At 42.9% G+C, this 57671-nt stretch carries 59 protein-coding genes, 1 tRNA gene and 2 riboswitches (1 of these 62 running past the window's edge); of the genes, 54 read left to right on the top strand and 6 right to left on the bottom strand.

What is annotated here, in order from left to right; translation table 11 throughout:
* The 6 genes from LIR34_RS05200 to LIR34_RS05175 all read left to right on the top strand — a co-directional run.
* Positions 1–1012: the 3' portion of an MATE family efflux transporter gene (locus tag LIR34_RS05200; protein WP_173902178.1), read on the top strand. The gene continues 332 nt to the left of window position 1, outside the view; only the last 1012 of its 1344 coding nucleotides appear in the window; its start codon lies off the left edge, out of view; the stop codon is at positions 1010–1012.
* Between the two features lie 177 nt (positions 1013–1189).
* Entirely contained in the window at positions 1190–1672 is a 483-nt protein-coding gene (locus LIR34_RS05195; protein ID WP_173902179.1) for a LeuD/DmdB family oxidoreductase small subunit, read from the top strand.
* Positions 1673–1674: 2 nt separating this feature from the next.
* The gene (locus LIR34_RS05190; protein WP_161286345.1) at positions 1675–2925 is read left to right on the top strand and encodes a 3-isopropylmalate dehydratase large subunit; all 1251 of its coding nucleotides are present in this window, start codon (positions 1675–1677) and stop codon (positions 2923–2925) included.
* Between the two features lie 194 nt (positions 2926–3119).
* Complete coding sequence (locus tag LIR34_RS05185; protein WP_173902180.1) at positions 3120–3611, top strand: LeuD/DmdB family oxidoreductase small subunit; 492 nt, start codon at positions 3120–3122, stop codon at positions 3609–3611.
* Between the two features lie 13 nt (positions 3612–3624).
* A complete protein-coding gene (locus LIR34_RS05180) occupies positions 3625–4869 on the top strand; it encodes a 3-isopropylmalate dehydratase large subunit (RefSeq protein ID WP_161286347.1) in 1245 nt (414 codons plus the stop codon).
* A gap of 89 nt (positions 4870–4958) precedes the next feature.
* Positions 4959–5040: riboswitch (glycine riboswitch) on the top strand.
* Between the two features lie 2 nt (positions 5041–5042).
* Positions 5043–5142, top strand: a riboswitch (glycine riboswitch).
* A gap of 152 nt (positions 5143–5294) precedes the next feature.
* Positions 5295–6710 (top strand): alanine/glycine:cation symporter family protein, encoded by a 1416-nt coding sequence (locus LIR34_RS05175; protein ID WP_161286348.1) that lies wholly within the window; start codon positions 5295–5297, stop codon positions 6708–6710.
* A gap of 99 nt (positions 6711–6809) precedes the next feature.
* Here the strand turns inward: LIR34_RS05175 and LIR34_RS05170 are convergent, their stop codons facing one another.
* Complete coding sequence (locus LIR34_RS05170) at positions 6810–7472, bottom strand: hypothetical protein (RefSeq protein ID WP_173902181.1); 663 nt, start codon at positions 7470–7472, stop codon at positions 6810–6812.
* 75 nt (positions 7473–7547) lie between these two features.
* Positions 7548–8426 (bottom strand): aldose 1-epimerase family protein, encoded by an 879-nt coding sequence (locus LIR34_RS05165; protein WP_173902182.1) that lies wholly within the window; start codon positions 8424–8426, stop codon positions 7548–7550.
* 226 nt (positions 8427–8652) lie between these two features.
* Here LIR34_RS05165 and LIR34_RS05160 point away from each other — a divergent pair, with 226 nt between their 5' ends.
* The 17 genes from LIR34_RS05160 (at position 8653) to LIR34_RS05080 (ending at position 24790) form a co-directional block, all read left to right on the top strand.
* Entirely contained in the window at positions 8653–9279 is a 627-nt protein-coding gene (locus tag LIR34_RS05160) for a hypothetical protein (RefSeq protein ID WP_161285768.1), read from the top strand.
* A gap of 52 nt (positions 9280–9331) precedes the next feature.
* A complete protein-coding gene (gene larB / locus LIR34_RS05155; RefSeq protein WP_173902183.1) occupies positions 9332–10093 on the top strand; it encodes a nickel pincer cofactor biosynthesis protein LarB in 762 nt (253 codons plus the stop codon).
* An 8-nt stretch (positions 10094–10101) separates the two neighbouring features.
* Positions 10102–11376, top strand: coding sequence for a nickel pincer cofactor biosynthesis protein LarC (larC, locus tag LIR34_RS05150; RefSeq protein WP_173902184.1), 1275 nt, complete (start codon positions 10102–10104; stop codon positions 11374–11376).
* A gap of 7 nt (positions 11377–11383) precedes the next feature.
* Positions 11384–12238, top strand: coding sequence for a patatin-like phospholipase family protein (locus LIR34_RS05145; protein WP_173902185.1), 855 nt, complete (start codon positions 11384–11386; stop codon positions 12236–12238).
* Positions 12239–12937, top strand: a complete 699-nt coding sequence (gene tsaA, locus LIR34_RS05140) for a tRNA (N6-threonylcarbamoyladenosine(37)-N6)-methyltransferase TrmO (protein ID WP_265107707.1) — start codon at positions 12239–12241, stop codon at positions 12935–12937.
* A gap of 132 nt (positions 12938–13069) precedes the next feature.
* Positions 13070–13351: a DUF2325 domain-containing protein gene (locus LIR34_RS05135; protein ID WP_161285773.1), complete on the top strand. Its 282-nt coding sequence runs from the start codon at positions 13070–13072 to the stop codon at positions 13349–13351.
* 130 nt (positions 13352–13481) lie between these two features.
* Complete coding sequence (locus LIR34_RS05130; RefSeq protein WP_173902187.1) at positions 13482–14801, top strand: aspartate kinase; 1320 nt, start codon at positions 13482–13484, stop codon at positions 14799–14801.
* 64 nt (positions 14802–14865) lie between these two features.
* Positions 14866–15093, top strand: coding sequence for an HPr family phosphocarrier protein (locus LIR34_RS05125; RefSeq protein ID WP_161285775.1), 228 nt, complete (start codon positions 14866–14868; stop codon positions 15091–15093).
* A 79-nt stretch (positions 15094–15172) separates the two neighbouring features.
* Entirely contained in the window at positions 15173–17554 is a 2382-nt protein-coding gene (locus LIR34_RS05120; RefSeq protein WP_173902188.1) for an ATP-dependent DNA helicase, read from the top strand.
* A gap of 138 nt (positions 17555–17692) precedes the next feature.
* Positions 17693–19153, top strand: coding sequence for a serine hydrolase (locus tag LIR34_RS05115; RefSeq protein ID WP_173902189.1), 1461 nt, complete (start codon positions 17693–17695; stop codon positions 19151–19153).
* Positions 19154–19358: 205 nt separating this feature from the next.
* Positions 19359–20633 (top strand): sn-glycerol-1-phosphate dehydrogenase, encoded by a 1275-nt coding sequence (locus LIR34_RS05110; protein WP_173902190.1) that lies wholly within the window; start codon positions 19359–19361, stop codon positions 20631–20633.
* A gap of 2 nt (positions 20634–20635) precedes the next feature.
* Positions 20636–21130 carry a 2-C-methyl-D-erythritol 2,4-cyclodiphosphate synthase gene (gene ispF / locus LIR34_RS05105; RefSeq protein WP_173902191.1) on the top strand — a complete coding sequence of 165 codons (495 nt, stop codon included), beginning with the start codon at positions 20636–20638 and terminating at the stop codon, positions 21128–21130.
* A 17-nt stretch (positions 21131–21147) separates the two neighbouring features.
* Entirely contained in the window at positions 21148–22557 is a 1410-nt protein-coding gene (gene cysS / locus LIR34_RS05100; RefSeq protein WP_173902192.1) for a cysteine--tRNA ligase, read from the top strand.
* Complete coding sequence (locus tag LIR34_RS05095; protein WP_161285781.1) at positions 22542–22967, top strand: Mini-ribonuclease 3; 426 nt, start codon at positions 22542–22544, stop codon at positions 22965–22967. The genes cysS and LIR34_RS05095 overlap by 16 nt, the downstream gene beginning before the upstream one ends.
* The gene (rlmB, locus tag LIR34_RS05090) at positions 22964–23707 is read left to right on the top strand and encodes a 23S rRNA (guanosine(2251)-2'-O)-methyltransferase RlmB (protein WP_173902193.1); all 744 of its coding nucleotides are present in this window, start codon (positions 22964–22966) and stop codon (positions 23705–23707) included. The genes LIR34_RS05095 and rlmB overlap by 4 nt, the downstream gene beginning before the upstream one ends.
* Before the next feature lie 16 nt (positions 23708–23723).
* The gene (locus LIR34_RS05085) at positions 23724–24323 is read left to right on the top strand and encodes a sigma-70 family RNA polymerase sigma factor (protein WP_161285783.1); all 600 of its coding nucleotides are present in this window, start codon (positions 23724–23726) and stop codon (positions 24321–24323) included.
* 101 nt (positions 24324–24424) lie between these two features.
* Positions 24425–24790, top strand: a complete 366-nt coding sequence (locus tag LIR34_RS05080) for a hypothetical protein (protein WP_161285784.1) — start codon at positions 24425–24427, stop codon at positions 24788–24790.
* A 56-nt stretch (positions 24791–24846) separates the two neighbouring features.
* Here the strand turns inward: LIR34_RS05080 and LIR34_RS05075 are convergent, their stop codons facing one another.
* On the bottom strand, positions 24847–26514 hold the full coding sequence (locus LIR34_RS05075) for a glutamine--tRNA ligase/YqeY domain fusion protein (protein WP_173902194.1): 1668 nt from the start codon (positions 26512–26514) through the stop codon (positions 24847–24849).
* A 74-nt stretch (positions 26515–26588) separates the two neighbouring features.
* Positions 26589–26661 (bottom strand) — tRNA-Thr (locus tag LIR34_RS05070).
* Between the two features lie 194 nt (positions 26662–26855).
* Between LIR34_RS05070 and LIR34_RS05065 the strand changes: the two genes are divergently transcribed.
* From LIR34_RS05065 to LIR34_RS05035, 7 genes are all read left to right on the top strand, one after another.
* Entirely contained in the window at positions 26856–27449 is a 594-nt protein-coding gene (locus LIR34_RS05065; RefSeq protein WP_173902195.1) for a Maf family protein, read from the top strand.
* A 4-nt stretch (positions 27450–27453) separates the two neighbouring features.
* Positions 27454–28134: an HAD family hydrolase gene (locus tag LIR34_RS05060; protein ID WP_173902196.1), complete on the top strand. Its 681-nt coding sequence runs from the start codon at positions 27454–27456 to the stop codon at positions 28132–28134.
* Positions 28112–28939 (top strand): HAD family hydrolase, encoded by an 828-nt coding sequence (locus LIR34_RS05055; protein ID WP_173902197.1) that lies wholly within the window; start codon positions 28112–28114, stop codon positions 28937–28939. Before LIR34_RS05060 ends, LIR34_RS05055 begins: the two co-directional genes overlap by 23 nt.
* Entirely contained in the window at positions 28918–29175 is a 258-nt protein-coding gene (locus LIR34_RS05050; protein ID WP_161285790.1) for a glyoxalase, read from the top strand. Before LIR34_RS05055 ends, LIR34_RS05050 begins: the two co-directional genes overlap by 22 nt.
* 239 nt (positions 29176–29414) lie before the next feature.
* Complete coding sequence (locus LIR34_RS05045; protein WP_244092217.1) at positions 29415–32171, top strand: hypothetical protein; 2757 nt, start codon at positions 29415–29417, stop codon at positions 32169–32171.
* 128 nt (positions 32172–32299) lie between these two features.
* Positions 32300–34351 (top strand): molecular chaperone HtpG, encoded by a 2052-nt coding sequence (htpG, locus tag LIR34_RS05040; RefSeq protein WP_173902198.1) that lies wholly within the window; start codon positions 32300–32302, stop codon positions 34349–34351.
* A gap of 273 nt (positions 34352–34624) precedes the next feature.
* On the top strand, positions 34625–35008 hold the full coding sequence (locus LIR34_RS05035) for a sporulation initiation factor Spo0A C-terminal domain-containing protein (RefSeq protein WP_161285792.1): 384 nt from the start codon (positions 34625–34627) through the stop codon (positions 35006–35008).
* Here the strand turns inward: LIR34_RS05035 and LIR34_RS05030 are convergent.
* Complete coding sequence (locus LIR34_RS05030) at positions 34984–35487, bottom strand: DUF5721 family protein (RefSeq protein WP_161285793.1); 504 nt, start codon at positions 35485–35487, stop codon at positions 34984–34986. The two genes, LIR34_RS05035 and LIR34_RS05030, sit on opposite strands and share 25 nt — an antisense overlap.
* Before the next feature lie 155 nt (positions 35488–35642).
* Between LIR34_RS05030 and LIR34_RS05025 the strand changes: the two genes are divergently transcribed.
* Together LIR34_RS05025 and LIR34_RS05020 are read left to right on the top strand one after the other, a co-directional pair.
* Complete coding sequence (locus LIR34_RS05025; protein WP_173902199.1) at positions 35643–36482, top strand: DegV family protein; 840 nt, start codon at positions 35643–35645, stop codon at positions 36480–36482.
* A gap of 83 nt (positions 36483–36565) precedes the next feature.
* Positions 36566–36817 carry a hypothetical protein gene (locus LIR34_RS05020; protein ID WP_161285795.1) on the top strand — a complete coding sequence of 84 codons (252 nt, stop codon included), beginning with the start codon at positions 36566–36568 and terminating at the stop codon, positions 36815–36817.
* Positions 36818–36913: 96 nt separating this feature from the next.
* Here the strand turns inward: LIR34_RS05020 and LIR34_RS05015 are convergent, their stop codons facing one another.
* Positions 36914–37114 (bottom strand): cold-shock protein, encoded by a 201-nt coding sequence (locus tag LIR34_RS05015; protein WP_005425201.1) that lies wholly within the window; start codon positions 37112–37114, stop codon positions 36914–36916.
* A gap of 276 nt (positions 37115–37390) precedes the next feature.
* On the opposite strand from LIR34_RS05015, the gene pyrF reads away from it, so the two are divergent.
* From pyrF to LIR34_RS04905, 22 genes are all read left to right on the top strand, one after another.
* On the top strand, positions 37391–38317 hold the full coding sequence (gene pyrF, locus LIR34_RS05010) for an orotidine-5'-phosphate decarboxylase (RefSeq protein ID WP_161285796.1): 927 nt from the start codon (positions 37391–37393) through the stop codon (positions 38315–38317).
* Between the two features lie 21 nt (positions 38318–38338).
* Complete coding sequence (locus tag LIR34_RS05005; RefSeq protein ID WP_161285797.1) at positions 38339–39121, top strand: dihydroorotate dehydrogenase electron transfer subunit; 783 nt, start codon at positions 38339–38341, stop codon at positions 39119–39121.
* A complete protein-coding gene (locus tag LIR34_RS05000) occupies positions 39118–40023 on the top strand; it encodes a dihydroorotate dehydrogenase (RefSeq protein ID WP_173902200.1) in 906 nt (301 codons plus the stop codon). The genes LIR34_RS05005 and LIR34_RS05000 overlap by 4 nt, the downstream gene beginning before the upstream one ends.
* A 78-nt stretch (positions 40024–40101) precedes the next feature.
* The gene (locus LIR34_RS04995; protein WP_173902201.1) at positions 40102–41451 is read left to right on the top strand and encodes an MATE family efflux transporter; all 1350 of its coding nucleotides are present in this window, start codon (positions 40102–40104) and stop codon (positions 41449–41451) included.
* Between the two features lie 76 nt (positions 41452–41527).
* Positions 41528–41980 (top strand): hypothetical protein, encoded by a 453-nt coding sequence (locus LIR34_RS04990; RefSeq protein WP_173902202.1) that lies wholly within the window; start codon positions 41528–41530, stop codon positions 41978–41980.
* A gap of 46 nt (positions 41981–42026) precedes the next feature.
* A complete protein-coding gene (locus LIR34_RS04985; protein WP_161285801.1) occupies positions 42027–42815 on the top strand; it encodes a hypothetical protein in 789 nt (262 codons plus the stop codon).
* Positions 42816–42906: 91 nt separating this feature from the next.
* Positions 42907–43587 (top strand): orotate phosphoribosyltransferase, encoded by a 681-nt coding sequence (pyrE, locus tag LIR34_RS04980; RefSeq protein WP_161285802.1) that lies wholly within the window; start codon positions 42907–42909, stop codon positions 43585–43587.
* 38 nt (positions 43588–43625) lie between these two features.
* Entirely contained in the window at positions 43626–43778 is a 153-nt protein-coding gene (locus tag LIR34_RS04975; protein ID WP_173902203.1) for a hypothetical protein, read from the top strand.
* A 35-nt stretch (positions 43779–43813) separates the two neighbouring features.
* Positions 43814–44290, top strand: a complete 477-nt coding sequence (locus LIR34_RS04970) for a VanZ family protein (RefSeq protein WP_173902204.1) — start codon at positions 43814–43816, stop codon at positions 44288–44290.
* The gene (locus tag LIR34_RS04965; RefSeq protein ID WP_161285804.1) at positions 44274–44588 is read left to right on the top strand and encodes a hypothetical protein; all 315 of its coding nucleotides are present in this window, start codon (positions 44274–44276) and stop codon (positions 44586–44588) included. The genes LIR34_RS04970 and LIR34_RS04965 overlap by 17 nt, the downstream gene beginning before the upstream one ends.
* Before the next feature lie 3 nt (positions 44589–44591).
* Positions 44592–45179, top strand: a complete 588-nt coding sequence (locus tag LIR34_RS04960) for an HD domain-containing protein (RefSeq protein WP_173902205.1) — start codon at positions 44592–44594, stop codon at positions 45177–45179.
* A 40-nt stretch (positions 45180–45219) separates the two neighbouring features.
* Positions 45220–47238: an aminopeptidase gene (locus LIR34_RS04955; protein WP_161285817.1), complete on the top strand. Its 2019-nt coding sequence runs from the start codon at positions 45220–45222 to the stop codon at positions 47236–47238.
* Between the two features lie 111 nt (positions 47239–47349).
* The gene (purE, locus tag LIR34_RS04950) at positions 47350–47850 is read left to right on the top strand and encodes a 5-(carboxyamino)imidazole ribonucleotide mutase (RefSeq protein WP_161285806.1); all 501 of its coding nucleotides are present in this window, start codon (positions 47350–47352) and stop codon (positions 47848–47850) included.
* 140 nt (positions 47851–47990) lie between these two features.
* The gene (purM, locus tag LIR34_RS04945) at positions 47991–49016 is read left to right on the top strand and encodes a phosphoribosylformylglycinamidine cyclo-ligase (protein ID WP_161285807.1); all 1026 of its coding nucleotides are present in this window, start codon (positions 47991–47993) and stop codon (positions 49014–49016) included.
* Positions 49010–49639, top strand: coding sequence for a phosphoribosylglycinamide formyltransferase (gene purN / locus LIR34_RS04940; protein WP_173902206.1), 630 nt, complete (start codon positions 49010–49012; stop codon positions 49637–49639). Before purM ends, purN begins: the two co-directional genes overlap by 7 nt.
* A 4-nt stretch (positions 49640–49643) precedes the next feature.
* Positions 49644–50918, top strand: a complete 1275-nt coding sequence (gene purD, locus LIR34_RS04935; RefSeq protein WP_161285809.1) for a phosphoribosylamine--glycine ligase — start codon at positions 49644–49646, stop codon at positions 50916–50918.
* Between the two features lie 11 nt (positions 50919–50929).
* Positions 50930–51694: an SseB family protein gene (locus LIR34_RS04930; RefSeq protein ID WP_161285810.1), complete on the top strand. Its 765-nt coding sequence runs from the start codon at positions 50930–50932 to the stop codon at positions 51692–51694.
* Between the two features lie 201 nt (positions 51695–51895).
* Complete coding sequence (locus LIR34_RS04925; protein ID WP_173902207.1) at positions 51896–52273, top strand: GntR family transcriptional regulator; 378 nt, start codon at positions 51896–51898, stop codon at positions 52271–52273.
* Positions 52274–52328: 55 nt separating this feature from the next.
* Positions 52329–54800: an ATP-dependent Clp protease ATP-binding subunit gene (locus LIR34_RS04920; RefSeq protein ID WP_173902208.1), complete on the top strand. Its 2472-nt coding sequence runs from the start codon at positions 52329–52331 to the stop codon at positions 54798–54800.
* A gap of 161 nt (positions 54801–54961) precedes the next feature.
* Positions 54962–55375: an endosialidase gene (locus LIR34_RS04915; RefSeq protein WP_161285813.1), complete on the top strand. Its 414-nt coding sequence runs from the start codon at positions 54962–54964 to the stop codon at positions 55373–55375.
* Entirely contained in the window at positions 55369–56766 is a 1398-nt protein-coding gene (gene radA / locus LIR34_RS04910; RefSeq protein ID WP_173902209.1) for a DNA repair protein RadA, read from the top strand. The genes LIR34_RS04915 and radA overlap by 7 nt, the downstream gene beginning before the upstream one ends.
* A gap of 24 nt (positions 56767–56790) precedes the next feature.
* The gene (locus LIR34_RS04905) at positions 56791–57462 is read left to right on the top strand and encodes an HAD family hydrolase (RefSeq protein ID WP_173902210.1); all 672 of its coding nucleotides are present in this window, start codon (positions 56791–56793) and stop codon (positions 57460–57462) included.
* Positions 57463–57671: the final 209 nt, after the last annotated feature.

Raw genomic sequence — 57671 nt, 5'->3', positions numbered from 1 at the left:
CCAGAAACCACTTCTCAGGCTGATCTTTGGTTCAGTAGAAGCAGAAGTTATGAGAGCATCGGAAACTTATTTCTTTTACACGGCTCTGTCATTTCCGTTTATTGCAGCTTATGATTCGGCAGCATCTATTTTTCGGGCGCAGGATAATACAAAGGGACCGATGCTTATCTCCATGATCTCAAATGTGATGAACATTGCCGGAAATGCGGTTATGATCTGGGGCTTTCATATGGGAGTGGCGGGAGCGGCACTCTCTACACTGATCTCCCGTGTCTTCTGTGCAGTCGTAGTACTGATCCAGCTCAGAAAAGACCGTCAGGAGATCGTAGTGCGTGATTATATCAGAATCCGTCCGAACTGGTCTATGATAAAACGTATCCTTGGAATAGGAATTCCATCCGGTGTGGAAAACAGTATGTTTCAGCTTGGAAAGCTGGCAATCCAGTCTACAGTTTCTACGCTGGGAACAGCGGCGATCGCAGCACAGGCAATGACAAATATCCTGGAAAATCTAAATGGTATTGCAGCAATCGGAGTCGGAGTTGGTCTGATGACGATTGTCGGACAATGTCTTGGTGCAGGAAGACAGGATGAAGCAGTCTATTACATAAAAAAACTCTGCGTGATCGCAGAAGTTATTATCATCATAAGCTGTCTTGGTGTATTTGCACTGACAAAACCAATCACAATCCTTGGTGGTATGGAAAAAGAAAGTGCAGATATGTGTTTTCATATGATGATGTGGATCACAATTGTAAAGCCGCTTGTATGGATTATGGCATTCATACCCGGATATGGGCTTCGAGCTGCCGGCGATGTAAAATTTTCCATGATCACATCCTGCTGTACGATGTGGGTCTGCAGATTTTGTCTGTGTGTATTTCTTATCAGAAGACTGGGATTTGGACCTATGGGAGTCTGGATCGGTATGTTTGCAGATTGGACAGCGCGAAGTATTATTTTTACATGGAGATTTCACAGCCGCAGATGGCTGCAGCATAAAGTAATATAAAGAGCGTATAATTTACAAGGTCTGGCTTTCGCGATAGAACATGAGGTGAAGGTCAGGCTTTTTTATAATATTTCGCATCGAATGCATAATTCTTATAAATATCCATTTTGCTAATGGTGGATTTTGTGGTAGAATAGAGAGAAAATGAATACTTATACATAGAGAGGAGTCATTATTATGGAAAGAGGAACAATTTTTAAGTTTCATAATGATCTTGATACAGATCAGATCATCGCATCCCAGTATCTGCTTCTGCCGAACCTGGATGAGATGAAAGACCATGCATTTGAATCACTGGATCCTGATTTTGCCAAGAAAGTAAAACCAGGAGATTTCGTGGTAGGTGGTGAAAACTTTGGCTGTGGTTCTTCCAGAGAGCAGGCACCGGGAGTTCTCAAAGCTCTTGGCGTTCAGGCAGTTATCGCCAAATCTTTTGCAAGAATTTTCTTCAGAAATGCGATCAATATCGGACTTCCGGCAATTGTCTGTAAAGATCTTCCGGATGATGTCAAGACCGGAGATTCCATGGAACTTCATATGTCCGACGGTACAGTCACTGCAAATGGAAAGACCTATACCTGTACCAAGCTCCCAGAATATATGCAGGGAATTCTGAATCAGGGCGGTCTGATCGCTTCACTGAACAAGGAGGAGAAATAACCATGGGAATGACAATCGCAGAAAAAATCATCGCAGCAGCGGCTGGTGTAGACAGCGTAAAGCCAGGTGATATCCATACCGTACAGCTTGACCGTCTGATGAGCAATGACGGAACCACTCATCTGACTGTAGATATGTACAAAAACAAACTGAACCATCCTCATATTGCAGACACAAAGAAACTCGTTTTTATTGTTGACCATAATGTACCGTCTGACTGCCCGAAGACAGCGGCATCCCAGAAGAAGATGAGAGATTTCGCAAAAGAAAACAACATTGATTTCTGGGAAGGCAAAGGAGTCTGCCACCAGGTTATGATCGAGAATTATGTTCGCCCGGGTGAACTGATCTTTGGTGCGGACAGCCATACCTGTTCTTATGGTGCACTTGGTGCATTTGGTACCGGTGTCGGATGTACAGACTTCCTCTATGGAATGGTGACAGGAACTTCCTGGGTACTGGTTCCTGAATCTGTAAAGTTTAATCTGACAGGAAAGCTTCCGGAAGGTGTTACCGCCCGTGACCTGATCCTTACCATTATTGGTGAAGTAGGTGCAAACGGATGCAACTATCAGGTAATGGAATTCACCGGAGAAGGTGCAAAAACTTTAAGCATCAGTGACCGTATGACTCTCTGCAACATGGCAGTAGAGGCAGGTGCAAAGACCGGTATCTTTGAAGCAGACGAAAAAGCAATGGAATACCTCAAAGAACATGGACGTGAGCCAAAAGCTGTATTCCACAGCGATCCGGATGCAAAATATATAAGAGAATACACCTTTGATCTTTCAAAAGTCCGTCCGGTAGTTGCAAAACCGGATTTTGTAGATAATGTTGTACCGGCAGAGGAAGCATGCGGAATCGAAATCAACGAAGCTTTCCTTGGATCATGCAACAACGGACGTATCGAAGATCTGCGTGTAGGCGCCGAGATCATCAAAGGAAAGAAAGTATCAGACAAAGTACGTTTCCTCGTTGTTCCGGCAAGCCAGACTATCTACCGTCAGGCGTTGAAAGAAGGACTGATCGACATCTTTATGGAAGCAGGCGCTATCGTGATGAATCCGAACTGCAGTGTATGCTGGGGAAGCTGCCAGGGTGTCATTGGAGAAAATGAGGTTCTGATCAGCACAGGAACACGTAATTTCAAAGGACGTGCAGGACATCCGAGCTCAAAGGTATATCTTGGCTCTGCAGCAACTGTTACCGCATCTGCTATTGCAGGAAAAATTGCACTTCCATCAGAAATCTGATCACAGCACAGAATCATTATATGTAATTATTCAGAAGGTAGTATCCCGCGAGGTGTTTTGGCATGTTTTTTGCCAAAATCCCGAGACATACAAGGCAAAATGCCATCACCGAAGGTGATTTGGAATGCATTTTGACTCATAACTGTGAGGGTACTGAACAGTTATCATTATATTTAGTGAGGTATATACGGATTATGGAAAAGTTTACAGGGAAAGTATGGGTGCTTGGTGATGATATTGATACGGATATCATCATTCCGACCGAGTATCTGGCACTCAAAACAATTGATGATATGAAACAGTATGGATTCAGTCCGCTCCGTCCGGAGCTGGCAGGACAGATCCAGAAAGGTGATATTATTGTTGCCGGCAAAAACTTTGGCTGCGGTTCTTCCAGAGAGCAGGCACCTGAGATCATCAAGGCACTAGGAATCCAGTGTGTCATTGCAAAATCATTTGCAAGAATTTTCTTCAGAAATTCAATCAACAATGGACTTCTTTTGATCGAACAGCCGGATCTTCACGATGATATGAAAGAGGGAGATACCGTGACGGTTGTTATGAATGAACATGTGGATTACAATGGAAAACAGTATCCGATCGCTTCTCTGCCGGAAAATCTGATGAGCATCATCCAGGCCGGTGGACTTGTAAAAGCCATGCGTAAACTGAATGGACTGGACTAAGGAGGAAAAGCAGATGGGCGAAACAGTTATCGAAAAGATTATAAGAAACAATGTGGGTCATGCCGTAAAACCAGGCGATATTGTAACTGTCAATGTAGACAGAGTGATGATCCATGATATTTTTATTCCATTTGTTGCAGAGAAATTCGAAGAAATGGGATTTCAGAAGCTCTGGGATCCGGATAAAGTAGTTCTGATCTATGATCATCTTGTTCCGGCGAGTCAGCTTGATGACACCAGACATTTCCATGAGGGAGATGCTTTTGCAGAAAAATATGGAATGAAAAATGTTCACAGAAGTGATGGGATCTGCCATCAGTTAATGACAGAAGCCGGCTATGTAAAACCGGGAAATATTGTATTTGGTACAGACAGCCATACTACCACATACGGATGTGTCGGTGCGTTTTCTTCCGGTATCGGATACACAGAGATGGCAAGTATCCTCGGAACCGGAACCATGTGGATCAAGGTTCCGGAGACCATCAAAGTGGTGATCGACGGGGAACTCCCAAATAATGTTATGTCGAAGGATGTGATTCTTCGGCTGATCGGTGATCTTGGAGCAGACGGAGCTACTTACCGTGCACTGGAGTTTACAGGAAGTGCAGTAAAGAATATGTCAGTGGCGAGTCGTATGACGATTGCAAATATGGCGATTGAAGCTGGGGCAAAATGTGCACTCTTTACTCCGGATGAAAAAACAGCAGAATATTGTGAAATCGAACTGAATGAATTTCAGAAGAGTCTTGTCGGGGACGAGGATGCAAAATATCTCAAAACAGTGACTTATCGTGCAGAAGATCTTGTTCCGGTCATGGCATGCCCGTCTCAGGTAGACAAGATCCGTGATGTCAGTACACTGGAGGGAACTGAGATCGATCAGGTATTTATCGGTTCCTGTACAAATGGCCGTCTGGAAGACCTTGCAGCGGCAGCTGAAGTCCTCAAAGGAAAGAAAGTTGCTGACTATGTAAAACTGATCGTTACACCGGCAAGCCGTAAAATATACAGACAGGCTATTGAACTTGGAATCCTGGATACTCTGGCAGAAGCAGGTGCAATGATCACACATCCGGGATGTGGACTGTGCTGTGGACGAGCAGGAGGTATTCTTACGGACGGAGAGCGTGTTGTGGCAACAAATAACCGTAATTTCCTTGGCCGTATGGGAACTTCCAAGGTGGAAATTTATCTGGCATCACCGAAAACAGCAGCAGCATGTGCAGTAGCCGGAAAGATCGTCAGCCCGAAATAAAAAATTTTTCAAGGGGGAAGAATATTTTTTCCCTCTTGACATCATGGGAATTTAGCACTATAGTATAACGCAGTAACAGCAATAACGAGGTGAAGTTTGCAGGAAAGAGGCTATGGCCCACCGAAGGAGTAAAACTCTCAGGTATCCGTTTTGTCGGACAGAAACTGTAAATGGATCGTATCTCTGGAGACACCTGTTTTGATACAGGGGCCGAAGGTGCAAGCGACGCGCAAGCGTTTTGAATCTCTCAGGCAAAAGGACAGAGGATGCTTTTTATAATTACATCCTGATTTTATTCTTTTATTTATTCTATTTTTATTGTCTGATTATTTTTGATTCTCAGCCGTTCAGTGGAGGACGATTCTTATCTTTATTTTCCCCTTTTTATAATGCTGAAAAATACATATAAAGGAGAACTTTTTGAGATGTGGGAAGCAATCAATAATTTCTTAGTTGCAGTGGATGACAAGGTCTGGGGAGTGCCGCTTATGGTATTGATCATTGCCGGCGGTGTTCTTCTTACATGCAGACTTGGACTGCTCCAGGTGCGTCGTCTTCCACTGGCACTGAAATGGATGTTTAAGAACGAGGAAGAAGGCGACGGTGAGATTTCCAGTTTTGCTGCGTTATGTACAGCACTGAGTGCAACCATCGGTACAGGTAATATCGTTGGTGTTGCAACAGCAGTTTGTGCCGGAGGTCCGGGAGCACTTTTCTGGATGATCGTAGCAGCATTCTTTGGAATGGCAACCAAGTATTCCGAAGGTCTGCTGGCAGTTAAGTACCGTGTGGTCGCAGCAGATGGACACAGTCTCGGAGGACCATTCTACTATATCGAAAAAGGTATGGGAACAAAATGGAGATGGCTCGGTAAGATTTTTGCTTTCTTTGGTGTTTGTGTAGGTCTTTTTGGTATTGGTACATTCAGCCAGGTAAATGGTATCTCAAGTGCAGTACAGAACTTCTTTGATCCAAACAAAACAAACTGCATCAACATCCCGTTTCTGGGTGAATATTCTGTAGCAGTTGTTATTTCTTCTCTGATTCTGGCGTTCTGCGTGGCAGCGATCCTGATCGGAGGACTGAAAAGAATTGCAACAGTAAGCCAGATCATCGTACCGTTTATGGCAGTGATCTATATTGTGCTCAGTGTGACACTGATCATCTGTAACATCACAGAAATTCCGGCAGCAGTTGTAACGGTTGTAACAGCAGCATTTAACCCGAAAGCAGTTACAGGTGGTGTGGTTGGTTCCATGATCGTAGCAATGCAGAAAGGTGTTGCACGAGGAATCTTCTCCAACGAAGCAGGTCTTGGTAGTGCACCGATCGCAGCGGCAGCAGCTCAGACAAAGGAGCCGGTACGTCAGGGTCTGGTCAGCATGACAGGTACCTTCATTGATACAATCCTGATCTGTACCATGACAGGTCTTTCCATTGTACTGACAGGTGCATGGCAGGTAGAGGGAATTGAAGGTGTGCAGGTTACTACCTATGCATTCCAGAACGGACTTCCGCTTCCACAGAAACTGACAGCATTTATCCTGATGCTCTGTCTGGTATTCTTTGCATTTACAACAATCCTCGGATGGGATTATTACAGTGAGAGATGTCTGGAATATCTGACCAACGGACATCAGAAGAAGATCATTGTGTATCGCTGGTTATATATTCTTGCAGTATTTATCGGACCATATATGACTGTAAGTGCGGTATGGACCATCGCAGATATCTTCAATGGTCTGATGGCGATTCCGAATATGATCGCACTGTTTGTACTGAGTGGTGTTGTTGTAAAAGAAACAAAAGCATTCTTCAAAGCAGAGAAACATAAAATGTAAATAGAAATTTCGAGAATAAATATATAAGCAGAATCAACTGTTGTATAGAAAAAGCCCATGAACTGTAAAATAACAGTCCGTGGGCTTTGTTTTCTGATGTTATTTCATATCTGCCAGGGCTATAAATGGGATCCTGGTATATTCATAGTTATCCATGATGGAATAGGCATCAGATTCTGAGATGGTTACGCCGTTTGCAGAGTCTGCCGTGTTGAAAGACCATGGATTCTGTGGATTTTTCTCCGAATCGTAGACAACAGATTCCTTTAAGTTTAACTGTCCGTCTGTATAAACATAATATTGTCTTACAGAGTTAAACGCACTGCCGGAGCCCTCATTTGCTATTGTGTTGTCTGTACATAAGTAATACCGGTCACGTTCGCCGCTGGTAGTGACAAGGGAAAGTCTTCCGTTAATAAGGGTATACATATCAAAGAACATTTCCTCATAAGTATCACTGCCATCATCCAGTGCACCTATAAAAAGTTCGGCAGTACCATTGTTATCAATATCCTGGAGGAAGTAGCCTAATTTGTTGATGTCTGCATAATATCCTGCCAGATAACAGAGATTCTGCTCCTGAAACTGACCGATATTCCAGCCGGCGGCAGCACCGTCATAATATTTCTGAACGATGTCCTTATATTCCGGATAATCAGCAAGTGTTAAGGTATCATCAGCTGCATAAACGGAAGTAAGGCTTCCGGATGCAAAAATCATGGATGCGGATAAAATACAGCAGATAAAAGTTTTCTTTTTCATGTTCAACTCTCCTTAAAAAGTATTTGTATGGATGATAATTCTATTTTATCTTATGGCCAGGAAAATCTGTGTTTTTTATTTAACAGAGATCATATAAGACTGATCAAAAATTTCATCTGGTTTCAGTTCATTGATGTTTGGTTTCTGAGATAATTCTTTATCGTATCCTGTATTATCGCAGCGGCCCATCCATGGTTCCAGGCATACGAACGGAGCACCAGCAGCGGACCAGATGCCGAAGTTGGGGAATCCATCACAGCTGATCTCTACATAAGGAGTTCCATCCGGAAGGGCAATCCCGGCTTTTGTAATCTGACCGTTGTCAAAGACCAGAGCATCGTGGTCAAACATGTGCTCATCGATCGGGCAGGAGTTATTTTCAAGATGAAGAGTATAGGTTGTGTCAGGAATGACAGTGCCGTATTCTGGATTGAGCAGGTGGTAGCTCAGTTCTTTTGCTCCATTAAAGGTGAGGTGATACTGGCTTTGTACGGTATCAGGGAGGACCGGTACGTTAAAGGCTGGATGCGCACCGATCGTGAAGTACATGGTTTCCTGAGATTTGTTTACAACTTTCCAGGAGACGGTCAGATCACGTTCGTTAAGTGTATGCGTGATGTAGAGCTGGAAGATATATGGCCAGTGTTTGAGAGTTTCTTCGGTGGATTCCAGCAGATGTGTAACGGATGTATCGGTCTTGTCCGTGCAGATAAACTCCATATCGCGGGCAAATCCGTGCTGACCGGAAGTATAAGATCTGCCATTGATCAGACAGTGGTCTTCATAATAGCGTCCGACATTCGGAAAGAGAACCGGAGCATGGCGCTTCCAGTAAGCAGGATTGGCATTCCAGAGTACCTGGCGGTCGTTTGTCTTATCGTAGATTTCTGACAGTTCAGCACCGTGATCGGCGATTTTGATACGAAGCTGGTCGTTTTCAAGTGTGTGTATCATAGAAAAACCTCCATAATAAATATTTGATTTAGGGTAACTGTGAGGGTACTGGACAGTTACGGTTTGAAGTAAGTATAGCAGAAATTATGCAGGATAACGACAGAAAAAGAAAAAATTTTCCGGATATTTTTCCGGGAAAAAACAGTATTTAATTTTGCTGCAAAATGTGATATAGTTACTTGCATAGTACCGGTCTGGTGCTGATGATGGGGAGGGGGAAACGGTGATGCAGACCGATTTACATAAGAAAAATGAACTGGATTACTTCTTTGTAGAGGAATCTTACGGTGGAAATCAGGATTTGTTTCCGGAAATTGCGATGAGAGATGGGGGATGTGGTGCAGTGGCAGCTTGCGAGAGCTGTATTTATTTTGCCCGCAGAGCAGGTAAGCATAAACTGTATCCGCATAAACTTACGGAGATTGCATGGGAAGAATATCATGATTTTGCATATATTATGAAGCATTATCTCTGTCCAAGACCGAACGGGATCGATACCCTGGAATTATTTATGGAAGGTTTTGGAGAATATCTGAAGGATGTAAACGAAGAAACGCTCGAAATGGAGGCTTTTCACGGTACCCACAGTTATGAGGAGGCAAAGGATGCCGTCCGAAGACAGATCGACAGTGACAGTCCGATTCCATATCTGCTGCTGAAGCATCAGAACAAAAACGGTCATCTGGAGGATTACATATGGCACTGGTTTATCCTTGCCGGTTACAGAGAAACAGAGGAGGATCTGCTGGTAAAAGCAGTTTCCTACGGGGAATATAAATGGTTTTCACTGAAAGAACTCTGGGATACCGGATATGACAAAAAAGGCGGAATGATTTTGTATCATATACAGTAACGGACAGGGAGGATGCGGCTGGCATGCTCCTTTGTTTTTTAGGAGGTATATTTTGGAAGCAAGAGAAATATTGACTCGGTTTAAACGAAATGAGATTACACTGGAGGAAGCGGAACATTATTTTCGAAAAGAACCCTTTGAGAAAATGGATGATTATGCAAAACTGGATTCGCACAGGGAAATTCGTTCCGGTTTTCCGGAAGTGATTTTCTGCAGCGGCAAGGCGGACGAACATTTTGTCCGTATCTTTCAGAAGCTGTATGAGCAGAACGGAGAGGTTCTGGGAACCAGGGCCTCCAGACACCAGTATGAGCTGGTGAGGGAGCTTCTTCCGGGCGTAGAGTATGATGAGGTGTCACATATCATCAAAATAGAAAAAAAAGAAAAGAAACATACAGGAAAGATTGCAGTCTGTACAGCTGGCACAGCTGACATCCCTGTTGCAGAAGAAGCGGCGCAGACAGCAGAATATTTTGGCGCACATGTAGATCGTATTTTTGACGTTGGAGTCAGTGGAATCCACAGACTTTTTTCCAGCCTGGATGTGATCCAGGAGGCAAACTGTGTGGTCGCAGTGGCAGGAATGGAAGGGGCACTTGCAAGCGTTCTCGGCGGGCTGGTGGATAAACCGGTGATCGCAGTGCCGACTTCTGTAGGATACGGTGCGAGCATGCATGGACTTTCTGCACTTCTGACAATGATCAATTCCTGCGCAAACGGGATTGCGGTGGTGAACATTGACAATGGATATGGCGCAGGATACATTGCAACACAGATCAACCGTCTTGCAGTCAGAGAAACAGAGGAAGAATAGGAGTTATTATGGGAAAAACTTTATACCTGGAATGTTATTCGGGAATCAGCGGTGATATGACCGTCGCAGCACTTCTGGATCTTGGTGCAGACCAGAAGCATCTTGAGGAGGCTCTTTCCAGTCTTTTGGTTCAGGGATTCCGGATAGAAATTTCAAGAGTTATAAAATCAGGACTGAATGCCTGCGATTTTTCTGTGATCCTGGATCAGGATAACCACGATCATGATATGGAATATCTTCATGGACAGCAGAACATGGAGGAATCTCATGAACATCAGGGTCATGGACATATGCATAAGCATGACCATGAGCATCGAGGAATGAAAGAAATCCGGGAAATCATCCAGAGATCTTCCATCACAGAAAGGGCAAAGCAGACAGCACTCAGGATTTTTGAAATCCTGGCAGAAGCAGAGGCAAAGGCACACGGCGTTTCTGTGGAGAAGGTACATTTTCATGAAGTCGGAGCGATCGATTCCATTGTAGACATAGTGTCGATCGCGGTATGTCTGGATGATCTGGATATTACAGAAGTTATCGTACCGATGCTCTGTGACGGAACCGGATTTATCCGCTGTCAGCATGGCCAGATTCCGGTGCCGGTGCCCGCTGTGGTAAATGTGGCACAGATGCATCACCTTAAGCTCAAGATCACAGATATCGAGGGAGAAATGGTAACGCCGACGGGAGCGGCAGTCGTGGCGGCAATCAGGACTTCAGAAAAATTGCCGGAGAGTTTTGAAATCTTGGCGACGGGACTTGGAGCAGGTAAACGCCAGTATCGCTGCCCGGGAATTCTAAGAGCAATGCTGATCTGCCAGACGGAAACAGAAACACAGGAGACGGATCGTATCTGGCGTCTGGAAACGGATATTGACGACTGCAGCGGAGAGGCCATGGGACATGTAATGCAGACACTTCTTGAAAACGGTGCGAGAGAGGTACACTATACACCGGTTTTTATGAAGAAAAACAGGCCGGCATATGAACTGGTGGTTCTCTGTAAGAAAGAAAAAATCTCCAGGATGGAAGAGATTATTTTTACAGAAACGACGACGATCGGTATCAGACGGAATGAACTGGACAGGACAATTCTGAGGCGCAGCGAGGAGGAGATTCAGACTCCTGTAGGAAAAGCACAGGTGAAGATCTGTACGCTTCCGAATGGAACGAAACGGTGCTATCCGGAATATGAAAGTGCAGCCGCTCTTGCAAAAGAGGCGGGATTAAGCTTTCGAGAAGCATATGACAGGATATTAGACTGCTGGAAGACAGAAAGGTGAGACAATAATGAAGACAGGACTGGTTTTGGAAGGCGGAGCAATGCGTGGTATTTATACCGCAGGTGTGCTGGATGTATTTATGGAGCAGGGATTACATTTTGATGGAGTTATCGGAGTGTCAGCAGGGGCACTTCACGGATGTTCTTTTGTGTCAGGGCAGAAAGGCAGAAGTATCCGCTACTTTAAGAAATACAGAAATGACAGACATTTCATGAGTATGTGGAATCTTGTTCATACAGGAGAAATAGTAGGAGAAAAGTTATGCTATCATGACATCCCGGAAAGACTGGATCCATATGATTATGAGACATTTCTGAAGTCGGATACAGAGTTTTATGCGACCTGTTCTAATGTAGAAACAGGAAAAGCAGAATATATAAAAGTGACAGATATGATGAATCAGATCGATGTTCTGCGTGCATCTGCATCTATGCCGTATGTGTCAAAGATTGTAGAATATCAGGGAATGAAACTGTTAGATGGCGGATGTACAGACAGTATTCCGGTAGAACAGTTCAGAAAGATGGGATATGAGAGAAATGTAGTGATTCTCACACAGCACAGAGATTATATAAAAAAGCCTCAGAATCCCAGGATGGCAGAGTTGAGATACCATAAATATCCAGAGTTCGCCAGGGCGCTGAAAGAACGACACCTTGTATATAACCAGTCACTGAAAGAGATCCACCGTCTGGAGGAAGCTGGAGAGGTTTTTGTGATCCAGCCATCAGAAAAACTGAATATCAGTCGTATGGAAACAGATCTCGATGTGATCCAGAGTGTATATGAGCAGGGTATGATGGAGGCGAGAGTCAGAATGAAGGCACTGAAGGAATGGATGGCTGAGGGGAAAGAAGAATAAATGTCAGAACAACATAATATGAAAGTCATAGCAAGGATCCATAATGATTTTCCGACCAAGTTTGGGATACCCCATCAGAGTAACCGTCTGAGTGCACTGAAGGCGACCATTGTGTTTGAACCGGAATACCGGGTGGCGGAAGCATTTCGGGGTCTGGAAGATTACAGTTATATCTGGCTTATCTGGCAGTTTTCGGAAGCAGTGAGAGAAAACTGGTCTCCGACAGTAAGGCCGCCGAGGCTTGGGGGAAATACGCGAATGGGAGTATTTGCGACCAGATCTCCGTTTCGTCCGAATCATCTGGGACTGTCATCCGTCTGTCTTGAAAAGATAGAATATCATCCAGAGTTTGGACCGGTGCTGCATATTTCGGGAGCAGATTTAATGAACGGAACACCAATTTATGACATCAAACCATATCTTCCGTATGTGGACAGTCATCCAAAGGCAAAGGGAGGATTTACCGATCATATTGAAGAACATATTCTGAAGGTGGAATTTCCAGAAGCTCTGCTGGAGAAGATACCAAAGCCACAGCGGGAGGCACTGCTGGAAGTTCTTGCGAATGATCCTCGTCCAAGATATCAGAAGAATCCAGAGAGGGTTTACGGGATTGCCTATGGTCAGAAGGATATTCATTTTCAGGTAAAAGACGATACCCTTTTGGTCTGTGATGTGACAGAACAAAAAATCCTTTGACAGACGAAGCAATATATGATACCATACACTTACGAAGATTAGCGTTAACTAACCAAAGATAGAGCGGACATACTGTGCCGCTTTATTTTAGAAATCGAAGTTAGATAAGAATAACAAATAAGAGGTGAGAATATGAGTATTGTAATTGTTGGTGGAAATGAAAGAATGGTATGTCAGTATGAAGATATCTGTAAAGGGTTCGGATGTAAGGCAAAAGTTTTTGCCAAAGAAAAAGGTGCCATGAAGAAGAAAATAGGTGCACCGGATCTTCTGATCCTGTTTACCAGCACGGTATCTCATAAGATGGTAAACTGTGCGGTTGAAGAAGCAAAAAGAAAATCGATTCCGGTATGTCGGTGCCATACCAGCAGTGCATCCGCTCTTGAAAATATTCTCCGTGAGTACTGCGCATAATAGTTTTTTCAAGATTTTTCGCCAAAATACTTGCAAAACCTTCTGCTTTTCAATACAATATAAGCGGATTTGCAACAAATACTGACAGTGCGGGAACTGTCACGAGGAACACAGAAGGGTGATAAGTATTATGAAAAAAGTTGTAAAATTTGGAGGAAGTTCCCTTGCGAACGCAGAGCAGTTCAAAAAAGTTGGGGATATTATCAAAAGTGAGGAGAGCAGACGCTATGTGGTACCGTCTGCACCGGGTAAGAGATATTCCGGAGATACAAAGGTGACAGACCTTTTGTATGCATGTTATGACAAGGCAGCAGCAGGTGCTGATTTTACAGGAATCCTCAACGAGATCAAAGAACGTTTTTATGAGATTATCAAGGGTCTGAAGCTGGATCTTTCTCTGGAGGAAGAATTCCGTCAGATCGAAGCAGATTTCAAGGCACAGGCAGGTACAGAATACGCTGCATCCCGAGGAGAGTTTCTTAATGGTAAAGTTATGGCGGCATATCTTGGATATGAGTTCGTAGATGCGGCAACCGTCATTCGTTTCGACAAAAACGGAAATTTTGATGCAGATAAGACAGACAGACTCCTTTCAAAACGTCTTCAGAAATGCGAGAAGGCAGTTATTCCGGGATTCTATGGTGGAATGGAGGATGGAACGGTCAAAACATTTTCCAGAGGGGGATCTGATGTTACAGGCTCTCTGGTAGCCAAGGCAATTCATGCAGACCTCTATGAGAACTGGACAGATGTTTCCGGTTTTCTGGTAACAGATCCGAGGATTGTTGAGAATCCGGCGGTTATTGAGACAATTACCTACCGTGAGCTGAGAGAACTTTCCTATATGGGTGCGACGGTTCTTCACGAGGATGCAATCTTCCCGGTACGTAAAGAGGGAATTCCGATCAACATCCGAAACACCAATCGTCCGGATGACAAGGGAACCTTTATCGTAGAGAGTACATGCCGTAAACCAAAATATGTAATCACAGGTATTGCAGGCAAGAAGGGATTCTGTTCTATCAATATTGAGAAATCCATGATGAACAGTGAAGTTGGTTTCGGAAGAAAGGTACTTCAGGTATTTGAAGATCAGGGAATCAGCTTTGAGCATGTACCGTCAGGTATTGATACTATGACAATCTATGTTCATCAGGATGAGTTTGAAGAAAAAGAGCAGCAGGTAATTGCCGGAATCCACAGAGCAGTACAGCCTGACTTTGTAGAGATGGAATCAGATCTTGCTCTGATCGCAGTTGTAGGCCGCGGCATGAAATCACAGAGAGGAACTGCAGCACGTGTGTTTGCAGCACTGGCACATGCACATGTGAATGTCAAGATGATCGATCAGGGTTCCAGTGAGCTGAATATCATTATCGGTGTGGAGAACAGAGATTTTGAGACTGCATTAAAAGCAATTTATGACATTTTTGTTCTGACACAGATCTAAAGCTAAATAAAAAGATCCGGGAAGCCGGGTCTTTTTGAGGTTGAGTTCAGAGGAGAATGAAGAAATGATTGAAAGACAGATTAAATTAAATGAGACAGAAGACGTACAGGAGTTTGTAAAAGAAGCTGCAAAATGCAGTTTTGATATTGATATTTCCTATAACAGAATTATCATCGATGCCAAATCTCTTCTCGGGATTCTGAGCATGGATCTTACACGGGAACTGACGGTCAGATGTTATGGGGAAAGCCAGAGATTTAATGCGGTCATGGATAAATTTGCAATTGCATGATCCTGTTATAAATCCAGGCGGGAATGGGCACATATTCAGGAAAGGGATATGTGCCTTTTTGTATAAATGGAGATATAAAATGGAAAAACCGATAATTCGTATTTCAGTCCGAAATCTGGTGGAATTTATTTTAAGAAGCGGAGATCTGACCAGTGGCGGCACAACGGCGGCCGACAAGGAAGCAATGCTGAAAGGAAGTCGTTTGCACAGAAAAATCCAGAAACAGATGGGAAGTACCTATCAGGCAGAGGTTCCGCTAAAAAAAGAAAGTGAATATGAAGATCTGATCCTGTATGTAGAGGGAAGAGCGGATGGTATTTTTTCTGAGGGAGAAACGATCTGTATTGATGAGATAAAAGGTATTTACAGAAGTCTGGACAGTCTGGAAAAACCGGTGGAAGTGCATCGGGCACAGGCACTTTGTTATGGCTGGATCTATATGGAGATGCATGAGCTGGAGAGTATCGATATTCAGATGACCTACGGGCAGCTTGATACAGAAGAAATACGAAGATTTCGAGAAACACTTACCAGAGAGGAGCTTGAGAGCTGGTACCAGGAACTTACTGATTCGTACCATAAATGGATATCCTATCAGCTGGCATGGAGAAAACAGAGAAATGAGTCCATGAAAAATCTGGAATTTCCGTTTTCATACCGTAAAGGTCAGAAAGAAATGGTAGCAGGAATCTATCATGCGATAGCAAAAGAAGAACAGATCTTTATTCAGGCTCCGACAGGAATCGGCAAGACGATGTCTGCAATCTTTCCGGCAGTCCGTTCTATGGAAAACGGAAAAGGAGAAACGCTTTTTTATCTGACGGCAAGAACGATCACGAGGACGGTGGCAGAAGATGCATTTGCAATTCTTCGGAAGAATGGCCTGCATTTCAAGTCGATCACGATCACGGCAAAAGAAAAGCTGTGTTTTTGTGATGAGATGGACTGTGATCCACAGAAATGTCCTTACGCAAAAGGACACTATGACAGAGTAAATGATGCCGTATATGAACTGTGGACAGAAACAGAGAATTTTGACAGGGAGACGATTCTTGGACAGGCAGAAAAATATAGAGTCTGTCCATTTGAGATGACGCTGGATCTTGCCATCTGGATGGATGGAATCGTCTGCGATTATAATTATGTATTTGATCCAAATGTTTACCTGAAACGATTTTTTGGAGAAAACATAAAAGGAAACTATATTTTTCTGATCGACGAGGCCCATAATCTGGTAGAACGTGGAAGAGAAATGTACAGTGCAGCCATATCTAAAGAGGAAATGGAAGATGTTCGTAAATTTGTCCGTCCATACAGCAGCAGACTGTATCGTATGCTGGGAAAAGCAATCAGGCAGATGGAGGCTGTGCAGAAGGAATGCAGCTTATCAGGAAAAGTTCTGGAAAATGCAGGAACGCTGCCAATCACTCTCTTGGGTATTCAGGGAGAGATGGACAAATTGCTGGAAGAACCACCGTCACAGGAGTTCAGAGATGGAATTCTGGATTTTTATTTTGTAGTGCGTGATTTTTTGAATATCTCGGAACTGACAGATGAAAATTATGTGACGTATGTTTTGAATGGTGAAGACGGAAAATTTCAGATGAAACTGTTTTGTGTAAATCCGGCGGCAAATCTGCAGAAATGTCTGGATCGTGGCATCAGTACGGTGTTTTTTTCGGCAACACTTCTGCCCCTTCCATATTATAGAAAAATGCTGAGTACGAGAAATGAAAATTTTGGAATGTATGTAAATTCTCCCTTTGAGGAGAAAAATAGATGTCTTCTTCTTTGTCGTGATGTCAGCAGTAAATATACAAGAAGAGGATATGAGGAATATCACAGGATCGCAGAGTATATTGCAAGAATGTCCTGGCAGAAAAAGGGAAATTATATGATCTTTTTTCCTTCCTATAAACTGCTGGAGGATGTTTTTAAAGTATATCAGGAAGAATTTTCTGCTGACTGGGTAGATTGTATCTGTCAGCAGGCCTCTATGAATGAACGGGAGCGTGAAGAATTTTTACAGGAATTCCAGGCACAGGGAGAGAAAACACTTCTGGGATTCTGTGTGATGGGAGGAATTTTTTCGGAAGGAATTGATCTGATTGGAGACCGGTTGATCGGTGTGGCGGTTATTGGTACGGGAATTCCGCAGATCGGTTTTGAAAGAGAAGTCCTGAAGGATTATTATGACCAGAAGGGAGAATCTGGATTTGATTATGCATATCGCTATCCGGGAATGAATAAGGTGCTTCAGGCGGCTGGACGGGTGATCCGCACCAGAGAGGATACTGGTGTGATCCTGCTTATGGATGAACGCTTTTGGAATCGGGAATACAGGGCTCTTTTTCCGAAAGAATGGTCGTCGGTGAAAACCTGTACGATCGGAACGATAGAAAAATCTCTTCATGAATTCTGGAAGCAGACAGCAATAGAGGATGAAAATAAATCTGTCTGAGAAAAACAACTATCCGGCATATCGTGTTCGGCAGGAATGCTTGACATATACAGGATTTCGGTTATACTATGAACAATCAGTCTGCAAAAAACAGGTTGTTGTACGAGAGAATAACCTTATTCATAAAAGGAGAAGATAATGAAATCTGAACGCAGCTATAAAAAAATAACAGCTCTGGCACTTGGTCTGTGTCTGACGATTTCCAGTGTGACGGTAAGTACAGTAGCAGCTTCGGACAGTCTTTTGTCCGTTACGGAAGAAGCACAGATCAGACCCATCCAGGATGGATCTGGCAAATATCTCATGAAAAGTGACGGATTTTACTGTCTGAAAGAAGATGGCGGTAAGGATGCGGCGGCAGCCGTACACTATTTTGATGAAATGAAAATCGACGGAACAGTGCTGGATGGATTTTATTATCATGATGAAAGTGGCTGTTATCGGGCAGAAAGTCCTCATATTGTAAAGATCAGCAAGCTTACCTGCATGAAACCTGATGAAAATGGGGACACAGTCGAACAGAGTTTTGACGGATATTATATGGTGAATAATCTTGGAAAACTGACGGCAGCCCCTCAGGTGAGATATATAGATAATCTTACAATGGATGGAATCACATTTAACGGATATTATTATTTTGATGAAAATGGAAGAATGGTGACAGAGACCGGAATGCATGAACTGGAAATGTCATCCAATGGACAGATGTTTTCAGGAACATATTATTTTGGCGGTACGAATGGTGTGCTTGTACAGGAGGCCGGAACCACACCGGATGGATTTCCGGTAGATGAGACCGGTAAGGTACAGGAATTAGAAAATCTTGGAATAGAAAATCTGAAGCCTCAGCTGGAATCCGTAATTGCAGGGTACGATGGCAACTGGAGCGTTTATGTCCAGGATCTGGAAACAGGAGAGGAAATTATCCTGAATGATACGCCAATGTATTCGGCAAGTCTTATCAAGGCATTTGTGATGGCAAAGACGTTTGAGGATATGGAACTTGTTCTTGAGAATGAAGCGAAGCAGATGAAAACGGATGCAGAGAATGCAGCAGTACAGACAAAGGTGGATGATCTTCTGACGAATATGATCACTGTCAGCGACAATGAATCCTGCAATGAACTTGGCAGACTGCAGTCAGAGAAACATGATTTTCTGGATGGGGCACGAAAGGTAAATGAATATCTGGAAAAAGAAGGATATTCGGAGACAAGTTATCAGAGCACTCTTCATCCATCGGCTTCTCCAAAGCTTAGTCTGGGTGAAAGAAATATGACCTCCGTAAAGGACTGTGGACTTTTGCTGGAACGGATTTACAGAGGGGAATGTGTCAGCGAAGAAGCATCTGAGCAGATGCTGGAACTTCTGAAGAGACAGGAGAATACAACAAAGATCCCGGCAGGAATAAAGGATGAAGTAGAGACTGCAAATAAGACCGGAGAAACTGATGAGGATCAGCATGATATTGCAATTGTATATGGAGTTAAAACTACATATGTCCTGTGTGTGATGTCAGAAGGCTGGAAAAGTGGCGGTGATGCTGTCGAAAATATCCGGAATATTTCCAGCATGGTCTATAATTATCTTAATCTCTGAATATGTTGCTGTGAACGGAGTGAACAGTAACTTTACCTGAATATAGCCTGATAGATACATACCTGCCTGCGTTGCTTTTTGGCAGGAAATCATGTATAATATCGAAATGTAATAATCTGGAATAGATTTTGAACAAGTTGCTGTGAACGGAGTGAACAGTAACGATTTCATCAGACACAGTATAAAATCAGGAGGAATAAATTACATGCGAGTCGATACGGATGACTTTGCCCGACCTTGTGGGTGCGGGAAGAATCACCATGTAGAAGTAAAGGAAATTTTAATTGAAGAAGGAGCAGTAGAAAAGCTTGAAGAGGCAATGTCGGACGGCTTTCTTAAGAAATATATATCACCGCTTCTTATCTGTGATACTAATACATGCAAGGTGACAGAGGATATCATGGAGGATATTTATGACCGCTGTCAGGTGCTTGTACTGGATGCTGAGGATCTTCATGCGGATCAGCATGCAATTAAGATCGTGGAGAATAATATGGAAGAAGATATTGATCTGATCCTGGCAGTAGGAACAGGAACGATCCATGATATCAGTCGGTATATGGCTTTTCAGTACAAAATTCCCTTTATTTCCGTTCCAACGGCAGCAAGTGTGGATGGATTCACATCTACAGTTGCGGCAATGACCTGGAATGGACTCAAAAAGACAGTACAGTCGGTACCGCCTGTTGCTGTTTATGCTGATTCAAATATTTTTGCAGAGGCACCTAAGCGTCTGACTTCATCAGGCGTATCAGATCTTCTGGGAAAATATATCTGTCTTCTGGACTGGAAGATCGCCCATATGCTGACAGACGAATATATATGTGATGAAATCATTAAATTAGAGGAAAAAGCAATGAGGACGGTGCGCTCCTGCCTGGCAGATATTTCAGAAGGAGATAAAGAAAGCTGTGAGAAGCTGATGTATGCTCTGATCTTATCCGGTCTGGCAACCCAGATGGCCGGCAATTCCAGACCTGCTTCCTGTGCGGAACATCAGCTTTCTCATTTGTGGGAACTGGAAGTGCTCAATGGCCCTCTGGATGCACTTCACGGAGAAATGGTTTCTGTGGGAACGATGATCGTTCTCCGGGAATATAAACGCGTTGCAAGAGCCATCCGGGAGGGAAGATGCAGTGTCCGCACACAATGGGAAGATGACACGGAACTTCTTGAGAAGACTTTTGGAAGCAGAGGCTTTTTTGAGGGAATTGTTGAGGAAAATACACCGGAACCTCTTTTGAAGATCAGTCCGGCAAGGCTGGAGGCCTGTCTGGATGAAATTGCCGGTCTTATAGAGGAGCTTCCGGAGGAAGAAGAACTTGCTCGCATGATGGACAGAGCGGGATGTAAACGGAGTGTGTATGAAATCGGTCTGTCGGAGGAAATTATACCTCAGAGTCTGAAACTGGCTCCTTATGTAAGGCGGAGACTCAGTTTCTTAAGAATCTTACGGATGCTCAGAATAGAAGGAGAATGATCATGAGAGTTGGAATGGGATATGATGTACATAAGCTGACAGAAAACAGAGACCTGATCCTTGGAGGAGTCAAAATCCCCTGGGAAAAGGGACTTCTTGGACATTCTGACGCAGATGTACTGCTTCATGCAGTGATGGATGCCCTGCTTGGAGCAGCAGCACTTGGAGATATCGGGAAACATTTTCCGGATACAGATCCGAAATATAAGGGGATTTCCAGTGTGAAGCTTCTGATCCATGTTGCTGAACTTCTGAAAGAACATGGATATGAAATCGGAAATATTGATGCAACGATCATTGCACAGAAACCAAAGATGGCACCGCATATTCCGCAGATGCGTAAAAATATGGCCAATGCGCTTGGAATCCTGGAATCAAAGATCAATATTAAGGCAACTACAGAAGAAGGGCTTGGATTTACCGGGACAGGAGAGGGAATCTCTTCTCAGGCAATCTGCCTTCTCACGGATATACAGGATGCCCCTGTCACTAAATAATACTGGAGGAAAGAGACATGAGACTTTTTAATACAATGTCACGTAAAAAAGAAGAATTTGTACCGCTGGAAGAGGGAAAGGTGCGCATGTATGTGTGCGGACCTACGGTATATAATCTGATCCATATCGGAAATGCAAGACCGATGATCATTTTTGACACTGTTCGCCGTTATCTGGAATACAAAGGCTATGATGTCAATTATGTTTCAAATTTTACAGATGTAGATGACAAGATCATCAAGAAAGCAAATGAAGAAGGAGTAAGTCCGGAAGAGATTTCACAGCGTTATATTGCAGAGTGTAAGAAAGATATGGCAGGCATGAATGTGAAGCCAGCTACCACACATCCTCTTGCAACACAGGAAATCGATGGAATGATCGATATGATCCAGACCCTGATTGACAAAGGCTATGCATATCCTGTCGCTGATGGGACTGTATATTTCCGTGTAAAGAAATTCAAAGAATACGGCAAACTTTCTCATAAGAATCTTGATGATCTGCAGTCAGGTTTCCGTTCTCTGCAGGTATCCGGTGAGGATCAGAAGGAAGATTCGCTGGATTTTGTACTCTGGAAACCAAAAAAAGAAGGAGAGCCATACTGGAAATCTCCATGGTGTGACGGAAGACCGGGCTGGCATATTGAATGCTCTGTCATGTCAAAGAAATATCTTGGTGAGGAGATTGATATCCATGCAGGTGGAGAGGATCTTGTATTTCCACATCACGAGAATGAAATTGCACAGAGTGAATGCTGCAATGGAGTTCCTTTTGCAAAATATTGGATGCACAATGCATTTCTGAACATTGATAACCGTAAAATGTCAAAATCTCTTGGAAATTTCCGCACAGTTCGAGAAATCGGTGAGAAATATGATCTGCAGGTTCTCCGCTTTTTCATGCTGAACGCACACTACAGAAGCCCGCTCAATTTCAGTGCAGATCTGATGGAATCTTCCAGAAATGCTCTGGAGAGAATCACAGAAGCAGCAGCAAGACTTCGCGACCGCAAGGCAGCAGCTGCTGCTCAGGAAGCAGCAGAAGAAGAACGAAAGCTGATGCAGGAAGAGGAAGCTTTTGTGACCAAGTTCGAAGAAGCTATGGATGATGATTTTAATACAGCAGACGCACTGGCAGCAGTTTTTGAACTTGTTAAATTTGCGAATACCAATGTGCAGGAGGGAAGCTCAGCAGAATTTGCAGCATATACTCTGGAAGTGATGACCAAACTCTGTGATGTTCTCGGATTGACTCTTGAGAAAAAAGAAGAAATTCTTGATGAAGAAATTGAAAACCTGATCGCTGAACGTCAGAATGCAAGAAAAGCAAAAGACTTTGCCAGAGCAGATGAGATTCGAGGACTGCTTCTTGAAAAAGGTATCGAACTGAAGGATACTCGTGAGGGTGTAAAATGGAAACGAATCTGATGCAGCTTGAAGAACAGTTTCATTTAAAACAGCAGGATCTGCGGAGCTATTCTCCACTGACCTTGGCATATATCGGTGATGGGATTTATGAACTGATCATTCGCACGATTCTTGTAAAGAAGGGTAATTGTCCGGTTAATCAGCTTCACAAAAAGGCAAGTGCACTGGTAAAGGCCGCTTCACAGTCAGCGATCATGGAAGTGATCGAGGAGAAACTGACCCAGGAAGAACATGATATTTATCGCAGAGGCCGTAATGCACATTCACCTACCATGGCAAAGCATGCCACTATGGCAGATTACCGAAGAGCAACAGGGTTTGAGGCGTTGATGGGATATTTATATTTAAAAGAAGATTACACACGGATGATCGAACTGATCCGTATGGGAATCGGAGAGGACAGATTATGAGTGAACAGATTGAAGGCCGCAATGCGGTTCTGGAAGCCTTTCGTTCAGGCAAGTGCGTAGATAAACTTTTTATCCTGGATGGTTGTCAGGATGGACCGGTACGCACAATCGCGAGAGAAGCACGCAAAAAAGACACGATCATTAATTATGTATCGAAGGAAAGACTGGATCAGCTCAGCGAAACCAGAGCACACCAGGGAGTGATAGCCCAGGTTGCTGCATATGAGTACAGCACAGTGGAGGATATTCTTGAGAAGGCAGAAGAAAAGGGCGAACCGCCATTCCTGATCCTTCTGGACAATGTGGAAGACCCTCATAATCTTGGGGCGATCATCCGTACTGCAAATCTGGCGGGAGCACATGGTGTTATCATCCCGAAGAGAAGAGCTGTCGGTCTAACATCCATAGTTGCCAAAACATCAGCAGGGGCAATTAATTATACTCCGGTTGCCAAAGTAACGAATCTGGTACGTACTATGGAGGAACTCAAAGAAAAAGGAATCTGGTTTGTCTGTGCCGATATGGGCGGAGAAAGTATGTACCGTATGAATCTGACAGGACCGATCGGACTTGTGATCGGAAATGAGGGAGAGGGAGTCAGTCGTCTGGTGAAGGAAGCATGTGATTTTACTGCATCGATTCCGATGAAGGGGGATATCGATTCCCTGAATGCGTCTGTTGCAGCTGGCGTTCTTGCCTATGAGATCGTAAGACAGCGTCTTGCATCAGAAAGCAAATAAGAAATGGAGTTTCTTTATGTGCCGGTATGCGAAATGCACAGATGAAGAATTGATTGCCAGACTCAGGTCCGGTGAGGCAGAAATATCAGATTATCTGATGGAAAAATATAAAGGATTTGTTCGCAAGAAAGCAAGAACCATGTTTTTGATCGGTGGAGAAACGGATGATCTGATACAGGAGGGAATGATTGGACTTTTCAAGGCTGTCCAGAGTTATCAGCCAGATAAGGAAGCGTCATTTCAGACTTTTGCGGGGATGTGCATTGACAGACAGCTTTATAGTGCTGTCCAGAATTCAAACAGACAGAAGCATAAACCATTGAATTCCTATATTTCGCTTAGCGAAGAGCAGGAATCAAATGAACTGGAGGCTTCATGGTGGGAAAATCCCGAAAACATTATCATTGATCAGGAAAGTGTCAAGAATCTTGAACAGGAAATCCGCAGGGTACTAAGTCCGATGGAAAATCGCGTTTTGGAATATTATCTGAAGGGCTATGGTTATGTCCGGATTGCAGAAATGATGGGAAAAACACCGAAATCCATTGACAATGCATTGCAGAGGATACGAGGCAAGATTCGAAATTTTTCACTTTCCTTTTGGGATAAACAATAGTATAATTATTCTAATCTTTATGACAAAGAACAAACTGTGAACAGAGCGAACAGTAACAACAAACTGACTGAAAGCCAGAGAAATGAAAGGAGCAGAGTATTATGGCAAAATTAAACAAATATTGGGGATTTGTTGCAGTTGGAGCAGCTGCGGCCGTAGCTGCAGGAGCAGTGGCAGCACTGGTTTTGAAGAAAAAACCGCTCGATGATTTCGAAGACGATTTTGATGATGATTTCGAAGATGACTGCGAAGAAGAGAAAGAGCAGGAAGAAGACAAGAAAGAAACCAGCGAATCATTTAAAGCCTGGGAAGAAAACGAAGAGGCGGTTGATGAATCTGTCGAGAAAGAAGCGGAAGAAGCAGAGGCAGAGAAAGCAGTCGAAGATGAAATAAAAGAAGAGGTTCAGGAAACTGAGGAAACAGAAGAAACAACAGAAGAAGCAGAAACTCCTGAGACAGAAGCGTAATCGATAAATATGATAAAAAATACCCTGCCGGATTACCGGCAGGGTATTTTTGAGATTCAGGCTTTTGGAAGTCTGAATGAACTTTTGAGAGATACGATACGATTAAATACCGGTTCGCCTTCCTTAGAATCATGAATATCAGCACAGAAGAAACCGTTTCTTACAAACTGGAAGCTGTCATATCCTTTTGCTTCCATAAGTGCTGGTTCTACATAAGCAGTTACGGTGGTCAGGGAGTTTGGATTTACATTCAGAGAACCATCTTCCTTGTTGTAAACACCCTTTTCTTCATCTACGATATTTTCATAGAGACGAACAGTTGCCTTTCCTGCATTGGAGGCTTCTACCCAGTGGATAGTTCCCTTGACTTTACGTCCGTCCGGAGCGTTTCCTCCTTTGGTTTCCGGATCGTAGGTGCAGTGTACAACACGTACAGTGCCGTCATCGTCTGCCTCGAATCCTGTACAGGTAACGAAATAAGCGTTCATCAGACGAACCTCAGCATCTACAAAAAGCCTCTTATATTTACGCGGCGGATCGATCATGAAGTCATCACGCTCAATGTATAATTCTCTGCTGAATGGAATCTTACGAGTTCCAAGAGCCTCATTTTCCATATTGTTTGGAGCTTCCAGGTATTCTACCTGTCCTTCTGGATAGTTGTCGATCACAAGCTTGATCGGATCAAGAACTGCCATCATACGAGGACGTTTCAGCTTAAGATCCTCACGGATACAGTACTCCAGCATAGCGTAATCAACAGAACTGTTGGCTTTGGAAACACCGCAGAGATCAACAAACATTTTGATGGATTCCGGAGTAAAACCTCTTCTTCGAAGAGCAGCGATGGAAACAAGACGAGGATCATCCCAGCCGTCAACAATACCATCCTCGACAAGCTTTTTGATGTAACGCTTTCCGGTAACAACGTTTGTGAGGTATAATTTTGCAAATTCAATCTGTTTTGGTGGCTGAGGATATTCCAGCTCTCTTACAACCCAGTCATAAAGCGGTCTGTGGTCTTCGAATTCCAGTGTACAGATAGAATGTGTGATGCCCTCGATAGCATCCTCGATCGGGTGGGCAAAATCATACATTGGATAGATGCACCAGGTATCACCGGTTCTGTGATGTGTCATATGGGCAACTCGATAAATAACCGGGTCACGCATATTCATGTTAGGAGATGCCATATCGATTTTGGCACGGAGGACTTTTTCTCCGTCCTGATATTTGCCGTCTTTCATTTCTTCAAAAAGCTGAAGGTTCTCTTCGACGCTGCGGCTGCGGTATGGGCTTTCCTTGCCTGGTTCAGTAAGAGTACCACGGTATTCACGAATCTGATCAGCAGTCAGATCACAGACATAAGCCTTACCTTTCTTGATCAGTTTGATGGCAGCTTCATACATCTGTGGAAAATAATCAGATGCGAAGAAAAGTCTGTCCTCCCAGTCGGCACCAAGCCATTTGATGTCAGCTTTGATAGATTCTACAAATTCGCTTTTTTCCTTGGTAGGGTTGGTGTCGTCGAAACGCATATTAAATTTGCCGTTGTATTCTTTAGCAAGTCCATAGTTCAAAAGAATGGATTTAGCATGTCCGATATGGAGGTACCCGTTAGGTTCCGGTGGGAAACGGGTGTGTACGGTATCATATACACCTTCGGCCAGATCTTTGTCAATGATGTTCTCAATAAAATTTTTGGAAACAGTTTCGTTCTCCATCTCTGTCCCTCCTGAGTAATTCTGTTTGATCTTTTTTGATAGAAAAAAAACCCTTGAATCACTCAAGGGTTGAAAGCTGATGACGGGAATCGAACCCGTGACCTCCGCCTTACCAAGGCGACGCTCTACCGACTGAGCCACATCAGCAATTACTTCATAAAGCGGTTAACTGCCGCTCACAGTTGATAATATTAGCAGAAGTAGAGATTGTTGTCAACACTTTATTTTGACTTTTTTTAATCTTTTTTGGAAAAGAGTTTTTGCTATTTTGATAGTTGCCAGTTTGGTGGGGAGAGGGTATACTGAAACAGAAGAAAATGATATATAAGGAAGATATATACATGAAGAAAATCATACTTGCTTCGGCATCGCCAAGGAGAAGAGAACTTCTGGCAAATGTCGGTGTGATCTTTCAGGTATGCCCTGGAAACAGCGAAGAGAGGATCACAAAGGAAATACCGGAAGAAATCGTAGAGGAATTGTCATTACAGAAGGCAATGGCAGTTGCGTCAAAATTTGATATGGAAGATGGAACGATTATTCTGGGTGCAGATACGATAGTGTCTTTTGATGGGAAAATTCTTGGAAAACCCAGGAATGAAGAAGAAGCAGTCAATACACTGATGATGCTTCAGGGAAATACACATCAGGTCTACACTGGTGTGACCGTCATGGAACAGAGGGAGAATTCGTCCTGGAAGACGCTCACTTTTGCAGAATGCACAGATGTTTCTTTTTATCCTGTATCTGAAGAGGAGATTCGGGCATATGTGGCTACAGGGGAGCCAATGGACAAGGCTGGAAGTTATGGTATCCAGGGAGCATTTGGCGCATATGTAAGAGGCATCAGAGGTGACTATACAAATGTGGTAGGACTTCCGGTAGGAAGACTGTTTTACGAAGCAAAAGAACATGGAATAGAATTACGAGGATAGAATCATGATAAAGGCATGTATTTTTGATCTGGACGGCACTCTTGCCAATACACTGGACTCTATGGCATATGTTGCAAATGAGATCCTGAGAGATATGGGACTTAAAGAACAGCCGACAGAAAACTTTAAATATTACAGTGGCGAAGGGGCGGATATGCTTGTGCGCCGATGTCTCAGAGACGCCGGAGACCCTGAGCTTACTCGTTTTGAAGAATGCAGAGAACTTTACAGAAAGAAGTTTGATGAAGATCCCTTATATAAAGTGGTTCCGTATGAAGGAATTATGGAACTTCTGCATGCATTGAGAGCGGCAGGTGTGAAACTGGCAGTGTGTACCAATAAACCGCATATAGCAGCAGTTAAAGTCATTGACAAAATGTTTACAGGATGCTTTGATCTGGTGATCGGACAGAGTGACGCGATCCGCAGGAAACCGGCTCCGGACGGCCCTCTTAAAGCAGCAGCAGAATTTGATGCCTTACCGGAAGAATGCATGTATATCGGAGATACAAAAACAGATATGGAAACAGGTACAGCAGCTGGTATGCATACAATAGGTGCATTATGGGGGTTCAGAGACAGGGAAGAACTTGAAAGCAGCGGTGCTGAGATTGTGGCAGAGAAGCCTGAGAATTTACTGAAGATATACGAGGAACTAAATTATGATAAAACTGGTTGCAAGTGATCTGGATGGGACACTGCTTCTGAATGGAGCGCAGAGCCTTCCAGAGGAACTTTTTCCTTTAATAAAGAAATTAAAAGAACTTGGTATTTTATTTGTGGCAGCAAGTGGAAGGCAGTATGCAAATATGAAGCGTTTGTTTGAACCTGTGGCAGATGAGATGGCTTTTATCAGCGAAAACGGAGGCTTGGCTGTCCAGAATGAGAAGGTGCTCTACCAGGATAGTTTTCCACCGGCACTGGTAAAAGAACTTGTAGAAGTAATCTATGACAGAAAGGGAGCGGAATTCACCTGCTCCACGAAAGACTTCTATTATATCCGTCCAAAGACAGCGCATTACAGAGATTTAATGCTGAATGTGGTCAAAAACAACTGCAGAGATATCGAGAGCTTTGATGAGATCAAAGAGCCATGCATGAAAGTGGCCGTATATGAAAGAGAAGGAATTCAGGAAGAGTCTATCCGTTACTGGCGAGAACGCTTTGGAGATAAGTGTACAGTAGTGACATCGGGATTTGCCTGGGTAGATTTTGTTCCGTTTGAGACGAACAAAGCAAGAGGTCTTAAGGAGTATCAGAAGCGTTTTGGCATAAAACCAGAAGAGTGTGTTGTATTCGGTGATGAATATAATGATATAGCAATGCTGGAATCGGTACCGTACAGCTTTGCCATGGCTCATGCGAAGCCAGGTGTCAAGAGGGCGGCTGCCTATCAGACAGAACGAGTAGAGCTGATCCTGGAGAAACTGATCCGGGCAGGAGGAAATATGGAGGAGGTATTGAGAGAATGTATACAAAAGAAAGCATAGAAACATTTCTGCAAAATCAGGGACGGCTTTTTGATGAAGAAGTCGCAGCTTCTTATGAAGAGGCAGAGGAATTTCTGGAAGATTGTATGGCAATGGAATTAAAAACATTAAAGGAAGTTCGTGCGTATTTTGATGAGTCAGGGGCGGATATAAGCGGAATGACAGACGAGGAACTGGAAGATGCAAGTGAGGTGTTTAGGCTTCCTTCAGGTGGATATCTTGTAGTAGAAGGATAGAATGAAACTCTGAGACAGTTCCATGAAGAATAAAGAACAGACAAGAAAAAGAACTCCATTCATTTGGCGAAAGAAAGCCTTAAAGAATGGAGTTCTTTTGTGCTTTATGTAAAATAGAGATTACATGATATTGTTGTATCATGCTATAATGACGATACAGGAAGAGAAAAACACAGTAATATTGCGTGCGTGGCATGAGTGAGTTATGATGAAAAATATAATCCAAAAGGAGGAAGATTATGAGCAGAAGGAGATTTCTTGCGATTATTATGTCTGTGTTTATGATATTATCGCTGCTTCCGGCGACAGTATTTGCAGAGACATCCAAGGCACTGGACGGACAGTTAAAAATCCAGGGTCTGGCAGCAGCAGGAACCGTACTGAGTGCTGATTTGAAGGGGATAAAAACAGAGGGAGTAACAGAGGACAGTGTCAGTTATGAATGGTTCCGTAAGACACCAGAGGATGAGAAAAAAGAACAGCAGGGTGAAAAACCGGAACTGAAACAGCTTGGTAAAGAAAAGACATATACAATAGTAAAAGACGATGTGGATTCAAAGATTGTTCTTACGATTACCGGACTGGAAGACAAGGGATTCAGTGGCAGCCTGACGGCAACTACGGCAACTGTCGCAGAAACGGTAGAAGCGGCAGAACAGAATCAGACGAAGACAGAATTGAATACTGAGGATATGGGGGAGAATGAGTCCCAGGATGCAAACGCATCCGAGGAAACATCAGAAGAAACACTGGAAATCCCTGAAGCAAAGGAAGAGGATGAAGCGGGATCCGAATCTGTGGATGGAATTCCGGCAGCAACGGAAGATACAGAGACATCACAGCCGGAACAGTATGAACAAAATACAGAAGAAGAGCCAAGTTTAAATGAATATCAGGAGGAACTTTATCCAGAGGAAAGCAACGAAAGTTCAGAAGATGTAGAAAATGCGGCAGATAATGAACAGACTTCCGGTGATGCAGGAAGTTCTTCTGTGGAGGGAATCCCGGCAGCAACGGAAGATGGAACCTATGGAGAGGGAGATTCCATTCCGGAAGATACAGACGAGAAAGCCTATCAGGCAGAAGCAGAAGTCGGAGATGGAAGCAGTGATGTTCTGAACTTTGGAAATGTTGTTCCGGGGCAGGAGGATGAACTGGCACAGTATATTACGATCAAGAACACAGGAACAGAAACACTGAATTTTGTGGGAATCAGTCCGGAACATTTTGCAGTACAGGATATTACAGAACCATTGGAGGCCGGACAGAGTGTGCAGGTATGGATTGCACCGAGAGTAGGAACACAGTCTGGTACTTACGATGATACAATCACCTATCAGACAGAGGAGGGGGCAGAAGCCTCTTTTCAAGCACAGATGACCATCACAGAAGAGGGGGCAGAAAACACACCGACACAGGCACCGGAGAACACACCAACGCCGGAACCGACACAGATACCGGAAGATACACCGACGCCGGAACCGACACAGGTACCGGAAGACACACCGACGCCGGAACCGACACAGATACCGGAAGACACACCGACGCCGGAACCAACACAGGTACCCCTGGAGAGTAAGGTTCGTTCTGATATGGCTGAAGCGGATTTTGGAAGCGTGGTAGAGGGTTATACAGAGGCACCGCAGGCAAAGACCGCAACGTTGACGAATGAAGGTAATGCAGATGCAGTTCTGTCAGATGTTTTTAGTGATCAGGGGGAAATTCGATATTTTGATGTTTCCTTATCATCGCAGCAGATATCTGCAAATGGCGGTATAGCTGCATTCTCAGTACGTCCGAAGAATAACCTGTCAGCAGGTACTTATACAGAGTCGTTTACAATCACAGATACCACTTCCGGACAGAATATTGTGCTCACAGCATCTGTCACGGTTGATACAGCAAAGCACAGTCTTGGAATTTCAACAGATACACTTGATTTTGCAAGTGCCAAAAAGGGGTACAACGGAATTGGCGGACAGCAGGTCACAGTGACGAATAATGGCAATGTGACGGAAACGCTCATTCAGCCGACTGCAAAATATTTTACAGTAACAGCCTCTTCTGCACTGACTATCCAGCCAGGGGAAACAGCAGTATTTACAGTAACACCAACATCTGGCCTTGATGTGAACAGTTATCAGGAAACGATAAAAATTTCTTCAGAGGCGACAGAAACTGCTTTCGATGCATATTTTCAGGTACTTAAAGGAACAGTTTCTCTTACAAAGATCCAGAATCCATCAGATATCAGTGGAATTGCAAACGGTACAGCAAAAGACGCACAGAAATTGCAGCTGCCTTCCGTTGTAGTAATTGAAACCACTGGAGGAAAGGCAAAGGCGAAGGTTGCCTGGGATGTTCAGAACTGTTCCTATAAGGTTTCTGATACAGCAGCACAGAGTTTTACAGTGAAAGGAGCAGTGACACTTCCAGATGGAGTGGACAATGATAATAAGGTGGAACTGGCGGCTTATGTCAAAGTCAATGTAGAAGCCTATGCACCTAAGAAAGCTTCAGCAGATGACAACAAGATCACAGGAATTGAGCATAATGGCGTTTATACAACACAGTCCAAAATATCTTTTACAGCAGTGGGAGCAGGAATGGATAACAGCTCACCTAAGAAGGGGGATATCCGTTATATTCCGCTGAACTGGACTGTTATTAATACAAATACATGGGACGAAGCACCGTATACCGCCTGCTTTGGATTAGCCAAAAGCGGAGATTATACATTGAAGGTTGTTTTTCAGCAGCAGCAGTATAATGGAGAAAGCTGGAAAAATACGGATGCACAGGATACCAAACAGGTGGCATTCAGTATTACCAAAGCAAAGGTTACTGCACCGGGAACAAATGTAACGCCGACTGCAAATCAGAAAAAATCAGTGCGGACAAATGATGCTACAGTGATTCTGCCCTTTGTCATTGTATTACTCATTGCAGTTGGAGCAATCTGCGGTATAATCTATTATAAAAAGAAAAAGAAATAAGAAACGATATAAATACTGATTTGTTAGCACTCATTTTAAATGAGTGCTAATTTTTTCTTGACTTTTATAAAAAATGGTATTAGTATATATAAAAATGAAATCAAAAGAAACAAAGGAGCGTGTTTTTTATGGCAGCAAAACATGGAAATTTGTCAATCAACAGTGAAAATATTTTTCCTATAATAAAAAAGTGGCTGTATTCAGACCATGATATTTTTGTAAGAGAACTGGTGTCCAACGGATGCGACGCGATCACCAAACTTAAGAAGCTGGAAGTAATGGGAGAGTATACATTCCCGGATGATTATAAGCCAGCAGTACAGGTAGTGGTGGATCCAGATGCCAAAACCCTGAAATTCATTGATAATGGTATCGGTATGACAGGTGATGAAGTGGAGGAATATATCACACAGATCGCTTTTTCCGGTGCAACAGAGTTTCTTGAGAAATATAAGGACAAAACTACAGATGATCAGATGATCGGACACTTTGGACTGGGATTCTATTCTGCATTTATGGTTGCAGATGAAGTGCATATTGATACACTTTCTTACAAGGATGGAGCAACAGCTGTACACTGGACCTGTGATGGCGGAACAGAGTACGATATGCAGGATGGTGACAGAACAGTACCAGGAACAGAAATTACTTTATTCCTGAATGAAGAAAGCCTGGAGTTCTGTAATGAATATCGTATGCGCGAAGTGATTGAGAAATACTGTTCTTTCATGCCGGTAAATATTTATCTCTCCAAGGCAAATGCAGAACAGGAATATGAGACGATCGATGAATCAGAACTTCGTGATGATGATGTGGTTGTAGAGCATATTCATGAAGAAGCCAAAACCGAAGAGAAAGAAAATGAAAACGGTGAGAAGGAAGTTGTAGAAGTTTCTCCTGCAAAGGATAAGGTTAAGATCAATAAGCGTCCGGTATCTTTAAGCGATCCTAATCCATTGTGGATGAGACATCCGAATGAATGCACAGATGAGGATTACAAGGAATTCTATCGTAAAGTATTTATGGATTACAAGGAGCCTCTGTTCTGGATTCATCTGAATATGGATTATCCATTTAATCTGAAAGGTATCCTGTACTTCCCGAAGATCAACACAGAGTATGACTCCATTGAGGGAACCATCAAGCTGTATAACAATCAGGTATTTATTGCGGATAACATCAAGGAGGTAATTCCGGAATTCCTGCTCCTTCTTAAAGGTGTGATCGATTGCCCGGATCTTCCACTGAACGTATCCAGAAGTGCTCTGCAGAATGATGGATTTGTCCAGAAAATTTCAGAGTATATTTCCAAAAAAGTTGCCGACAAGCTGACAGGTATGTGCAAGACTGACCGGGAATCCTATGAGAAATACTGGGATGACATCAGTCCGTTTATCAAATTCGGCTGCATCAAAGATGGTAAGTTTGCAGAAAAACTGCATGACTATATTCTGTTCAAGGACCTCGACAATAAATATATGACTCTGAAAGACTGTATTGAACAGAATAAAAAAGAAGAGCCAGAAGAAACTGCCGAAGCAAAAGATACAGAGACAGAGAAAACTGATGAGGATAAAGAACCGGAAAAGACCACTATTTTCTATGTGACAGATCCGGTGCAGCAGAGCCAGTACATCAATATGTTTAAGGAGGCAGGAAAGAATGCTGTGATCCTGTCACACAATATTGATACTGCATTTATCTCACATCTTGAGCAGAAAGATCAGACCATTCAGTTTAAGAGAATTGATGCTGATCTTACAGAAGAACTCAAAGGTGACGGAGCAGCAGATGAAGAGACTGCCAAGACCCTGACAGAACTGTTTCGTAAGAGCCTGAACAAGGATAAACTGGAAGTTAAGGTGGAGAACCTTAAGAATGAATCCGTAGCAGCAATGATGACACTTTCTGAGGAAAGCCGTCGTATGCAGGATATGATGAAAATGTATAATATGTATGGAATGGATCCATCTATGTTTGGTGGACAGGAAACACTCGTACTGAATGCAAATCATCCTCTGGTGCAGTTCCTTGGCAAGAATCAGGAATCTGAGCATGCAGCAGTGATCTGTGAACAGCTGTATGATCTGGCTATGCTCAGTCATAAACAACTTTCACCGGATGAAATGACAAAATTTGTTAAGAGAAGCAATGAGATTCTGATGATGATTGCAAAATAAGAGCGTCACGGAGATTAAGTGAGGATATTTACAGGATTCCCGGATATGGAAAATAATAAAATCCATATTCGGGAATCTTTTTGCTTTATATGATTGACAAATGGTGTAAAAATTTTTATTCTATTTCTGTGTGGTGATATTGTTTTGTCGAAAAATCGAGATATTTTTCCGGAAATGTATTCTTTTATCGAGGAAGGACTATTTTGCTAGGAAAACAGAAAAGAAGCAAAATATGTCGTATAATATTGAAAATGAAAAGCGGAGGGAAAAGGTATGAGAAACGTATATCGATTGATACGGCAATTAGGTGTAACTTCCAAATATAAGGGATACTATTATGTCGCGGAAGCTGTAAGGATGTTTATGGAGATTCAGGATCATCCCATTAAAATTACAAAAGACATATATCCATCTCTGGCAAAACAGTTCAAGTCGACCTCAGTAAATGTAGAACATGATATCAGAACGGTAATCAATGTCTGTTGGGAATCAAATAAAGAAGCTATGGATGAGATTGCGGGTTATCCGCTGCGATATAAGCCGACAAACAGCGAATTTATTGATATGATGGCATACTATCTGGCCCAGATCGAAATAGAAACGACAGACTCTGACAGGATGCCCTATTTAGATTACAGTATGGTAAAATCAATCTGATGATACCTGAAAAAATCTAATACAGCGTTATCCCATGTGGTTTCAGATGTTTTATCAAGGGTAAAGACCTGAGAAAAAATGCCGGTTGTGCAAAGAAGTTCATTATTTTTGAACTGAATATTTAAAAACAGATCTGATAGTTCGCTGTCGGAAAAAGAAAAAATATTATTTGCAGGCAGGATATTTATCTGAGACGGAGAAAGGCGCATGATAAATTTAAACTGAAGAGGAGGAAGCTTCCCGCGGATAATGGAGTAGCAGTATGCTTTTACATCACCCCAGGAAGAATAGATGATCTTGTCCGCGGATAATTGCTGTTCAGTATCTGTATCAAAAAAATCCATATGCAGTTTTCCGTCTATATGAAACTGATTAAAGGTTGTAATAGATGCCTCGACAAGTGAAAAAACATGAAAGGCATCTCCGATCAGTAACTTGTGCATAAAAGTTTTGGTGGTGTTGATTTTGAGTGCAAGCATTTAAAATCTCCTTCATATTTGCTGTTTCTTCTATTATAGAACAGAACCGAAAAAAAGAATATAGTTTTTACAAAAACTCTTTTCAAACAATGGTCTATATGTTAATATAGATGTGGTATTCGAAACTACATATTACGGGAAAGAGGACGATATAATTGAGCTATAAGATTATTATAGATAGTTGCGGTGAATTGTTAGACGAATGGAAGAAAGACGAACATTTTGAATCAGTAGCGCTTACTTTGAACGTGGGTGGAGAGAATATTATAGATGATGAGACTTTTGATCAGGCTGATTTTCTGAAGAAGGTGGCTGCTTCTCCGGAGTGCCCGAAATCAGCATGCCCCTCTCCGGAACGATATATGAAGGCGTTTGACTGTGACGCAGATCATATTTATGCAGTAACGCTTTCGGCAGAACTTAGTGGATCTTATAACAGTGCTGTGCTGGGAAGAAATCTTCTCGAGGAAGAAAAGCCGGGCAGAAAGATCCATATTTTTAATTCGAAATCGGCATCTATAGGGCAGACATTGATTGGAATGAAAATCCAGGAATGCGAGGAAGCGGGATATTCCTTTGAGAAAGTAATCGAAACAGTTGATGAATATATTGCCGGACAGCATACGTTTTTTGTTCTTGATAATCTGGAGACTCTTCGTAAGAACGGACGCCTGAGTAAAGTGAAGGCTCTTGTTGCAAGTGCATTAAAGATCAAACCGGTTATGGGCTCTACAGATGAGGGGAATATCTGCCAGCTGGATCAGGCACGTGGCATTAACAAAGCACTGGTAAAAATGGCAGGACAGATTGCAGAGAAGACACAGAACAGTGAAGAGAAAGTACTTGCAATTTCACATTGCAACTGTCATGAGAGAGCAATACTTCTGAAGAATGCACTTCAGGAAAAAATGCCGCTTAAGAATATTGTGGTTCTTGATACTGCCGGAGTGAGCAGTATGTATGCAAACGACGGTGGCGTGATCGTTGCGGTATAGGCCAGAAAGGTACTTCACTTTTGTACTTCTCTGTGATATAATGCAAGAAGTATGAGCTTATATGCAGCAAAGGAGATTCGCAGATGAGTCAGAAAAAAGTAGACAGTTATAAAGCTGGCAAGAATAATCGCAGCAGAACAGCCAAAAAGGAAAAACTGATCGACAGATTAGAGATTCTTGCGTGGGTAATGATTTGTGTTGCCATGGTTGCATGGATCGGATATTCCGCCTATGCAAAAGTAACTGCAAAGGAAGCTTCTATCGTGAAGGAAACCGTTGTAGATACCAGTGCGATTGATAATTATGTATCCGGGCTTTCTGCCGATACACAATAAGCTAAGCTAAATAAGTGAGAATAATAAAAACCCCCGGCTGTTTCAGCCAGGGGTTTTTATTTAATGGTTTATGAAACCTGAAGTATCGGATGTTAATTATAATTTTGTAACGTTAGCAGCCTGCATTCCGCGAGCGCCTTCTGTTAAATCATAAGTTACTGCCTGTCCTTCGTCTAAGGATTTGAATCCTTCGCCATTGATTGCAGAGAAGTGTACGAATACGTCAGCTCCATCCTCTCCTGTGATGAAACCATAGCCTTTTTCTGCGTTGAACCATTTTACAGTTCCCTTGTTCATGATGTTACCTCCATAAAAAATAAAAAGTTAAAAGCCCATCTGACGACAAAAATCACCAGATTTTACAGACTATATTAATAATATATAATCTCTAAAAACTAGTGATTTTACATTAAGAATCTATCGGTCTATGCCATGAATTATATATCCCGTGGATAAAATTGTCAAGGTTATTTAAAAAAGACTTTATTAAATCAAATATTTCGTGTATGATGTTATTGATAATGTAATTGTGCAGAGAGAAATAATTACCAAAAATTTTAGCAGGAGGCCGTTATGATTAACAAACTTATTGAGAAAATCCGTAAAACAAATGCACCGATCGTTGTAGGACTGGATCCTATGCTGAACTATATTCCGAAGCATATCCAGGAAAAGGCATTTGCGGAGTTTGGAGAGACACTGGAAGGTGCAGCAGAGGCAATCTGGCAGTTCAACAAGGGCATCGTTGATGCAACTTATGATCTGATTCCGGCAGTGAAACCACAGATCGCCATGTATGAACAGTTTGGGATTCCAGGACTTCAGGCATACAAAAAGACCATAGATTACTGTAAATCCAAAGACCTTGTAGTAATGGGCGATATTAAGAGAGGCGATATCGGTTCTACATCAGCAGCATATGCAGTCGGACATCTTGGACATGTTCAGGTGGGTTCCAAGAAGTATGCCGCATTTGATGAGGATTTTGCAACAGTCAATCCATATTTTGGAATTGATGGTGTAAAACCTTTTATCGATGTCTGCAAGGAAGAAAATAAAGGACTTTTTATCCTTGTAAAAACATCCAATCCTTCCAGTGGTGAATTCCAGGATCGTATGATCGAGGGCAGACCGCTTTATGAGTGGGTAGGCGAGAAGGTTGCACAGTGGGGCGAAGATCACATGGGCAAGGAATACAGCTATATTGGAGCAGTTGTCGGAGCTACTTATCCGGAAATGGGCAAAGTTCTTCGTGAACTGATGCCGAAAACCTTTATCCTGGTACCGGGATATGGTGCACAGGGTGGTAAAGGTGCAGATCTTGTTCATTTCTTCAATGAAGACGGACTTGGCGCAATCGTAAACTCTTCCAGAGGTATTATTGCAGCATACAAGCAGGAAGCATATGCATCATTCGGTGAACTGAACTATGCGGATGCATCACGTAAAGCAGTAGAAGCAATGATCGAGGATATCAGCGGTGCACTTAATAACCGCTAAGATGATTTTGGAGGGAAACAGATGAGCACAAAGACAAAAGAAAGTCTCAGGATCGTGAGCCAGGAGGAGATTGGTAAGGGAATCTTCAGTATGTGGCTTCAGGCTGATCGTATGGCAGAAGCTGCCAGACCGGGACAGTTTTTATCTTTATATACAAGAAACGGAAGCAAACTGCTTCCGCGTCCGATCAGCATCTGTGAGATAGACAGAGAAAATGGAAGAATCCGCCTTGTATATCGAGTTACAGGCAAAAATACAGGAACAGAAGAATTTTCCAGACTTCATCCGGGAATTACCGTTGAGGCAATGGGACCTCTTGGAAATGGTTTCCCGCTTGAAGAAGCCGAAGGAAAGAAGGTATTTCTGATCGGTGGCGGAATTGGTATTCCGCCGATGCTTCAGACTGCCAAAGAGCTTAAGGCAGAGAAAACAGCGGTTCTCGGATACAGAGATGAGCTTTTCCTGAATGAAGAATTTGCAGAGTATGCAGATGTTTATGTTGCAACAGAAGATGGAAGTGCAGGAACGAAGGGAAATGTTCTGAATGCGATCAAAGAGAAATCACTGGAGGCAGATGTGATCTTTGCCTGCGGTCCGACCCCGATGCTCCGTGCACTTAAGGAATATGCGGCAGAAAAAAATATTACCTGCTGGATTTCTATGGAAGAGCGTATGGCGTGCGGCGTTGGTGCCTGTCTTGCCTGCGTCTGCAAATCAAAAGAAATCGATGCACACTCCCAGGTGCACAATAAACGTGTCTGCAAAGACGGACCGGTATTCTTGAGTACGGAGGTAGAGTTATGATAAAAACAGGTGTGACTCTTGCCGGAGTTGAATTAAAAAATCCTGTTATGACGGCTTCCGGAACTTTTGGCTCCGGAGCAGAGTACAGTGAATTTGTAGATCTGAATCGTCTCGGTGCAGTGGTAACTAAGGGCGTGGCCAATGTGCCATGGCCGGGAAATCCGACACCGCGTGTTACAGAGACCGCGAGCGGTATGCTCAATGCAATCGGACTTCAGAATCCGGGGATTGATCTCTTTTGCAAGAGAGATATTCCGTTCCTGAAACAATATGATACCAAAATCGTTGTTAATGTCTGCGGAAAGAGTACAGAGGATTACTGTGAGGTTGTAGAGCGGCTGGCAGATGAGCCGGTAGATCTTCTTGAAATCAATGTTTCCTGTCCGAATGTGAAGGAAGGTGGAATTGCCTTTGGACAGAATCCTAAGGCACTGGAAGCAATCACAAAAGAAGTTAAGAAATATGCAAAACAGCCGATTATCATGAAACTCAGTCCGAATGTAACAGATATCACAGAGATGGCGAGAGCAGCAGAGGCTGGCGGAGCAGATATTCTGTCCCTGATCAATACTCTGACAGGAATGAAGATTGATATTTACAGAAGAGCGTTTGCTCTGGCAAATAAGACCGGAGGAATGTCAGGACCGGCAGTGAAGCCGGTGGCAGTCCGCATGGTTTATCAGGTTGCACAGGCAGTTTCCCTTCCAATCATTGGAATGGGAGGAATCGCAACTGCAGAGGATGCACTGGAATTTATCATGGCAGGTGCGACAGCAGTATCTGTAGGAACAGCGAATTTCTTTAATCCGTATGCAACCGTGGAGATTGCAGAGGGAATTGAGAACTTTATGAGAGAACAGCATGTGGAAGATATCCATGAGCTGATCGGAGCAGTAAAATAAAAGCATGAAATGTTAGAACCACAAAATGGCAGGAAAGAGCAGAGTGCTTTTTCCTGCTTTTTGTGAAAGGGGAGTAAAATGGAAAAAAATCGAACAAATGATATGACAGTTGGCAGTCCTGTAAAACTGATCATACAATTTATGATTCCGATGTTTCTGGGAAATATTTTTCAGCAGTTTTATAACATTGTGGATTCTATTGTTGCGGGACAGTTTATTGGTGTGGATGCACTTGCTGCAATTGGAAGTACAGGATCGCTGATGTTTTTTGTGACAGGATGGCTAAATGGATTAAGCAGTGGATTTGCGATTATCGTGGCACAGATGTTTGGTGCGAAAAGATACGATGATATGAGACATTTTGTGGCAATGTCCATCTATCTGATGTTTGGATTTGCAACGGCAATGACGGCTGGATTTCTGGTATTCAATGTCCCGATTCTGAGATTGATGAATTCTCCAGCAGATCTGATGGGGGATGTGGCCGGCTATATGGGGATTATTTATGCCGGACTTCTGGTAACAGCGGCATATAATACGCTGGCTGCCTTTTTGCGGGCACTGGGAGATTCCAAATCACCGTTATATTTTCTTATCATCTCGGCAGGAATCAATGTTGTTCTTGATATTGTTCTGATCCGCTTTGTGGGAATGGGAGTAGAAGGATGTGCATATGCGACTGTCATTGCACAGGGTGTGTCTGCGGTATGCTGCCTGATCTATATTAAGAAAAAATATCCGATCCTCCATCTGGAAAAGAAAAATTTTGAGTTTCGGAAAGGCAGCATGAGTAAATTGCTGATCCTTGGAATCCCGATGGGACTTCAGTTTTCTATTACAGCGATCGGAACTATCATAGTTCAGAGTGCGGTGAATATTTATGGTGCCACTTATATGGCAGGATTCTCGGCGGCAGGAAAGATTCAGAATGTGATAGGCATGGTGGCTGTTTCTATGGGGGCAACCATTGCGACCTATGTTGGCCAGAATCGTGGTGCAGGACGTATGGACAGGGTAAAACAGGGTGTGAATTATTCCTGTATCATGCTCTGGATCTGGAGTGTACTTGAGATGGTAATCGTATATTTCGGAGGAAAATATTTTACCTATCTGTTTATTGATCCGTCTGAGACGGACGTTGTGCATGTGTCCGTAACTTATTTCCGTACAGTGTTCTGGGCCTATCCGTTTTTGAGTACGATTTTTGTATTTCGAAATGCACTGCAGGGTATGGGATATGGACTTGTACCGATGCTGGGAGGCGTCTTTGAGCTTTTAGCAAGAACATTGATCGTAGTGCTTGTCGCCGGAAAGACAAGCTTTGCAGGTGTCTGTCTTGCCGATCCGATGGCATGGATCGCGGCACTGATTCCATTGATCCCGTATTATTTTTATATTATGAAGAAATACAATCTTCGAACGACGTAGATACGGTATTGTGTGGACAAAACAGGAGTTTTATGTGACAATGATATTATCATAGTATTTGGAAAGGGGGGAAGCGATGAAGAAAACAGGGAGACAGTTTCTGGTGTTTCTGGCCTTGCTTGTGCTTTTTGCACAGGTGCCGTGTATGAATCAGAGAGTTTCTGCTGCAGCAAAGACAACGACAGAGAAGAAAACGACGGTAAAAACAACCAAAAAGAAAAATGGTCTTTACAAAGAAGGAAATGGTAAGTTCTGCTATTATCAGAATAACAAAAGAATAAAAAATACATGGAAAACCATAAAAGGCGGGAAATATTATTTTGACAAAAATGGGTATGCACTTATTGGCTCTTCCAAAGTTGGCAGAACATTGTATCTGTTTAAGGCAGATGGGAAATTATACAAAAGAAACAGAAATGGCTTTGTAAAAGTTCTGGGTAATACTTATTATGTGCTTAAGAGCGGAGAGCTGCGAACCGGCTGGAGCGGATGCTATGGAACCAGAAATTTCAGAACTCCGTATAAGTAACTAAGAAAAGTGAGATTTGATTAAATAGTAAAGGGAGGCACGGACTATGAAAGGTAAAAAAACAGTTATATTTTTTTTGTTGGCAATATGTATCTGTCTTTTTCCGGCAAGGAATGCCGAGGCAGCTGTGAAATACAAAAACTGTTTTGTGAAAGCACAGAATGGAAATCTCAGTTATTATAATGCAAAAGGCAAGAAAGCAAAGGGCATTGTGACCGTAAAAGGGAAAAAATATTATTTCGATTCCAAAGGAGTTCTCCGTACAGGCTGGCGAAAGATCAATAAGAAATATTATTTTTTCAGACAGTATAATACCAGAGCAGGATACATGGTGACTTCTTCAAAAGTTAATGGAATCCGGATCAGGAAAAACGGAAGTGCAGTCTATAACAAAACTCAGCTTGCAAAGCTGAATCTTATGGTCAAGGCAAGTCAGACTGTGGACAGAGTTACGAACAACAGAATGACAAGAGAACAGAAACTGAAAGCCTGCTTCAGATATATTGTAAGCTGCAATTACGGAGATGGCGGAGATTTTGTCGGAGGTTCAAACTGGGATGTATATTATGGAAGCCGGGTACTCAGCAGAAGAAGAGGCGATTGTTTTGGGTTTGGCTGTGCAGTTGCCTATCTGGCTGATGCAGTAGGGTATACATCATATGCGGTTTCATCAGGAGGACATGGCTGGGCAGAGGTAAACGGAAAAGTCTATGATGCAAACTGGGCAAAGGTGACCGGCAAAATTGACGGGTATTGTGGTATGAGCTATGATCTCAGCGGCAGAGGCGGACGTCCAAACTATAAACCAAACAGAGCATATGTGAAACGCATCTGATATGAAAGAGAGTTTGTTATTTGAATTAAAATATGCTAAAATAACAGTTAGCTAACGAAAGATTAATACAGTTGATATGGAGGAATGAAAAATGGAAGCATATAAGCAGGAATTTATTGAATTTATGGTAGACAGTAATGTACTGAAATTTGGAGAGTTTACACTTAAGAGCGGAAGAAAGTCTCCGTTTTTTATGAATGCAGGTGCATATGTGACAGGTTCCCAGCTTAAGAAACTTGGAGAATATTACGCAAAAGCAATCCACGACAAATATGGTGATGATTTTGACGTGTTATTTGGACCGGCATATAAGGGAATTCCGCTTAGTGTAGTGACAGCAATCGCATTCAGTGAATTATACGGAAAAGAAATCCGTTACTGCTCAGACCGAAAAGAAGAAAAAGATCACGGTGCAGATAAGGGAAGTTTTCTTGGAAGCAATTTAAAGGACGGAGATCGTGTTGTTATGATCGAAGACGTAACAACCTCCGGTAAATCCATGGAAGAAACAGTTCCGAAGGTAAGAGGTGCGGCAGATGTAGAGATTGTCGGCCTTATGGTATCTCTTGACCGTATGGAAGTTGGAAAGGGCGGCGTTAAATGTGCCCTTGAAGAGGTTCATGATCTGTACGGATTTGAAACAAACGCCATCGTAACGATGGAAGAGGTTATTGAACATCTTTATAACAGGGAATACAAGGGAAAGGTCATTATTGACGATGAGCTTAAAGCTTCAATTGATGCATATTATGCTCAGTACGGTGCAAAATAAAACACCTTTCGGCGAAAGAATGTTCAGGAGGAATGAAGTTGAACGAAAAAATCTATAAAACGATGTCAAGAACAGGAGCATGCAGTGTCGCAGTGGGAGTTGTTACTCTTGTTATCGGAGCAGCTGCGGGAATTCTGATGATCGTCAGCGGTGCACGCCTTCTCAAAAGAAAAGGTGACATTTTGATATAGTAATTGGAGGCAGCACAAGGTTGGGATAGTATAGTATGTCAAGAAACAGTGCAAAACGCAGGATTAAACATCTGGGAACTATGCTGTTTGTATTATATGTTCTGCTGCTGATCTATTTCCTTTTCTTTTCGGAAGAATATGGACGGGTCGCAGCAGAAGAACGAGAGTACAGATACAATCTGATCCCATTTATAGAGATCAGAAGATTCTGGATTTACAGAGAGCAGTTAGGGGTGTTTGCGGTTGTTACAAATCTGCTGGGAAATGTGATTGGATTTATTCCCTACGGATTTATTCTTCCGGTCATAGCAAGGAAATGCCGCAGCGGATTTTTTATAATTTTATCAGGATTTGGTATCAGCCTTCTCGTAGAAACAATCCAGCTTATTACGAAGGTAGGATGTTTTGACGTAGATGATCTGATCCTGAATACTTTGGGAGCGGCACTGGGATATCTGGCTTTTGCCGTTTGTAATTATCTGAGGAGAAAATGTTATGGCAAGAAGATATAGATATGCGATCATAAAGAAAAAAGAACCAGGTAAAGGGAAGCTGTCAGTGGGACTGGCGATTGCTTCCCTCCTTCTGTTTGTGGCGGCAGTAACCGCAGCTTATATGCTGGGAGGAAAATTCGGGTTCATCATAGGTGGAGTCTGCCTGTTTGCAGCATTGCTTTCTGCTTATGGGTTTGTGATGGGACTTATGAGCTTTTCTGATGAAGAGTGTATGCATCGGACCAGTGTTGTGGGTTCAATCCTGAATGGAGTGATCACAGTAGGCTGGCTGGTCTTTTTTTTGATGGGAGTATAAGAAATGGAACGATTACAGAAACAGATGGAATTTATTGTTGAGGTAGACAAAGTAAAGCAGATCATCCGCCAGACATATCTGGCAGATGCAAGCCGTAAGGAAGATGATGCGGAACATTCCTGGCATCTGGCACTGATGGCGGTTCTCCTCAAAGAATATTCTAATGAAGAGGTTGATCTGGCGAAGGTTGTACCGATGGTGCTGATTCATGATCTGGTTGAGATTGACGCTGGTGATACCTACGCATATGATGATGCGGGAGCTGAAACAAAAGAGGATCGGGAGACGAAAGCGGCGGATCGTATTTTTGGCCTCCTTCCAGCTGATCAGGGGAAATATTTCCGTGAACTCTGGAATGAGTTTGAGGCATATGAGACTGCAGAAGCCAAATTTGCTCATGTGCTGGATAATTGTCAGCCGCTTCTTCTGAATGATGCTTCCAATGGCAGAAGCTGGGCGGAACATGGCGTCCGTAAAAGCCAGATATACAGACGAAATGAGCATACATCAGAGGGATCTGTGGAAATCTGGAAATATATGCAGAAACTGATCGATAAACATGTGGAGCTTGGGCATGTTATCGACGAATAAAGTTATAACGGAAAGGAAGAATGTTTTGGACGAATTGTTGATGGAACGTTATGATCTGGCGAAAAATCGAATCTGTGAAATCTGTACAGAGAAGAGTGCACAGCCGGATTTTGAAGATTTTTTTAAGCGTATGGCGGAATTCCTGAAGAAAACAGCTGTAATTCTTGAAAGACAGACAACAGATCAGACGGAAGAAGAACTGATGCAGGAGAACAGAGACCTTTATGAGGAACTTTTTCCTGAGAATTATGGAAGCTGTTATGGAAATCCTTCTTATGCAGCAGAGAAGCTTGGCGCATACGGAAAGGTATTCTGTCTTTTATATGCAGAACTTCGCGGTGTAATTGCCTATGCATATGAGAAAAAATGGTGGGATTATACCGTTGCGGCAGAACTTTTCCTGGAAGTATATGCGGCATTTGAAGACAGTGAACTGCCGTCAGTAAAGAGCGTAGAGGATATTCTTAAGTCTTATGTCAATGACTATTGCCAGGATATGATCGAGCAGAGAGTTGCAGAAGCTGTTGATCCTGAGCTTGATTTTGCAGTACGCATCATTATGGATTCTGATCTGTCAGATCTTCGATATCTGTATTTTTATGGGGAATATGTTTCTGCAAATGAGAGAGGTGTGGCAGAATTTCTGAACAGCCTTTCACAGGAACAGATTGACAGTATGGCAGAAACCTATACAGAAGGCTACCGCATCGGATTTATCAATGGAAGAAAAGATATCACAAAGAAAAAAACGGTCAACATCCGATATAATCTTGGGTTTGAACGAATGGTCAGATCGGCGGTACTGAAATTCCGTGAGATGGGGCTGGAACCGGTTATTTATCGTCATGCCACACATATAGTCAATAAACGGGGAAATGCAAGAATTGGTTTTACCGGAGGTGTTGCCAATCCACAGTATGATTATGATCACAGACAGGATCAGGCGCTTTTTCTGGACAGTGATTTTGTGCAGCGTAAACTGCGTTCCATGCAGAATGCTTATGAGAATTACAAGGAACTGTCAGCAGTGCATGGCGGTCCGGCATGCATTGAAACGTTTGGCGAGGAACCGTTTGCACCGGAAACAAAGACAGATGCCTGGGTGCTTTCTGAGGCACAGCAGAAATTACAGGTGGATCTCGACAACGAATCCGGCCAGATCGTTAACCGTTATATCAAAGGTGATGAACGAAGCTTTACGATCATTGCTTATCCGATTCCTGAGATTGGAGAGAAATTCTCTGAGATTTTTGCGGAAATCGTTAAGATCAATACGCTGGATTACAAATTATATGAAAGAATTCAGCAGACGATCATTGAGACTCTGGATACCTGTCAGTGGGTGGAGATAAAGGGCTGTAATGGAAATGAAACAGATCTGATTATTCATCTTCATGAACTGGAGGACATCAAAAAGCAGACAAATTTTGAAAACTGTGTGGCAGATGTCAACATTCCGGTAGGAGAGGTCTTTACTTCACCGGTACTTGCCGGAACAGGTGGAGTCCTTCATGTTAAGAAGGTATATCTCAATGGATTACAGTTTAAGGATCTGAAGCTTGTATTTGACTGCGGACAGGTTATCGACTACAGCTGTTCGAATTTTGAAACAGAGGAAGAAAACCGTGCTTATATAGAGGATAATATTCTTTTTCATCACAACAAGATCCCGATGGGCGAATTTGCGATCGGAACCAATACAACAGCATATGTTGTCGCAGAAAAATATGGAATTGAAGACAAACTTCCGATTCTGATTGCAGAAAAAATGGGACCTCATTTTGCAGTGGGCGATACCTGCTACAGCTGGGCGGAGGACACACCGGTATTTAATCCGGATGGAAGAGAGATCATTGCCAGAGATAATGAGATTTCTGCACTTCGTAAGGAGGATATCAGCATGGCATATTATGGCTGCCATACAGATATCACAATTCCGTATGAGGAACTGGGAAGCATCAGTGTGATTGATGAGGATGGCGAGAGTCTTCCAATTATTGAGAATGGCCGTTTTGTGCTTCCGGGAACAGAAGAACTTAATAAACCATTTGAAGTGTAGGCTGTATACAAAAAGAGTTTGCATAGCTAAATATTTCTTTTATGGAATTTGGTTGACACAAATTTAGAATCTTAGTAGAATCAACCTGGGATAGAAAAAAGGAGGCCACCAATGAAAAAAGTTGGAATTGTAATGGGAAGCGATTCAGATATGCCGGTTATGAGCAAAGCGGCAGCAATTCTTGACAAGCTGGGCGTTGAGTACGAAATGAAGATTATCTCTGCACACAGAGAACCGGATGTGTTCTTTGAATATGCCAAAAGTGCAGAAGAAAGAGGATTTAAAGTGATCATTGCAGGTGCAGGAATGGCAGCACATCTTCCGGGAATGTGTGCGGCAATTTTTCCAATGCCTGTAATCGGTATTCCAATGCATACTACATCTCTGGGAGGACGTGATTCACTGTACTCAATTGTACAGATGCCATCCGGAATTCCGGTTGCGACAGTTGCAATCAACGGAGGAGCAAATGCAGGATTGCTGGCAGCCAAGATCCTGGCTACTTCAGATCCGGAGCTTCTTGAGAAACTCAAAGAATACAGCCGGGAACTGAAAGAACAGGTAGAAGTAAAGGATGCCCGTCTTCAGGAAGTTGGATATAAGGCTTATTGAATATAAATTCGCAAAAACCAGGTAAAGTGATATTAAATTTTAAGAAAGGAAAAGCTATCTTAGATGAAAGGCTGTGCCGGGCAGGAGCGCGGCAATTTATCTAAGCATATATTGAGATATATGTTATAGCAGCAGAAAATATGGATTACAAGAACGCAGGCGTTGATATTGAAGCAGGCTACAAATCAGTTGAACTTATGAAGAAACATATTGCAAGAACCATGAGACCGGAAGTTCTGGGTGGAATCGGTGGATTCTCAGGAGCTTTCTCTATGAATTCTTTCAAAAATATGGAAGAGCCTACTTTGGTATCCGGTACAGACGGATGTGGAACCAAGGTAAAACTTGCCATGATCATGGACAAGCATGATACCATAGGAATTGATGCAGTTGCCATGTGCGTGAATGATATCGCATGTGCAGGTGCAGAACCTCTGTTTTTCCTGGATTATATTGCATGTGGCAAGAACTATCCGGAAAAAATTGCTGAGATCGTAAGCGGTGTGGCAGAGGGATGCGTACAGTCCGGTGCGGCCCTGATCGGCGGTGAGACAGCAGAACATCCGGGACTGATGCCGGAGAAGGAATATGACCTTGCCGGTTTTGCAGTTGGTGTGATCGACAAAAAAGATCTTCTTACAGGAGAAGAACTGAATCCGGGAGATGTACTGATCGGTATGGCATCTACAGGTGTACACAGCAACGGATTTTCTCTTGTGCGTAAGGTATTTGAGATGACCAGAGAATCTCTGGATACTCATTATGATGAACTGGGAACAACACTTGGAGAAGCTCTCCTTGTGCCGACAAGAATCTATGTAAAAGCACTTAAGAGCATCAAAGAAGCAGGGGTAAGAATTCATGCATGCAGCCATATCACAGGCGGCGGTTTCTACGAGAATATTCCGCGTATGCTGAAAGAAGGAACACATGCAGTTGTAGAAAAAGACAGCTATCCGGTTCTTCCGATTTTTAAACTTCTTGCAAAAAAAGGACACATCGAAGAGAAAATGATGTATAATACATTTAACATGGGGCTTGGAATGGTGCTTGCAGTAGCTCCGGAGGATGTGGACAAGACAATGGAAGCAATCCGTAAAGAAGGAGATACTCCTTATGTAGTAGGTCGTATCGAGGCTGGTGAAAAGGGAGTGACCTTATGTTAAAGCTTGGCGTTCTGGTATCCGGAGGGGGTACGAATCTTCAGGCGATCATGGATGCAATGGATGCAGGGGCGATCACCAATGCAGAGATTGGTCTTGTGATCAGTAACAATAAGGGTGCGTATGCTCTTAAACGAGCAGAGAGCAGGGAAATTCCAGCGAAATGCATTTCTCCAAAGGATTATGCAGACAGAGAAGAATTTCACAGAGCACTTCTGACAGAACTTCAGGAGAATCAGGTAGACCTTGTGGTGCTGGCAGGTTATCTGGTGGCAATACCACCGACGATCGTGGAAGCTTATCCGAATCGTATTATCAATATACATCCGTCATTGATTCCTTCTTTCTGTGGGACGGGATATTATGGACTTCGTGTTCATGAGGGAGTTCTTGCAAGAGGCGTTAAAGTGACAGGTGCAACGGTTCATTTTGTGGACACGGGCACAGATACAGGACCGATCATTCTTCAGAAAGCTGTAGAAGTACATCAGGGAGATACTCCGGAAGTGCTTCAGAAGCGTGTAATGGAAGAAGCTGAATGGAAGATACTGCCGGCTGCAATCAATCTGATCGCCAATGGCAAAGTATCGGTACAGGATGGTAAGGTTATCATCGCAGAGGAGTGAAAATATGAAAGTATTAATTGTTGGAAGCGGCGGAAGAGAGCATGCAATTGCATGGAGTGTAGCCAAAAGCCCAAAAGTAGATAAAATCTACTGTGCACCAGGAAATGCCGGAATTTCTGAATATGCAGAGTGCGTGGATATCGGTGCGATGGAATTTGAGAAGCTTGCTGATTTTGCAGAACAAAATTCTGTTGACCTTACGATCATAGGAATGGATGATCCGCTGGTTGGTGGTGTTGTGGATGTATTTGAAGCACGCGGGCTTAAAGTGTTCGGACCGCGCAAAAACGCTGCAATTCTGGAAGGCTCTAAGGCTTTTTCAAAAGACCTCATGAAAAAATACGGAATTCCGACAGCGGGATATGAGAATTTCGATGATCCGGAGAAAGCACTGGATTATTTACATACACAGGCAAAATTCCCGATCGTACTTAAGGCAGATGGACTTGCACTTGGCAAAGGTGTTCTGATCTGCAACACTCTGGAAGAGGCGGAAGCCGGAGTCAGAGATATCATGGAGGATAAGAAGTTCGGCAGTGCAGGAAATACGATGGTCATTGAGGAATTTATGACAGGACGTGAAGTGTCTGTTCTTTCTTTTGTGGACGGCAAGACAATTCGTCCGATGACATCTGCACAGGATCATAAACGTGCCAAGGACGGAGATCAGGGACTGAATACAGGCGGTATGGGTACTTTTTCACCGAGTCCGTTCTATACAGAAGAGGTAGATAAGTTCTGTAAGGAGCATATCTATCAGGCAACGGTAGATGCTATGGCAGCAGAGGGACGTCCGTTTACAGGAATTATTTTCTTTGGACTGATGCTGACAGCAGAGGGACCGAAAGTGCTGGAATACAATGCCCGTTTTGGCGATCCGGAAGCTCAGGTTGTTCTTCCGAGAATGAAGACAGATATCATTGAAGTGATGGAAGCCTGCGTGAATGGAACTCTTGATCAGATTGAACTTGAATTTGAGGATAATGCAGCTGTCTGTGTTGTTCTGGCAAGTGACGGATATCCGGTAAAATACGAAAAAGGAATTCCGATGCATGGATTCGAGAACTTTAAGAATAAGGATGGTTATTACTGCTTCCATGCAGGAACCAAGTTCAAGGATGGAGAAATCGTTACTAACGGCGGTCGTGTCCTTGGAATCACTGCAACTGGAAAGGATCTGAAGGAGGCACGCAAAAATGCGTACGAGGCGACAGACTGGATTCAGTTTGCAAATAAATATATGCGCCACGACATAGGAAAGGCTATTGACGAGGCCTGAAAGGACAGAATATGGGAACAAGTGAAGTAGAAACAATTAAGGAAATTCAGGGAAGGGAGAATATTTTTGTAGCATACTCTCAGACTACGAAGCTTCCTTATGTAACCTGTGGGGAAGAATCATTTAATGATCAGGCATGGTTTTTTACAGAAGAAGAAGCAATTAAGGAATTTGGCAAAAAGAAAGTAGAAGAAAAGATCCTTCTCATGGGAATGCGTTATGAGAAGAAAGATTTTCCGAGGCTGTATGGTCTGTTGTTTGCAATCGGTGTAAACACAGTTATGTGGAATGATGGTGATGAACAGATGGAGATCGATCTGGAAAAGATTGTAAGAAAACCAGATCTGAGCAATGTAGAACCACAGAAACGTCCGCTGATCAATCCGACACTGCAGCTTTCCGGTATCTATTTTATACAGGAACTTCGTCGTCCGGTACCTAAGGAAGAACACAAGAACTTAAGGGCACTGGAGGAGGAAGTGATCGTGAATCTGAGAAAGTCAGAATTTTTGATCGCTATGCAGAAAAAGGGTGATGAGCCGGATAAGGTGAACATTCCTTATCTTAAGGATAAAGAGGGCAAAATCCTTCAGCCGGTATTTTCTGATGTACTGGAATTTGAGAAATTTGCCAAAGGCAAGAGACTTCGTATTGCCAAGGTTCCATTTGATAAACTTCCGAATGTTCTGATCGAACAGGCAGAAGCACTGGTTGTCAACCCTATGGGATTTAACCTTGTTCTCAACAGAGATCAGCTCAAAAAGATCATTGGATAAGAAAAACATAAAAGGCAGACAGTCGTTGGACTGTCTGTTTTTTTCTGCTACATTCAAACTCTGAAAAATTGCACTTGCAAAATCTGAATTATGTGCTACCATATGTATAACATGATGTTCATGTAGCACATATAAATCATATACGGTATTTCAGGGCACATGCTGCGAAGCATCATATTACAAAGATAAGGGGCTGAAATTATGGTCATAGAAATAGACTTTAACAGCGATGAGGCTATTTATGTACAGCTGATGAATCAGATTATCATGGGAATTGCCACATCCAGGCTTCAGGAAGGAGATACGCTTCCTTCAGTACGGCAGCTGGCAGATACGATCGGCATCAATATGCATACAGTGAATAAGGCATATTCTTTGCTTCGACAGGAGGGATTTGTCACTATTGACCGTAGAAGGGGTGCGATCATCGCCCTTGATGTAGACAAGATAAAGGCACTGGAAGAGATGAAGCAGAATCTTATGGTTGCATTGGCAAGGGGATGCTGCAAAAACATTACCAGAGCAGAGGTTCACAATCTGATTGATGAAATTTTTGACGAATATGGAATCGAAGAATAAGAGTAACTATTCAGAAAGTGACAACAAATATGAATAACAGAAAGAGGAGGAAAGAATGCAGGCAAAATTTACCAGACAGGCCAAGGCAGCATTACAAATAGCAGAAAGTGCGGCCAGATCCTGGAAACATTCATATATTGGGACAGAACATATACTGGTAGGACTTCTTAAAGAACAGGAAGGGACTGCAGGTAAGATCCTTGAAGAATTTGGCGTAGATCCGGAAAAACTGGAAACTCTGATCACACAGCTGATAGCACCATCCGGAGTGCTTGTGGCAGAAAAATCTGCCGGTTATAGTCCGAGAGCCCAAAAGATCAAAGAGCAGGCTGTAAAAGAAGCAGAGAAACAGAAAGAGGAACAGGCAGGAACAGAACATCTGCTTCTGGCAATGCTGCGGGAAACAGACTGTGTAGGCACCAGGCTTTTATATACTATGGGAGTGAATATCCAGAAACTATATAGTACGGTTCTTTCGGCGGCTGAAATAGATTCCAATTCTACATTGGAAGAACTGCAGATGCAGAAGAAACAGAAGGAAAATAAAAACTCCACAACTCCTACACTGGATCAGTACAGTCGTGATCTGACTGCAATGGCAGCAGATGGAAAGCTGGATCCCGTGGTCGGCAGAGAAAAAGAGATTGCCCGTCTGATCCAGATATTAAGCAGAAGAACCAAAAATAATCCGTGTCTGGTGGGTGAGCCGGGTGTCGGTAAAACGGCAATTGTAGAAGGCCTTGCACAGAGGATTATTTCCGGTATGGTTCCGGATTCTGTCAAAAACAAGAGAGTGGTTGTCCTTGATCTGTCCGGAATGGTGGCAGGAAGCAAATACAGAGGAGAATTTGAAGAACGTATTCGAAACGTGATCAATGAAGTACGCAGCAATCAGGGAATTCTTCTTTTTATTGATGAACTTCATACGATCATTGGAGCAGGTGGAGCAGAGGGAGCACTGGATGCTTCCAATATTCTGAAGCCATCTCTTTCCAGAGGAGAAATCCAGCTGATCGGTGCAACAACACTGGAAGAATACAGGAAATATATTGAGAAAGATGCAGCTCTGGAGAGGCGTTTTCAGCCGGTAACCGTGGAGGAACCATCAGAAGAAGAAACTTTGGAAATTCTTAAGGGACTTCGTCCGTATTATGAACAGCATCATGGCGTGGCAATTGAGGACAGTGCACTTGAGGCGGCAGTAAAAATGTCTGTACGTTATATCAACGATCGCTTCCTGCCGGATAAAGCAATTGATATTATTGACGAGGCCGCGTCAAAGGTCCGCCTTGGAGGATATCACGTGACGCCGGAAATGGATGTTCTGGAACTTAAACTTCGTGAGATTCAGAATGATAAGGAAAAAGCTGTCAAGGCGGCAGATCTTTCCATGGCAAAAGAGCTTCAGGCACATCAGCGTGAGATAGAGGCAGAGATTGCCGGATATAAAGAAAAAGAAGAAAGAAAAAATAAGAGAAAGAAAATATCCGTAACGGAGAGTTCTGTGGCAGATATTATCTCAGATTGGACCAAAATTCCGGTACAGCGCCTTACAGAGGGGGAAACCAGGCGCCTGGCACGTCTTGAAAAAGAACTGCATAAACGTGTGATCGGACAGGACGAGGCAGTGAAATCAGTGGCTCAGGCAGTCAAGAGAGGTCGTGTTGGCCTGAAAGATCCGAATCGTCCAATTGGTTCCTTCCTTTTTCTGGGACCGACAGGTGTCGGTAAAACAGAACTTTCCAAAGCACTGGCAGAGGCTGTGTTTGGAAGTGAGCAGGCAATGATCCGTGTTGATATGTCGGAATATATGGAGAAACACAGTGTATCCAAGCTGATTGGTTCTCCTCCGGGATATGTCGGATATGATGAAGGCGGACAGCTCAGTGAGAAGGTTCGCAGGAATCCGTACAGTGTTCTTCTTTTTGACGAGATCGAAAAAGCGCATCCCGATGTGTTTAATATCCTTCTTCAGGTACTGGATGATGGACATATCACAGATGCACACGGAAGAAAAGTGGATTTCAAACAGACGATCATTATCATGACATCTAATGCAGGCGCACAGTCGATCATTGAACCAAAGAAGCTTGGTTTCATGTCAAATCAGGATGAAAAACAGGATTATGACAGAATGAAGTCTGGCGTTATGGAAGAAGTACGCAGACTGTTTAAACCGGAATTCCTGAACCGTATTGATGAGATCATGGTATTCCATCCTCTGAACAAAAGTCATATCAAAAAAATTGTCAATATCATGCTTAAGAAACTGGAAAAACGCTGCAGAGAACAGCTTGAGATCGAACTTAAGATTACAGAATCTGTCCGCGAGTTCCTTGCAGAATCAGGATTCGACAGTAAATATGGTGCAAGACCATTGCGAAGAGCCATTCAGACAAAACTGGAGGATCCAATGGCAAACGCTCTTCTTGAGGGCAGAATCAAAAGAGGAGAAACTGTCAGGATCCAGCTTCGCCAGAAGGAAATCTGTTTTACTCCGGTATCAGAAGAGAAGAAAGCAAAATAGTCCTTGCTTATACACAATTATAAAAAAGCTGTAAAATCTTGGACAGGATACTGGTCAAAGAAAGTGGTCAATGTTATAATTAAGAATACCAGGATACTATGGAACAATTCGCAGGTATTTGGTAAAACACAACAGAAAAGTCTTTGGGAGGACATAAGATTATGGCAGTAGTAAAGGAACTGATCCGTACAGAAGAAAATCAGAGCATCAGCTTTGGCAATTATGAATTGCCTCAGAAATCTAAGGTATCAGATTTTGAATTTCAGGGAGATATCTATAAGGTAAAAACATTCAAGGAGATTACAAAGCTCGAGAGAAACGGAATGTTTGTATATGAGTCTGTACCGGGAACTGCTGTGTTTTCCTTGAAACAGGATGGCTCCAGCATGAGCTTTAACGTAGAGGGAACTGAGGATGCGCAGATTACTGTGGAAATGGAAGCAGATACAGAATATGATATTTCTATTGATGGTGCAGAAGCCGGCAAAATGAAAACAAACCTCGGCGGCAAACTTTCTTTCAGTGCAGAACTGGGAGGCGATAAAGCCGTATATGTTGAGATCAAAAAATGCTAAAAAACAAAAAGATCGTTTATTTTTGTCAGGAATGTGGATATGAATCCTCAAAATGGATGGGACAATGTCCGGGATGCAAAGCCTGGAATACCCTTGTGGAAGAAACGATTTCTACAAAGAAAGGAACTTCATCTGGTATAGGTTCTTTTCGGAATTCAGGTAAACGTCCGGAACCAGTCCGGCTAAAGGATATTTCACTGTCAGAGGACGAACGTCAGCTGACAAAAATTGGAGAACTTGACAGAGTACTCGGGGGCGGAATCGTCCCCGGGTCTCTGGTTTTGGTGGGTGGAGATCCGGGAATCGGAAAATCCACCCTTCTTTTACAGGTATGCAGAAATCTGGCACAGTCCGGAAGAAATGTGCTGTATATTTCCGGAGAGGAATCCCTGCATCAGATTAAGCTTCGGGCAGAGCGGATCGGAGAATTTAACGAAAATCTTCAGCTTCTGTGTGAGACAAATCTGGAAACGATTCGTGAAGTGATCGAGAGAAAGAAACCGGATATGGTTGTGATTGACTCGATTCAGACAATGTTTCATGAGGACATTAGCTCTGCACCGGGAAGTGTATCGCAGGTAAGAGAATCCACCAATATACTGATGCAGATTGCCAAAGGACAGGGAGTATCTGTTTTTATTGTCGGACATGTAACAAAAGAAGGAAATGTGGCAGGTCCCCGTGTACTTGAGCACATGGTGGATACGGTACTTTATTTTGAAGGAGACAGACATGCTTCGTATCGGATTCTGAGGGCGGTTAAGAATCGTTTTGGCTCTACGAATGAGATTGGTGTGTTTGAAATGAGAAACACGGGACTGGAAGAAGTAAAAAATCCGTCAGAGTTTATGCTAAACGGAAAACCAAGTGATACTTCAGGCTCGATCGTAGCATGCTCCATGGAGGGAACGAGGCCAATACTGGTAGAAATCCAGGCGCTTGTGTGTCAGAGCAATTTTGGGATTCCGAGAAGAACTGCGGTGGGTACAGACTTTAACAGGGTAAATCTTCTGATGGCAGTCCTGGAGAAAAAAGTCGGAATTTGTCTGGCTTCCTGCGATGCCTATGTGAATATCGCGGGTGGAATGAAAATGACAGAGCCGGCAATAGACCTTGGAATTGCACTGGCGGTAGTTTCAAGCTGCAAGGATATCATTATTCCGGATTCTGTGATGGCATTCGGAGAAATTGGACTGAGCGGAGAAGTACGTGCTGTGAGCATGGCGGGACAGCGAGTGGCAGAAGCAAAGAAGCTTGGCTTTGAAACCGTGATCCTGCCGGAAGTATGCAGATCTGTTACAGAGAAAATAAAAGGAATCAGACTGGTGTACGTATCCTGGATACAGGATGCAATCCGTTTTATTATGCAGAATATTAGCTGTGAACGGTAATAAAATAAGCACAAGGGAGAAAAGATGAAGGCAGTTGTATTTGATATGGATGGAGTTATTTTTGACTCAGAAACGCTTGTGATTCAGATGTGGAAAGTAGTAGCAGAGAAATATGGAATTGAAGACATAGAAGCAACGTGTCGGGAATGCCTTGGGACGAATGCTGCTGTAAGTAAAGAAAAATTTTTTAAACGTTATGGACAGGAGTTTCCCTATGACAAATACAAAAAAGAAATGGCTGATCTTTTTCATGCGAATGCAGCAGGCGGGAAGCTTAAGCAGAAACCAGGAATCCGAGAACTTCTGGAATATCTTCAAAAGAATCATATAAAGGCAGCAGTAGCTTCTTCTACAAGAAGAGAGGTTGTAATGCGAGAACTTGAAGAAGGAGGACTGCTTCCATACTTTGATAAGGTCATCTGTGGAGATATGGTTCAGCGAAGTAAGCCGGAACCGGACATTTATCTGGAGGCCTGCAGACAAATTCAGGAGCAGCCGGAAGAGTGTTATGCGATTGAGGACTCTTATAATGGTATCAGAGCTGCAAAACGGGCAGGACTGCATCCGATCATGGTACCGGATCTGTCGGCTCCTACTATGGAGATGGAAGAATTGTCAGATTGTATATTACCATCTTTGCATGAGGTACAGCAGTATTTTGAAAAAACAAAAAAAGCTGATAAAAAAATAAAATAGTTATTGACAAGCTGATACAGATATGATAAAGTGGTCAAGTCGCCTGAACGGGCGACATGATCATAAAAAAAGATGCTTCAAAAAACTTAAAAAAGTTCTTGACAAGCATGAATGAATATGATAAAGTAAATGAGCTGTCTGAGAGACGGCACAACAAAGAACCTTGATAACTAAACAGTGAAACACATACGATTCTCGAAAATTCTTAA

It is taken from the genome of Blautia sp. MSK17_66 (assembly GCF_020538025.1).
Lineage (GTDB): Bacteria > Bacillota > Clostridia > Lachnospirales > Lachnospiraceae > Blautia_A.
The sequence above is the reverse complement of the archived record's forward strand: the minus strand, read 5'-3'. Positions and strand labels throughout refer to the sequence as shown.

Coding starts and splice junctions, on each gene's coding strand:
- purD (WP_161285809.1), top strand. CDS start 49,644: ATGAAAGTATTAATTGTTGGAAGCGGCGGAAGAGAGCATGCAATTGCA.
- LIR34_RS04965 (WP_161285804.1), top strand. CDS start 44,274: ATGGCAAGAAGATATAGATATGCGATCATAAAGAAAAAAGAACCAGGT.
- LIR34_RS05000 (WP_173902200.1), top strand. CDS start 39,118: ATGATAAAAACAGGTGTGACTCTTGCCGGAGTTGAATTAAAAAATCCT.
- LIR34_RS05160 (WP_161285768.1), top strand. CDS start 8,653: ATGCAGACCGATTTACATAAGAAAAATGAACTGGATTACTTCTTTGTA.
- larC (WP_173902184.1), top strand. CDS start 10,102: ATGGGAAAAACTTTATACCTGGAATGTTATTCGGGAATCAGCGGTGAT.
- LIR34_RS04985 (WP_161285801.1), top strand. CDS start 42,027: ATGAAAGGTAAAAAAACAGTTATATTTTTTTTGTTGGCAATATGTATC.
- LIR34_RS05080 (WP_161285784.1), top strand. CDS start 24,425: ATGGCAAAATTAAACAAATATTGGGGATTTGTTGCAGTTGGAGCAGCT.
- purN (WP_173902206.1), top strand. CDS start 49,010: ATGTTAAAGCTTGGCGTTCTGGTATCCGGAGGGGGTACGAATCTTCAG.
- LIR34_RS05050 (WP_161285790.1), top strand. CDS start 28,918: ATGTATACAAAAGAAAGCATAGAAACATTTCTGCAAAATCAGGGACGG.
- LIR34_RS05085 (WP_161285783.1), top strand. CDS start 23,724: ATGTGCCGGTATGCGAAATGCACAGATGAAGAATTGATTGCCAGACTC.
- LIR34_RS05145 (WP_173902185.1), top strand. CDS start 11,384: ATGAAGACAGGACTGGTTTTGGAAGGCGGAGCAATGCGTGGTATTTAT.
- purM (WP_161285807.1), top strand. CDS start 47,991: ATGGATTACAAGAACGCAGGCGTTGATATTGAAGCAGGCTACAAATCA.
- pyrF (WP_161285796.1), top strand. CDS start 37,391: ATGATTAACAAACTTATTGAGAAAATCCGTAAAACAAATGCACCGATC.
- LIR34_RS04915 (WP_161285813.1), top strand. CDS start 54,962: ATGGCAGTAGTAAAGGAACTGATCCGTACAGAAGAAAATCAGAGCATC.
- LIR34_RS05115 (WP_173902189.1), top strand. CDS start 17,693: ATGAAATCTGAACGCAGCTATAAAAAAATAACAGCTCTGGCACTTGGT.
- LIR34_RS05030 (WP_161285793.1), bottom strand. CDS start 35,487: ATGCTTGCACTCAAAATCAACACCACCAAAACTTTTATGCACAAGTTA.
- LIR34_RS05065 (WP_173902195.1), top strand. CDS start 26,856: ATGAAGAAAATCATACTTGCTTCGGCATCGCCAAGGAGAAGAGAACTT.
- LIR34_RS05045 (WP_244092217.1), top strand. CDS start 29,415: ATGAGCAGAAGGAGATTTCTTGCGATTATTATGTCTGTGTTTATGATA.
- LIR34_RS05130 (WP_173902187.1), top strand. CDS start 13,482: ATGAAAAAAGTTGTAAAATTTGGAGGAAGTTCCCTTGCGAACGCAGAG.
- LIR34_RS05120 (WP_173902188.1), top strand. CDS start 15,173: ATGGAAAAACCGATAATTCGTATTTCAGTCCGAAATCTGGTGGAATTT.
- LIR34_RS05015 (WP_005425201.1), bottom strand. CDS start 37,114: ATGAACAAGGGAACTGTAAAATGGTTCAACGCAGAAAAAGGCTATGGT.
- rlmB (WP_173902193.1), top strand. CDS start 22,964: ATGAGTGAACAGATTGAAGGCCGCAATGCGGTTCTGGAAGCCTTTCGT.
- ispF (WP_173902191.1), top strand. CDS start 20,636: ATGAGAGTTGGAATGGGATATGATGTACATAAGCTGACAGAAAACAGA.
- radA (WP_173902209.1), top strand. CDS start 55,369: ATGCTAAAAAACAAAAAGATCGTTTATTTTTGTCAGGAATGTGGATAT.
- LIR34_RS05020 (WP_161285795.1), top strand. CDS start 36,566: ATGAGTCAGAAAAAAGTAGACAGTTATAAAGCTGGCAAGAATAATCGC.
- LIR34_RS04990 (WP_173902202.1), top strand. CDS start 41,528: ATGAAGAAAACAGGGAGACAGTTTCTGGTGTTTCTGGCCTTGCTTGTG.
- LIR34_RS04930 (WP_161285810.1), top strand. CDS start 50,930: ATGGGAACAAGTGAAGTAGAAACAATTAAGGAAATTCAGGGAAGGGAG.
- LIR34_RS04905 (WP_173902210.1), top strand. CDS start 56,791: ATGAAGGCAGTTGTATTTGATATGGATGGAGTTATTTTTGACTCAGAA.
- purE (WP_161285806.1), top strand. CDS start 47,350: ATGAAAAAAGTTGGAATTGTAATGGGAAGCGATTCAGATATGCCGGTT.
- LIR34_RS05035 (WP_161285792.1), top strand. CDS start 34,625: ATGAGAAACGTATATCGATTGATACGGCAATTAGGTGTAACTTCCAAA.
- LIR34_RS05190 (WP_161286345.1), top strand. CDS start 1,675: ATGGGAATGACAATCGCAGAAAAAATCATCGCAGCAGCGGCTGGTGTA.
- LIR34_RS05005 (WP_161285797.1), top strand. CDS start 38,339: ATGAGCACAAAGACAAAAGAAAGTCTCAGGATCGTGAGCCAGGAGGAG.
- LIR34_RS04920 (WP_173902208.1), top strand. CDS start 52,329: ATGCAGGCAAAATTTACCAGACAGGCCAAGGCAGCATTACAAATAGCA.
- cysS (WP_173902192.1), top strand. CDS start 21,148: ATGAGACTTTTTAATACAATGTCACGTAAAAAAGAAGAATTTGTACCG.
- LIR34_RS04960 (WP_173902205.1), top strand. CDS start 44,592: ATGGAACGATTACAGAAACAGATGGAATTTATTGTTGAGGTAGACAAA.
- LIR34_RS05170 (WP_173902181.1), bottom strand. CDS start 7,472: ATGAAAAAGAAAACTTTTATCTGCTGTATTTTATCCGCATCCATGATT.
- pyrE (WP_161285802.1), top strand. CDS start 42,907: ATGGAAGCATATAAGCAGGAATTTATTGAATTTATGGTAGACAGTAAT.
- LIR34_RS04995 (WP_173902201.1), top strand. CDS start 40,102: ATGGAAAAAAATCGAACAAATGATATGACAGTTGGCAGTCCTGTAAAA.
- LIR34_RS05110 (WP_173902190.1), top strand. CDS start 19,359: ATGCGAGTCGATACGGATGACTTTGCCCGACCTTGTGGGTGCGGGAAG.
- LIR34_RS05055 (WP_173902197.1), top strand. CDS start 28,112: ATGATAAAACTGGTTGCAAGTGATCTGGATGGGACACTGCTTCTGAAT.
- LIR34_RS04955 (WP_161285817.1), top strand. CDS start 45,220: ATGGAACGTTATGATCTGGCGAAAAATCGAATCTGTGAAATCTGTACA.
- LIR34_RS05175 (WP_161286348.1), top strand. CDS start 5,295: ATGTGGGAAGCAATCAATAATTTCTTAGTTGCAGTGGATGACAAGGTC.
- LIR34_RS05180 (WP_161286347.1), top strand. CDS start 3,625: ATGGGCGAAACAGTTATCGAAAAGATTATAAGAAACAATGTGGGTCAT.
- LIR34_RS05185 (WP_173902180.1), top strand. CDS start 3,120: ATGGAAAAGTTTACAGGGAAAGTATGGGTGCTTGGTGATGATATTGAT.
- LIR34_RS04925 (WP_173902207.1), top strand. CDS start 51,896: ATGGTCATAGAAATAGACTTTAACAGCGATGAGGCTATTTATGTACAG.
- LIR34_RS04970 (WP_173902204.1), top strand. CDS start 43,814: ATGTCAAGAAACAGTGCAAAACGCAGGATTAAACATCTGGGAACTATG.
- LIR34_RS05095 (WP_161285781.1), top strand. CDS start 22,542: ATGGAAACGAATCTGATGCAGCTTGAAGAACAGTTTCATTTAAAACAG.
- LIR34_RS05125 (WP_161285775.1), top strand. CDS start 14,866: ATGATTGAAAGACAGATTAAATTAAATGAGACAGAAGACGTACAGGAG.
- LIR34_RS05075 (WP_173902194.1), bottom strand. CDS start 26,514: ATGGAGAACGAAACTGTTTCCAAAAATTTTATTGAGAACATCATTGAC.
- LIR34_RS05135 (WP_161285773.1), top strand. CDS start 13,070: ATGAGTATTGTAATTGTTGGTGGAAATGAAAGAATGGTATGTCAGTAT.
- LIR34_RS05165 (WP_173902182.1), bottom strand. CDS start 8,426: ATGATACACACACTTGAAAACGACCAGCTTCGTATCAAAATCGCCGAT.
- tsaA (WP_265107707.1), top strand. CDS start 12,239: ATGTCAGAACAACATAATATGAAAGTCATAGCAAGGATCCATAATGAT.
- htpG (WP_173902198.1), top strand. CDS start 32,300: ATGGCAGCAAAACATGGAAATTTGTCAATCAACAGTGAAAATATTTTT.
- LIR34_RS05195 (WP_173902179.1), top strand. CDS start 1,190: ATGGAAAGAGGAACAATTTTTAAGTTTCATAATGATCTTGATACAGAT.
- LIR34_RS05060 (WP_173902196.1), top strand. CDS start 27,454: ATGATAAAGGCATGTATTTTTGATCTGGACGGCACTCTTGCCAATACA.